Genomic DNA, 57,006 nt, shown 5'->3' on the forward strand with positions numbered 1-57,006 from the left:
CAAGCGGTGGAGCATGTGGTTTAATTCGACGATAAGCGAGGAACCTTACCAGGGTTTGACATCTAGCGAATCCCGCAGAAACGTGGGAGTGCCTTTTAGGAACGCTAAGACAGGTGCTGCATGGTTGTCGTCAGCTCGTGTCGTGAGATGTACAGTTAAGTCTGAAAACGAGCGCAACCCCTATCTCATGTTAAATATCCATGAGAAACTGCCTGGGTTAACCAGGAGGAAGGTGGGGACGACGTCAAATCAGCATGGCCCTTACACCCTGGGCTACACACGTGCTACAATGGGTAGGAACAAAGGGAAGCCAAGTCGCAAGACGGAGCAAATCCCATCAAAACTACCCCCAGTTCAGATTGAGGGCTGCAACTCGCCCTCATGAAGCCGGAATCGCTAGTAACCGTGTATCAGCCATGGCACGGTGAATACGTTCTCGGGTCTTGTACACACCGCCCGTCAAGCCAAGAGAGTCGGTAATACCCAAAATCCCTCCGTTTGGAGGGCTTAAGGTAGGATCGATAATAGGGGCTAAGTCGTAACAAGGCATCCGTAGCGGAAGCTGTGGATGGATCACCTCCTTTCTAAGGAGTTACGGTGTATCGTCTGTTTTGTACCTCACAACAGACACACAAGTCGCGGTCTCTGATTTTCGCCACAATTTGAAGGTTAATTATAAAAAAACATAACAAACATATTGTTATTGTTGTTGTGTAGAGACATGCCATGGCATGTCTCTACACAACAACATGTTTTTATTTCACGATAAAATATTTCTTCGCGTACTCCCCTTTGCTATTTTTCCTGGCCACAGCCCGTATCTTCACATTATACATCACATGATGTTTAAGATGCTCAATTATTGTCCCAGTACGTTTTTTTCGTAAACCTAAACCAACTTGTTTACTAAAGATTACTCGACTCCCCCGTTTGATAACTAATTGATAATATCGAAGTTTTTTGCTGCGTGGTACATTTTCCCAGGATATATCAGTTTGTGTATGATTAATTTTTTTAATACGGATTTTGGTTGGCTTAGCCGGTAAAGTCCGAAAAGCTTTATACAGCGACCATGCGGTAGACTTGACCTTAAACTTATAAGCCAAATTACTTTGCAAATCACCCGCCAATACACTTGTTTCAGTTGCAGCTATATTAGTTTGATCAACCATTAACGAAGCATCTGTTTTATGTATTTGCATTCGATAAACTGACTCTGCACTGCTGCATCCACTAAAAGTGACTGGATCCCAAGAAAAAATAATGTGATTCTTATTAGCACTATATGTAGCCGCTAAATTATTTGGTCTCTCTGCCTGACAAGTAATGTTGTAGCCGTAACCATAGCCCAACACTTCCATTTGTTGGTTTAAACCAAAGGCGACAATACTGCCAACCACCAAAAAACTTAGACCATACCAGATTATTTTCATTCTGCTAGTATACGATAAATTCTTAATCCAGACCATGGTGCCGAGTTAACATCTTCCCATAATAACTCTTTATTATTTATAGTTATCTGTTGTTCAGCGAAATCATCCACAATAACCACATCACCCGCTTGAGGGGTCTGATAGGGTACACCAGTGTATGTGTCTTTATCCGGCCTATCTGGATAGGTGCCTCCGGTTAGGCTAATAAATAATGCCGACTTTGGTAACTGACCGGTGTAAAGTTTATGGATGCTAGGATAAGGTGTAATGATATTTTCATTTGGATAATCAGATAAAAATTTATAAGCCGCTTTAAAGTTAGGTTGTGGGGTAATACTTTTATAAGTAAATGGTGAATTTACAGAATCAGATTCTAACCAGTAATTTGTTTTAGGTATTAAAGTGATTTGATTTTGCCAGATTAAAATTATTACTGCTAATAAAACAACTAATTTAGATTTTTTCCATAACCAAACTATACCAACACTACTGAAAATATACATGATTGGTAAAACGATAAATAAATAGCGATACTGTAATAAAGGTACAATAAAACTGAGTATTATTAACCAACCAAGTAAGATACTAATAAACCAATACACTAATTGTTTGTGCTGTTTAACTGCTACACCAATACCAATACACATTAAAACAATAAATACATAATAGGTTGTGAAAAAATAATAGAGATAGTGCCACCAATAATTTACATATGGTGTAACCGGAAATATAAAATGATAAACCAACCCAGTTAATATTGTTGTACTAATAATATAGATTAGTACTAATTTAGGTGAATACTTTTTTATGATCTCATACCAAAAATAGAACAAAAGCAAGGCGATGCCAAATTCATGAATACTAATTGTTATTATTGTTAAAAGAATTGGCCAATACCACTGAATATTTTTCTGTCTATATTGCTGATATAAATATAACGACAGCCAAAAACATAGTTGTAACAGCATATACATTCTGGCTTGTCGTGACCAAGCAATCTCTATCGTTGCTGTGGCGAACAGCACACTTGTGATTAAACCTACTATCGGTGAAAACCATTTTTTCGCAATAATATAGCCAACCCCAACCATACCCACTCCGGTAATAACAGATAGCATACGATAACCAACAAAGATACTAGTACCAGCTAATAGATAGTGATAGAGTGACGATCGCCAGACTACCGGCCAACCGTGTTCGATGATTGACTGCGCCGTACTAATTGAAAAACTCTCATCAATCCAAAAAGACTGGCCGGATAATTGCCACACCCGAAGTATTATTGAAACAATGATGACTCCACCTAAAAACATTATCAATTTTGATACACTCCCCTGTTAATATTTCGTCTAATTTGTAAAACATCTTTCAGACTTTTCCAATAATCACTTAATCGTACCGTACTATCTGGCACATCATGCCATTCCACTGGGATTTCTTTTAATCTTCCACCAAAGTATTGCAATAAATATATCAATTCAACATCGCCAGCAAAGCGTGTGACCTGCATTTTAGAAACCGCTTGACGAGCCAGTGCTGTTCGACACAATTTAAAACCACATTGGGTGTCTTGAAATGTCACACCGGTTACTAATCTAATTATTTTATAGGCTAATAAACCAAACCATTTGCGCCAAATACTTTGCTCGATAGTAATGTTCGCTCGCGCTATCCGACGTGAACCAATAAAACCATCATAGTTACCGGTTAACTCTGGTAAAACAGAATCCAAAACTGCTATTGGTGTAGCCCCATCCGCATCATACAACAAAACCCAGTCATGTTTGGCTGCTTCCACACCAGTCCGAAAAGCGGCAAACTTACCGGCATTGTGTGATTGTCGTAATACTCTAACTTCGGCCATGTGTAATTGTTCAACTTTTTGGACAGTTTGATCGGTTGATCCATCATCCACTACGATAACCTCAATTGAACGATTAAGGCGTTGACAATAACTATGAATGTGTTGCAATGTTTGTGGCAAACGTTTCGCTTCATTATAAGCAGGAATAATAATGGATATACTAGGCATGGGGACATAATACAAGCCTAGTCTGTTCATGGCAACTTGCAGAAAATAGACTGTTTGGTATACTCCCGTGGCGTTGATATACGGGCATATAGCTCAGTTGGTTAGAGCGCAGTCCTGATAAGACTGAGGTCTCTCGTTCAAATCGAGATATGCCCACACTGCCGAGATAGCTCAGTGGTAGAGCGAAGGACTGAAAATCCTTGCGTCGCCAGTTCAATCCTGGCTCTCGGCACATCCAGACCAGCTGACTGCTGGTCTTTTTGTATCAGTGAATTATTGATTAAATCCAACTTTTGCTATAGACTATTTATTATTATGACTATGTTAATTATACCTACAATAGTTGAACCAATTACTGATCTCGTATTTGGATTAGTGGGAATAGCCTTTCTTACGTTTCCTATTGTTTTATTTTTTATCTTTTTTATTTTGTTAATTCAGTCACTCATAAAACAAATTCGTGCTGTTCAACTCGCTGATCTGACTCGCATTCAACAGATTAGCCGCCGATCGGTCATCTTAGTTTGTTTATTTGGGATAATTGTAGATCTGGCAATTTATACTATTTCCTATGCAGTTAATAATATATTGACATTCCCTGGTAGTAATACGGATAGTCCGCCAATCGTGGGTAATTTAATATTTAAATTAGTGGGTTCTTTATATTATCCCTCTATTATTTTTGCATCTTTCACTATCAATGATTACAACCCAGTTATCCTAATCCTGACCTTGGTGTTGGCAATTGTATTAATAATCATACATCGACAAAATAAAATACAGAAAGACCAAAAACATCATTTTCACAAGCCTATTTTAATCGCTTGTCTCATTGGTACTGTATTGAGTGGTTTATTTTATATATTATCGTATGTTTTTGGTATAATTTATCTCCTTGTCTTTTTGGAAATATGAAAAAATTCTTGGCTGGCTTATTAGCCTTTATCATCTTAGTACTTTTCCCGATTGTGCTGATTAGCACAATCACTATCTATTGGGTGTTTACACCTAGTACGATTAAAAAAGTTATTCATGCTAGTGAAATTGGTGAAAATTTACCTAGTTTAATTGTAGCACTAACAGCGCAGCAAAACAGTGAAACAGCGACAGCGGCACAATTTGTCAGTACAACTTTTTCAGCCCAAGATGTCTATAGTCTAATTGATCCATTAGTAGATGGTATTGGCGTATGGTTTGGCACAAACAAACCAATTGAGCAACTAAACCTGACAATAAACATTTCCAACCTCAAAACTAAACTGGCTCCGGCTATTACAGAAAAACTAAACCAATCTGATATAAAATTACCTTGCACCGCGGGTGTACCAACTGCCAGTGAAACATTCAATATTGGCTGTCCGACCGACACCACTTCTTTCAGTGATGAAATTATGAAAAACATTCCTGATACTATCAATGTTCAAGATACGCTACAACAACAGCTGGTAACGAAGGGTAACGGTGAACAACTAACTATGATAAACCAACAAATCAACACGTTTCGCACCTATTGGGCTTGGCTGCATTGGATAGTATGGCTAGGTTGGATTGTTATGGCCGTAAGTTTTTTGCTTATTATTCTACTGCGTCTACATCCCGGTTATGCTCCTTTTGGCTGGTTGGCCTGGATGTCTATACTGGAAATGCTTGAACTAATACCATTAACTCTAATAGTCTGGCTGGCTCCGCAATTTATTTTACCCTGGCTATCAGGCAGTTTTGACAACGCCATTGTTACTGTTATCAACAAAGCCGTGGCGGCTTTATTCAATGTTTATTTATGGCCATTACTAATAGTAGCAGCCGGTTTGTTCATTGGTAGTATCTTTTGGTTTATTGTTCGGTTTATTGTCAAACAGTCTATTTCTCGGTCAACGCAAAATTGATGTTTTTGGTTTCTTTGTTAGCTGAAACATGTGCACTGGATGTATCGGTTTGATAAGCTGTGCTGATAATATAGACAGTATATTTACCTGGTGCTAATCCATCTAAAGTATAATACCCATTGTAATCTGCTGTGGCGACAACTGATTCATTTTTCACTCTAACAGTATAATAACTGAGCGGTAAACCAGTAGCTGCATCACGAATTTGTCCAGAAATTGACCCGGCCACTTGTAATTTCTTATTCAGCTCCTTAGATTGACCCTTTTTGGCGTGTACCGTGACCACCTTTTCAACGTAGCCAGTAGTGCTTATTTTTACAGTGTACTTACCGGCCTGTAAACTACTAATGCGATAATTACCATTCATGTCAGTATAAGCCGAACCATAACCAAGATCCGTGGCAGCTTTGGTTGATGCCGTCACTAAGGCATTGTGGATCGGTGAACCATTTTTGGCTGTCACTCTGCCAAAAATTACGGCCGCTTCATAAAGCTTGTAAGTTTTTCCAGACACAGCCGTTGTGAGATCAAGGTTCTCTTTTTTATATTTAATATAACCACTTTGACTCACTTGCACACGATAATGTCCAGGATTGATGTTATTTATGATAAATGTTCCATCGGTAAAAGATGTGGCTGTATAATCATATGAACTGGAACGTGGTTTGTTGCGATTGAATAAACTAATAGTGGCGCCACCAATTGCATCGCCAGCTTGATTGACAACAATACTACCGGATAATGTAACAGCCGCGGTCAGTTGAATATTTTGATCAGCCGTTGTTTCCCCAGCTACTACTGCTACACCATAAACCACATTGGTCACAAAACCAGTTTTTGACACCGTCAAAATATAACTGGAACTAGCTTTTAACCCAGTTAATGAAAAAGTTCCATCAGCGGCCGATGTTGTACTGTATGTACTACCCTTTCCATTATCAGCTTGAATCGTGGCATCGGCTATGACAGTTGTGCCGTCTCCCTCCAAGATAGTTCCGGTCATCGTTCCGGCTTCATGTAACACCACATCATTACCTGTTGAAGTGGATTCGTCAGCCGTAATGTCAAAAGACTTCGATTTTGTCACGAAGCCATCGGCCGTTACAATCAGACTGTAATTACCAATCGCTGTTCCGTCGTAATCGTACAAATCATAAACATTTATCGTATAATTACCGGCACTATCAGTGGTGACATGATATGAATACGATGAATTTAAATCATCTAACGTCACAGTAGCACCAACGACAGGACTAGCATTGGCATTAACCACATTACCCGATACGGTACTTTGACCGGTTAGAGTAAAATTTTGTGTTGTGGTTGTCTCATTGTCGCCTAGTGTTAAATCATCTATCCGGGTGCCAAAATAGCCAGATGCCGTAACAACAGCATAATATTCACCAACCGCTGATTGGGTTGTATCCGGATAAGGGGATGGTGATGTAAAATAAGCACCGGAATAGGCTGAATAATCATAACCTGAACCAACTGTATAACCATTGTTATTAGTATAACTAACATAAGCATTATAAATCGGTGTGACTCCATCTGATTGATAAACAAACCCACTAAATTTTGCCCGCCTGGTTAAACTTAAATTTACACTTTTATTCTCACCCTCAGCCAAAACGAAAGATTGTAATTCTTTTATGTAAACAGTATTAACTTCCCCCCCTGAACTTGTAGAAGTATACATTATATAATCACCGGCTGTTCCGGTACCATCATCAGTAATAGTAATAGAATATGCTCCGACAGCATCAGTGTAATCCCAATCATAGGTTCCAGTAACGGCATCCTCTACATAAACGTATAATGATGATACCGGTGTTCCTCCAGTACTATTTGTTACCGTACCAGACACTACCGCATCGGCCGCGCGCACGGGTTGCGCCCCCAGCGTCAAACCAATTAATGTCATTAAACTAACTGTAAAAATTGCATATATTTGTTTCATACATCTAATTATACCACTAATATTATATTAGTCACTCACTCTAGACAGGTAATACTATAATATATATACTACCCACGCTTTACCGTAGGTTAAGCGGAAGCGGGTTTACCCGCCGGAGCCGAACCGTGTGAGGCGTAGGCGGGGATTAGCGCAGTTGGTAGCGCGTCTGGTTTGGGACCAGAAGGTCATCAGTTCGAGTCTGATATCCCCGACAGTAAAGAAAAGGCTCCAATCTTTTTTTCAACTACTAAATTTGGATAAGCCGTTGGGTTAGTTGTCACAAGCATAAAATTACCGACCGGTAATTGTACTATTTGATCAGAGTCATCTAAAATCGCCCAGGTTGATAAATTATCGTTATTAAAGTTTGTATTTAATATTTTCATTTGGCGGCGATTATTTTCACCAGCATAATACCGTCCAATAACAAAATCACCTGGATTATCCCAAATAATTTGTTTGCTGCCATAATATTGTTCGACTGCCGTTATGACGGGTGGATAGGTAATAATATATTCCCAGGGTTTAATTAGGCTGGTTAAAATAATAAATACACTCAGACCACCAATTATGATGAATTTTTGTTTAAACTGACCTAGACCCAACACGATAAAAATAACAGTAAAAAGAGCGGCACCAATTAGATAGCGTTCCACAAAAAGTTTTTGTCCAAATAGTTGTAGGAACATTGTCATGGCAATAGAAAACGCCGCCATAAAACCTACTACTTGCAGTGATTCATTCAGGCGTCTTTTTAAGATTAAAATTAAAACCAATATAATTACTCCAAACACAATTAATATCCCAATTAAATTTACAATTAGCCATGGCACTTGATAGGTTAAAGCTGCTGGAACTCCCCCCATACCTAAGGCCGAACCAAACAAAAAAATATGAAAAGTGCTTGGCAGATGATCAAACCAGATAGTTGGAACCCAAACTAAGGCACGGTGTGTTTGTACCTGCTGTATAAAAAAAGGTAGCCAAGCTAAACCACCAACTAATGGAATTAAATACACCCTTAGATTGGCGCGTTTCTTATAGACATCTACTAACATAAATCCAACTACAAAAATGATACCAATATAATGAGTCAGTAAAATAGCTAATAACACAACACCTAACCAAAACCGTTTTTTTAATGTTAATAAGTAAAGCGCCAACAATAAAAGAAATCCTAACAAAGCATACATCCGTGCTTCCTGGCTATAATTTATGAAAAAACGATCGCTAGCTATAATTATTGTAGCCACCGTGGCTGTTAAACCAGACTGACTCCAATGTTTTACCGCTAGATAAACTAAAATGATTGTGGCCACACCAAACAATACCGAAAATGATCTTAGCCCGACTGAGCCTGAACCAACCAGTTCAGTCCAAATTTTTAGTAGACAGTAATATAATGGTGGATGCACATCTTGCACAATAATGTGCAACATCTCCCCCCAGGCTTGCCGCACTGTTATACCGGTAAACGCCTCATCGTACCAAAAATCCCGTGCCCCTAAACCCAACACACGCAATATTGTTCCAAGTACTACACTCACTATCACCGCCACTATTTCCCAATCGGCGGTTAACCTCTTATTTATCATATCAATACACTACAGTATTTAATGTTGTTGTTCAAACATTGGATTGACGAATATCAAAAAAACCGCTTAACTGCCACTATGATTAAGGCGATTGTGGTTTACTTTGATGATCCAAGTGCCATGGGTTATCCCTTTGATGAACCGAATTATTATTTGTCGTACCAAGGTTTTAGTGAGTTGTGTCAAAAACATAACATTGATTTTTATATTGCCCGCGGCTCGGAGAGTTATTTAGGTCATAGCCAATTTCGGTCTGGCTGGCAGTTCGGAGAGTCTGGTCTGATTAAAATTAATCACTCCATCACGGCTGATGTGATTTATGTGAAAGGTAATACTTTAGTCACAGAGCCAGGTGTGCAACGGGTTAATCAAGCTGGTTTAATGGATATCTGCCGAAATAAATTAAAAACTTATGCGCTGTTTGGCCAATACATGCCGCAGACTTTGCCTTTACCGGAAAAAAATTGGCCTGATGTTATAAAAAAAATTACTACTGATAAAATAGTCATAAAACCAGTGTCGGGCATGGAAGGTCGTGGTATTGTCGTAGTTGATAAAACTCAGTTTGATTATACCCAACTGGATCAAAGTCATGCTCCCTTTCTCGTGCAAGAATTTATTGATTGCTCGGCTGGTATTCCCGGTTTAGTAACCGGACGACACGATTTACGTTTATATATCTTCAATGGCGTAATGAAACTGGCCGAATACCGCCAACCAAAAACGGGTAGCTATCTTGCCAACGTGGCGCAGGGTGGTTCGCTGACAGTACTTAATTTAAATCAGGTTCCTAGTTGGGCAAGTGAGTTTGTTAATATTATCGACCAGCACCTGACAGAATATTATCCCAGAATATACACCATAGATTTAATGTATGCTCAAAATCGTCCGTATTTGGTGGAATTAAATAGTCGACCTGGTTTGCCATATCCAGGTTGGTCTTACTACAATGATTTACACCGTTATATCCTAGAAACTCTTACGAAAAATTAATACACGGTTCTAATTTTTTGTTCAAATCAATGGCGGTGACAATTTGATCTGGGGTAATAGCCGCTAGAGCTGGATCACGCTGGGCTTCCGTAGTAACATAGCGATATAATTCAGGCATGGCCGGTAATAAAGATTCACGCACTGTTAAATTTTTAGCCATGTGCTGGATGGTTGACCATGTTTTATCGGTTCCATAAAGATATAGATCTAAGCCAGTGGCTGGTATTAATTTACCAGCGGTGGTTTGCCCATAGGCTAATAAATAGCCATCCCCCATTTCTTTGGTTTGCGCCCGGGCACACACTTCAATACTGCGATAATTTTGTCGGTCAACATTCATCTTAATATAAGCATTCTTCATGTCGGTAAGATAATTTATCTGATTGAAACCCCCTAAACATTTCAGACCGTAATAAAATGATAATACCAGAAAATCCATTAACGTGGTCGGAAATATCTCTCGTTTTTGCAAGGCTGCTTCAATGGCCGCGGGAGTTAATTCAACCCGATAACTACCATCTGGTGTCTCGAGAAAATTGCCCTTTTTCCATAAAGCGATTTTATATTTACTTCCTTTGGGTAATGACCAAAATAAATAACTGCCATATTGCTGTGGGATAGAAAATGCTCCCATGATATCATCAAAATAGCGCACCAATTCAGGTTCGTATTTGGTATCAAACAACATGTGTTGAATGACAGTATCTTGATATAGGTGATAGCGTAAGATTAATTCAGTAACAATAGTTTCTTGTTCAATGGATATTAATCTGGCTGGTGCCACTTGGTGTGGACCAAAAAACCGTTGCCACAAACGATCATTGGTTTTGGTCATTTGCTCGGCAAAGGTATGACTGGTTAAAACAGTATCGTCTAAATATACTTTTTGTAATAGATCATCAATTTTGTCAGTTAACAACAGGGATACTTTTTTTTGTCTGGCCATTTTTTTTACATCGTCCACTACGGTTAGCATTTGTGGTTTAGTGTAGGCTGGCCAATTAAACACCGGACAAGCTCTGGCTGTAGCCGGTACAAAATTTATTCTCTCCAAACTATTTTTTTGATCAGAATTATGAAATAGTAAACCCCGCGGAAAAGAAATATTACGAAATGAAATGTTTGAACAAGCTAACACCAACACAAATTGTAAATTTGGATCTTGATGGGCTACATGTGCCGTCGCCGCCAATAAATTTGCGTTGGTAAAAGACGGATCAGTCATTGGACCAAGATGATCACTAGTGGACACAAAATAATGTTTTTCTAGTTGTTTACCAACCCCAATAGCGGTTTCTTTATCAAACAAACTCTCAACTGTTTGAGTAATAGTTGAAATTATTTCATCTTGTCTTTTTTTAATCGGTGGATTCAAATTAACGTCGGTATACAAACGAGCATACTCACTCAACGTTTTGTGACCTTGTTTATCCATCAATTCACGCAACACTGGTCTGCGTTCCAGCACAGCCGTGGCTAGCCGCTGATAATCAGGATCATCTCCCGTTGCCATAGATAATGTAATACATTATACTCAGTCTACTTTATTTTTTAGCCTTAGTCAATGTCAAAAATTATCATTTCTTGGCGTCATATTATCACCGTCGTTCTGGTTCTCATCATATTTGCCGTGATCTATTGGCTACTTTATGGTCTAGTCTTTTCTCTTGATATGACTGGTTTTAACAAATTCATTAATCAGTTCGGCGCCACTGCTCCACTGGTCATGATTGGGTTAATTGCCATTGAAGTAGTTGTCGCACCATTACCAGGCGGCTGGCTCGCTGTGGCAACCGGCTACATGTTTGGTTCTGGTTTAGGATTTCTTTATGCCTTTATTGGTACAGTATTAGGTTCGGCCGTGGCTTTTGAATTATCACACTGGTTAGGCAGACCATTTGCCATACGTTTAGTCGGAGAACAAAAATATAATCTCTATAGCGAGAAGATAGGCAATTCAAAAATTGGTTTATGGTTACTGTATTTAATCCCATTATTCCCGACTGATGTGTTAAGTTTTGTACTCGGTGTTAGTGGTATGCGCCGCAAAGATTACTACCTCATTATGATACTGGGTTATTTACCAAATATTATCGCTTTAAATTTTATCGGTGAGGGTATCTCTCAACCAAAATACCGTTATGCCATGTTGGCTCTTGTAGCTGTAGTTTTGGTCTATTTTGTCTGGAAGACCACTGCTAAACGAGTTATACACACATAATACACAGTTCTATGCACAGTTAGCTGTGCATAGTGCATTGCCAGTGCGTGCAAAAACCCGTACGATGTTAGCTGTCATTCTGACGTAGCGGAGGTAGCATTATGACACTTCCCTTACGCCAGCTAGACCAAGCATATCCCCTCAACAAGGGAATGCTTTGGCGGGTGTCGTATAATGGTAATACTTCTGCTTTCCAAGCAGATACCAGGAGTTCGATTCTCCTCACCCGCTCAATTTTTTCTCTGAGAAAAAATTGAGCGAGGCTCGCCCTCGGAGGGCGGCCCGCTCTCTTCTTGGATAATTGAATTTAAAAATTGAGCGAGACTCGCTTAGTACCCCTTTGTCCTAGATAAATCACTATGTTTTTTACTTATATTCTTTTCAGTGAAAAAGATCATCGAACCTATGTTGGTTTTTGCCAGGATATTGCAATCCGCCTAAAAAACCACAACTCTGGTTTGGTTAAATCAACCAAACATAGACGTCCATTTAAATTATTTTATTTAGAAAAACACCCAACAATAACCGAAGCTAAATCCAGAGAAAAATACTGGAAAAGTGGTGCCGGTCGAAGACAGTTGAAAATCCTTTACGAAACTAATAAATAATAAAACAGGATCATTTAATTTGATCATGCTCAAGATTGTTAACTTTCTTTAATTACTTATTTAGCAACAACAATACTATTATTTCGTGATATACTATCTGTCATGCAACTAATCTACGACACACTCGCTGCGCTTAATATTCCTTATCAAACACACTCGCACCCACCGGTTTTTACTAGTGCTGAAGCCGCCCAGTATTTTGAACATATTCCTGGTGCCCATGTGAAGAATCTGTTTTTGCGTAACCGCAAAGGTGATAAACACTATTTATTAATAGTACTCGATAATAAAACGGTTAACCTAAAACAACTCGCCCAATTATTAAATGAAAAACAACTCAGTTTTGCCTCACCAGATAGATTGATGAGATACCTACAAGTTACGCCTGGTTCTGTGTCAGCCTTGGGAGTGGTGTTTGATACCACTCATGCCGTAACCGTGTTATGTGATAGTGCTGTGCAAACCTACACTGACATTAACCTGCATCCAAATATTAACACCAAAACATTACAACTCGCTCTCTCAGACCTACAACGTTATTTTGCCAAAACTGGCCACGCTGTACAATTTATATTAGTGTGATACATTCTTTATACCTATGCAAACTAATTGTCGCGTTTCCAATCAACCATTTATCATTACAGATGATGAAATAAAATTCTACGATCGAATCTCACCAACTTTTGCTGGCCAACGTTTCCAAATTCCAACTCCAACTTTGTCACCAGTCGAACGTATGCGGCGCCGGACAGCTCATCGTAATGAAAACTTTTTTTATCGCAATCAATCGGCTATATCAAACAAACCATTCATTGCACTATTTGATACCGATACCCCCTATAAAATCGTTAGTCAAGCCGAATGGAACTCAGAACAATGGGATCCATTAGATTACGGCCAACCATTTGACTCAAATAAATCATTCTTTACCCAGTTTCATGAACTACAACTCCGTGTCCCAAAGGCCAATGTAGTGGCAATTGGTAATGAAAACTGTGATTACACTACTGGCACGGGTTATTGTAAAAATTGCTATTTGATTAACTCCTCAGAATATTGTGAAGATTGTTATTATGGTAAATTATTCCAAAATAGTAAAAACTGTGTAGATTGCGCATATGTGTATGATTCTGAATTATTATATGAGTGTTTTAATGTGCAAAAAGGTTATAACTGTAAATATGTTTACAACTCCCGTGATGTAGTAGACAGTTGGTTTTGCGATAATGTTAGTGGCTGTCAAAATTGTTTTTTGTGTACAAATTTAGTTAACAAACAATATTGTTTCATGAACAAACAGCTCAGCCAGTCAGATTACGAAAAAACTATCAAGGAGTACACCGACTCTGTTGAAAACATCAATAAAGCCACACAAGAATTTCAGAAACTTCGTTTAGCGCGGGTCTATAAATATGCCAACATTATGAAATCAGACGATTGCACCGGTGATTTTATTACCGCCTCAAATAAATGTTACGATTGTTACGATATCAATGACAGTGTCGATTCTCGTTATGTGCAAGTCGGTGTGGAAGTCTCTGATTTATTGGATTGCTCCAATATGTATATCAAACCACAACTGTCTTATGAAGTGTTAGGCACAATCGGTACTTATAATGTTCACTTTAGTCTATATGTTTTTCATTCGTCGGATATCTGGTACAGTGACCAAATCTTTAATTCTAAGAATTGTTTTGGTTGTGTTGGTTTGCGCAACAAACAGTATTGCATTTTCAATAAACAATATACACCAGAAGATTATGAACAAACTGTGGCGCAAATTATCACACATATGCAAACTACTGGCGAGTGGGGAGAATATTTTCCGATTGAATTATCGCCGTTTGCCTATAATGAAAGTGTCGCAAATGAGTATCTTCCCCTAACCAAGGACGAAGCTATCGCTCATGGGTTTCGTTGGAAAGAACCGGCCGTGCAATCCGATTCGAATCAAAACGATCCAACTGTGTTGCATTGTTCTGTAACTAATAAGCCGTTTAAATTGACTCCTCAAGAAATAAAATTCTATCAGCAACAGAGTTTACCATTACCAACGAAATGCCCGGAGCAACGCTATAAAGAACGTATGGCCATTCGTAACCCACGAACGCTGTGGTCACGCCGCTGCAGCAATTGCACCAATCAATTTAACACCACGTTTTCACCAGATCGAACAGAGCTAGTTTACTGCGAACAGTGTTATCAAAAAGAGCTTTATTAGTTGATGGCTGACAGTATTTAAAGAATAGTGTAGAGTGTCTCTATGCCAAGAAAAAAGAAAACTGCCCCAGTTGATTCCGATCAACAAAAGGAGCCAATAAAAGTAGTGATCGATGAAACTGATGAGACAGCAGAAGAAACAACCTCCTCTGAAGTAATTCCATCTGACAGTAAAAAACCCTCGCGTCGCAACTTAATCATTATTGTCACGGTTTTAGCCGTAGTGTTACTAAGTTTGGTTGGTGTGGTGGCTTGGCAAAAAACTCACCCAGCTAATTTTTTGCCAGTTGAAAAAAAACTCACCCATAAAAAGAAAAAGGCTGAAACTTCCACTACAGCAGCCCGCCATAGCGATGGTATGATTGTCGCTAAAGCTGATGCTAATAAAGTGCCGGCCTGCGTGATGATTGAAAACGCCGCCTTTGACGGAGTCCGCCCTCAAGCCGGGCTATCGGCCGCATCGGTCGTCTATGAAGTAATTGTTGAAGGTGGTATCACTCGTTTAATGGCAGTTTATGCAGGCGAAACGGCTGATAAAATCGGCCCAGTGCGTAGTGCTCGTGATACCTATTTAGAATTTGCCTCTGAATATAATTGTGCTTATGCTCATGCCGGTGGTAGTTATACAGCTATGCTGGCTATCCCCCGTTTTAACATGCGCAATGTAGATGCCTTATATGATGGCACTTGGTTCTGGCGCGATAACGCCAAGTATTCCCCACACAATCTGTTTACCAGCAGTGACAATTTAGATAAAGCGATCAATGATGGCCATAGTTGGAAAGATGAGCCGGTTTATGCCGTCTGGAATTTTGTTGATGATAACGCCCTACCCACAGACACAACAGCCACCACAGTCTCGATTGCTTTTGGCGGATCCTATGACGTATTATACCAATACAATGCCGACGATAAAAACTACGAGCGCACTAATGGCGGTGCCCTACAAACTGATAGTAACACTGGAAAAACTCTCACCGCCCGCAACATTATTGTACAACATGTTCCGCCTGGTATATTTATTGAAGGAAAAGGTCGAGTTAATTTTAGTGTAACAGGTGAAGGTGAGGTGGAGATTGTTCGTAATGGTGTTATAACAAAAGGCACCTGGAAAAAAGCTGACCGTTTAGATCGAACTCGGTTCTTTGATGACGCCAATAAAGAAATACCGTTAGCCCGAGGCAATACGTGGGTGGAGATTGTGCCGGAGGGAACCACAGTTGAGGTGAAATAAACAATATAACACGTAAAACACCCCCCCTTCCATATTTCATTGTGCATAGTATACTCCCCTTACGCGGGATTAGTACAATGGTAGTATGCATGCTTCCCAAGCATGAGACGCGAGTCCGATTCTCGTATCCCGCTCTTAAAAAAATCTCTCAACTAAATTCGCCGCGTAGGCACTAGTAAACCCAACCGAACTGAAATTTAATAACTCACCGACATAATAGGTGTTACTCTCACCCTGTAGTTTATCTAGTTTATCAAAATAACCTGCCTGCATAGCTTCTGAATTTACATGTGGAAAATATTTCCATGATCTCTTAGTATGAACACGCTCAATTTTACCACCCAGTTGCTGTACGACAGTTTCAATATTTTTTAATACCTCTTCATCGGATATCTTCCAATCACCCAGTGTATAAAAGGTATACAAGTTTGAATCATTGTAACGTTGATACCAAAATACCGGGTGTCCCGCCCGAGCCGCGGTGAAATTATCTGGTAAGAAGCCACATTTTTTTGGAAAGTTATTTAACAAAACTGCGTACACTCGATAATCACAGTGTTGTATTTTTGAGAACAACTCTGTTTCTTCATGACTAGCATCGAGCCATTGTAACGCTTCATCTAAAGGTGTTGTGATAATTAATTTATCAAATTTATATGCCCCATGATTTGTTTCAACTTGTATGCTACTACCTCTTTTAAGGTTGGTTATTTTAGTGTTATAAACTACTTGCTGATGTTGCGCCACTGTTTTCCATAAACTTTGTATACCATTGGGAAATTTGTAAATTTGTCTTTTGGCAAAAGCTATGATCATACTCCAAGCGTAGTATTTCACAACATAGGCCGCCGGAATGTCTGCATAATACCCATAGCCAAAACCAGTGAAGGTAGTGGCAAAAGTTTTGGCCACTAACGGGAGATTATTTTTCTTCACCCACTCTGAAAATGGGACACACAAATCTGGATCAACTTTAAGCCAACCCGGTTCATCGATGTGAGTATATTTACTACGTAATTTTCGATAGGTACTAAACAATTGTCGACCATGTAATAAACGTGTCGTAAATGAATCTCCTTCTTCGATTGGTTGCCCGGTGGCACCAGAAATAACTAAACTCTTGCCAAAATCGGCTCGCTCAATCGGAACCTGATATTTTCTGACCATATCCATCACGGTATAATCAGACGAGGCAATCACACCGGCACCCAATTCATAAGACCGTCCCTCGTATGTGATGGAACAACACTTGCCGCCAGCCTGATCGGCTTGTTCCAAAACCGTTACATTGGTATAACCCTTATTTTTCAGGGTTTCGGCTGCAGTTAAGCCAGCTGCACCGGCTCCTATAATACCAATTATTTCACTGTGCGTAGAATGTGCCATATAACATTTTTCTTTAAGATCGCTGAAGCACATAATAGACCACCCATCATACCTCCGGCAATACTGGCAATCATAGCATCTCCGCCGGTGAGAAATAGATTCTTGACTGGTGTCGTGGGTTGCAAATATGGATTACGGAATCTTTGTGGTGTTATGGCGACTCCATAAATTTCTCCTTTCGAGTGATTGGTAAAATATTTAGTCGCAAGTGGAGTAGACAACTCACAATAATCAACCTTACCTTTTACTTGTGGGACTGTTTGGTAAACAATGTCCAATAACTGTTTGGTAATGTTCTGTTTCATTTGTTCGTAATCATCCCCTCGTCTTGTCCAATTTGTTTCCTCATACTTGGTAAACCATCGATACGGCACAATAATAATGACCTCAATCGTTGAACGCTCCGGATAGGTCTTTGACCAATCTGGATCTTTGGCAGACGGAAAAGACACATATGCCACTGGCACTGGTTGATTAATATTTTTATAGCGCTCCCAGCCGACTTGGTGATTATACTCATTAGGAAATACCCAATAATTGCACGCTGGCAACTGCAAATTTTCTGGTGAGTCTTTTAAACCTATATACAAACCCATGTGGGCAATTGATGGTTTAACACCAGCTAATTTTGATTTGAAGTCATGTTGCTCCACAACCTCCGCTGGTAATAAATGTGTAAATGTATTAAACGCTCCGGCATCACTCACCACACTGTGCGCATAAATCTTCTTACCATCAACCATGACAACACCCAGTGCTTGATTATCTTTTACAATAATACTTTTTACTGCCGCGCGCACTACCACTGCACCGCCCGCTTGTTCGATCACCGGAACCATAGTTTCAGCCAGTTGGGCTGATCCACCCACCGGGTAACCCGCTCCATCCATGTAGTGATTAGCCAAGATGGCATGCATATAAAAACTACTCTCCGCTGGGATTAAACCATAATCACCATATTGCGCCGTTAACACCCCAATGAGTTGTTCATTCTGGGTTATATCGTGTAATACATCTAACGTGGTTCGATCTGAATATTTGTAAAATACAAACCACAAGAGCGGTCCTATCAACTTAGCTAACCAGGTGGGTAAAGTTTTTTCTGCAAAGTATAATAAACTAATGCGATCAACTTTTTTTAAGAGACGAAAGTATTTATCGATTGATATTTTATCCTCCGGAGCGGGAAAGTATGACTTTAATTGCTGTCTCAAATTTTCTTTACCACAAACAAAATCGTACTCTTTATCACCAAATTTAATTCGATCATAGGCATTATCTAATGGTGTCCACTTTAATTTATCTTTACTGAGATAACGAAACGCTTTACTGATCGGCGAGCCAGCTAAGTGTACTCCACCAACATAATGTAAACCGACATCCCAAATATATCCCCGCCGTTCAAACGTATGCGTATAACCACCGGCCGTATAGTGTTGCTCGAGTAATAACACCTTCTTACCATATTGCGCGAGAGCTGATCCCACACTTAACCCACCGATACCAGAACCAATAATAATAGCATCAAATTTCTCATTGGTGCGATCAAATTTATTGTAGGATAAGCCGATCATGAATCAGTTTAGACTAGCCAAATATTTTTCTACATCGATAGCGGCCTTGCACCCGGCACCAGCGGCTGTAATGGCTTGACGATAATGTTGATCGGCCACATCACCGGCAAAAAAGACTCCCGCAACATTAGTGCTGGTTGCACCATGGTCTTTAATAAAACCATTTGGTTCAAGTTCAATCTTGCCTTGAAATACTTCAGTGTTTGGAATATGCCCAACCGCTAAGAATACACCATCGATTGGTTTATCGGTTAGTTGACTGGTTTGAGTATCTTTTAATGTCACACTAGCTAGTTTACCAGTACCGTTAAAACGCTCAATAACACTATTATAGATCACTTTTATTTTTGGGTTAGCTAATGCTCGATCAATCATTATCTTGCTGGCTCGAAAACTATCTTTACGATGTACTAGCGTAACAGAGTTAGCAAACTTAGTAAGAAAATTCGCTTCCTCCATTGCGGTATCGCCACCACCAATCACAATAATATCTTTCTTGCGATAGAAAAAACCATCACAAGTAGCACAAGTTGATACTCCTTTACCTATCAACTCAGTTTCACCTGGAGCATTGGTCATACGTGACCTTGTACCAGTAGCGATAATAACAGTTTTACTTTGGTATGAAGCATCACTAGTGGTGATAGTAAAAGGCTGTTTAGAAAAATCTACTCCAGTCACTACGGAAGATTTCATCTCAGCACCAAATCGAGCCGCTTGTTTTTCCATGTTCTGCATTAGTTCATTACCATCAATACCATCAGCATAACCAGGCCAATTTTCAATTATCGTAGTGGTGGTTAATTGGCCGCCTGGTTGTTGCCCCTTTAATACCAGTACAGATAAATTAGAGCGCGCTGCATAAATAGCGGCGGTATATCCAGCTGGCCCAGACCCAACAATAATTGTGTCAAAAACCGCCATGCTATTTCAAATGACTATCCAAGACAGCGGCCACTGAATCATACGGTAAGGCACCTTCAAGTACATCAACAATCTTGCCGTCTTTATCTAAAATCAAACCATAAGGCGTTCCTTGTGCACCAAACTTCTGGGCTTCAGCGGCATCAGCGTTGACACGATCTTTGGTGGCACCGTTATCAACACAGTCTTTAAACTTAGCACCATCGGCTCCAACATCACTAGCAATAGTATAAATTTGTTCATCTGGTAAACTATTGTTTGATTCAGTTCGTTCCATCATTAAATCAAGATATTCCCAGAATTTACCTTGGTCGGCCGCACACTCAGTACCCATCGCCTCTTTTTGCGCCTTAGAATGTAAACTGGTCAATGGTAATTGTTTATAGGCCCAGGCTACTTTACCGTCATAACTCTTCATGACTTGTTGCAAGGTACTATGAAAACGTTTGCAGAATGGACATTCCGGATCAGAATATTCCAGAATCGTTAAATCACCAGTACCTCGTTTATTATGTAATGAGGCTGGATCAACTGTCCCTGATGGAATGGTCGGAGCTGCTGGATCAGCTGCAGCTGCAGCATTGGTATTCGCATTACTGTTGGCATTAGCACTTTTTTCTTTTTCGGTTGGCAATTCAACCCCTTTATACATCAACACGAGCAACACGATAAACCCAACGGCAAAGATCAGCGCGGCACTCACTAGCACTCCAGCAAAAAAGGCTAACCGGGCTGGAATACCATCAATCATCTGCATGGTACTTTTTGGTTCATCGTCCATTTTTTTAACTTCATCATCCATGATCATACTTTAAATAAATTAATTGCTACTTATATATAATATTTACTACTACAGTCTATAGTAGGGAGATTATCCGGTCAAGTTATCCTAGACTTCTCCTTAATTTACCAGCTTGCAACACCACTTCGGTAATATCTTGCTGCTGACGTTGTAAATAGACAATATCCGATGTGGCATTGCGATGTAAAAATTCCGTTGGGCTAATCGGGCCTAAGGTGAATCCAAAATACTCTTCCAGATAATTTATATCACTTTGAATGGCGCGCCAACCGGCAGACCGCTTAGCGAAATATTGTAGATTCTCTTTATTAAGGTAGCGCCCAGCTAATCGTAAATCATGTTCTAAACAATGGTAAGCTTGATGAACCAGTTCTCCTTCTCCTTTAGAGAGCTCCCGTAACGTTCTACCTGTACCGATTAGTTCTGGTGGTACACCTAATGAATACATAGCGGCAGTGAAGGTGATGGCGCGAGGAAATTGCTGTTTGCCAATTGTTCGACCATAACCTAATAAGCCAATGTGTAATCTTCGTTCGCGCCGTTTTGGTATATAGGGTGTAATTTTAAATAAATCAGACGAAATCGCTGTCACGGCCGAACGATAGTGTTGTTCAGCTTGTTGGACAATATTATTGAGAATTTTTTTATCACTAGCAGCAAATTTTTGTGGAACAGTTTTAGCTAGTTGTTGTTGTAATTGTTTAATAGCTCGTTTCACTTGAACTGGTGGGTAGTCATACCGAAAAGCTGATTGGATTGTGACGGTTCGTACGCCCCGATATTCTTCCAAAAACTGTTTGATATTATCTGGTGCGAGTGAGCCACGAAATGGCAAGGACCCGGTGCCAATAATTGGATAAACTGGAATGCCGGTATTATCACTCCACTGATACAACTCAGATAAGGCTACTTTATTTCCTAATACCGCCGGAATTAAACCAGACACAAGAGCCGGATCACTCCGTGCTAAAAATGGCCGAATATATTTTGGATATTGCTGATAGTATTTTTTATGTTGTTGCACATACCGCTGCAACAAATTTTGGATCGAGAACATTTGCTGCACTTCTTCCACTAGAGGAATAATCTCAATATAGTTAAATGAACTAGTGTTATCAGTAAATAAGCGGTGTTTAACTTTGGCTAATTTAGTAAAGGTAGTTTGAATATGTAACATTTGTTGAGCAGATGATGTCATAGGCAGAATCACCTCAAATAATGGTTTTTCACCCACTGCCATATCTTTGGCCATGTCGGCAGCCGTTAAAATGGCCATAAAGGCCCGCGCGAGTGAATAACCTTTTTCCTGCCAAATATTGGGAATGCGAAAAGTTAGGAATTGATCGCGTCCTAAATGATGCTTTTTGAAGTATTGATGATGTTCCGTTAACAAACGCTCGACGACAGCCTCATCCACATACTTACCTTCCCAATCCCACATGTACTCATTAACTCCTAAATCAGCATAGGCCGAATAGGCTTCGGCTACCTCCTCTTGGGCCGAAACAAAGCCATCGCCATCTTGCTCCCAATATGGGGCCGAGGCATTGTCGGGGTGTTGCGTAGCCATTACGGCTGGTATGTGACGCATGGCCGTATTGTATAAGGGATATTGACAAAAAGCCAGTTATTAATCGCGACGTTCCCATGGCGCTGGATTAGGTTTGCGAAAAATAAACGTGCGTATCCAATTCACAAACCAAGTCCACAAGACTTTGTTCCAACCTTCCACTCGAAAACGACGTGGTGAAATTTCTACATAAAACTTCCAGCTTAATCTGGTTTTACCTAAACGACTGAGCCGAAAAAATAAGTCGTGATCCTCATTACTGGTTAACTGTTCATTAAACCCATGAATTTGCATAAATGTCTCACGCCGTACAATTAAACACTCGCCGGAACCTTGCCCTAAACCAAGAATATTAGTCACCCAAATCAGCCAATTGCGCTGACCGAGCCAAAAATGATCAACTAATTTTCGTTCGCCAGCATAAACGTAGCTGTGGACTGTTAAACCAACTAATTCAGGATCGGCTGTAAATTGCTGCTGAACATAAGTTAACGCCGCTGGTAAGTTTGGAATACTGGAATCACAATCAAGAAACCACAACACATCTCCAGACGCTTGTTTTGCCCCACGATTACGACAAGTTCCAATGGTACTGTGCGGTTGGCTTAAGAGCACAATCTCATCAACCAGTGGTCGAGCATGGGTACAAGTTTTATCAGAACTGCCATCATCACTTAATATTATTTCGACATCTTTTCCACGCACACATTGCAAAGATCGTAGTGTTCGTAACACTAACTTTTCCTCATTGAGTGCTGGTATAATAAATGAAATTTTCATACTAACGTCGTGCCTCCCAATCAGTCTTAGCTATCTTACCAAATACAACTTGTGTAAACCAATTTTTAAACCACTGCCATAACACCTTCGGCCAACCATCGCGCCGATAACGCCGGGGTGACATAGCCACAGTATGGTACCAGAAAAAATTTACTTGGCCTAATTGACCAAGACGTTTATATAATTCAAAATCTTCCGAACTACGTAATTCTGGCCTAAAACCAGATAGCTGAGTAAAGGCTGATCGCCGGATAATCATACAATCTCCCGCTGATGTACCAACTTTTAACACGCGGTTTTGTAACCAAATAAAATAATTAAATAAGTACCACACTACTCGATCAAGCCAAATGCTCTCTGTTGGATAAATAATAATCCGCATGGTGGCTGCAACTGTTCCAGAATTTTTTTCAAAATAAGCGCTCACCTCTGATACAGTTTTCATGATATTGGTAATCCTCACATCGGCATCAATAAACCATAAGATATTACCCTGAGCCACGCGCGCCCCGCGGTTACGACACTCACCAATTGAGGTTCGTTCAGCACCGGGTCGTTCCACCACTTTAGCACCTAACTGGCTAGCCAGTGTTCTAGTTGTATCTGTACTGCCGTTATCTGAAACAATTATCTCATAATCTATCCCTGTTAACACCAAAAATTGTTGTAATGTTTCAGTGATGACTTTTTCCTCATTATAGACGGGAATAATAAACGATATCATCTGGACATGATAGGCGTTTTTTGGTACGGTAGCAAATGCTTTGCAACGTTTTGTTGGCGTGGTAGCCAAGTGGTAAGGCAGGAGTCTGCAAAACTCTTATGCGCCGGTTCGAATCCGGCCCACGCCTCCGTTTATTGACAGCCAATCAAGTTTTACTTATTATACTCTGACTACACCCCGCCCAGGACTAGCGAGTTTACTCGCCGAAGTCCCGAGGCTTCTAAGGGAACCTAGGCGAGTTTACTCGCCGAAGTGAAACGTAGGCGAGAGTAGCTCAGTTGGTAGAGCGTCTCCTTGCCAAGGAGAAGGTCGCGGGTTCGAGCCCCGTTTCTCGCTCATATGTCATCTATTGCCATAGGCGCCAATTATATTCAGCAATGTCGCACTTTAGGGTTTAGCGATTCAGTTATTGCCCAAGCGCTCCAGAAATCTGGCTGGATGCCAGCCGATATCCAAACCGCCATGCAGCAAGCCAACATCCACTCTAAAAAAACTAAGAGTACAGCTTGGTTATGGATAGCGCTGACTATACTGATAGTGGTAGCGTGGCTTTCATTGACTGCTTGAAAGTTTCGCTGTATAACAGTGAAGGTTCTTTATTATTTAAGCCGGGATGGTGGAACTGGTAGACACAACAGACTTAAAATCTGTCGGGAGTAATCCCATGAGGGTTCGATTCCCTCTCTCGGCACCACATTGTTGATTGATTAAATTTAAAAAAACTAATCTTACTTTAAGTGGTTCTTAAGTTTTCTTTGCACGATACCTGGACCAATAGTGCGATAAAAAGAACACTTTATTGTTTGGCTTATTACGAATTTCCTCCAGTTGTTTAAAAAAAGCTTCAAGTCGTAATAGACTATCGTCTGTTTCGGGTAGATTAATAATATCGTTCACTTGTTTACTCACAACATAATAGTTTTCTAAAAAAGTATTAAAGATGTCTGCAAACTCCTCTGCGGATATTCCAACAATTTCCATGATATGTGAATAATTTTCCTGGGCTTGCGAAACAGTGATGTGGTCTTGATCATGAGTAATGGCTCCCCCCGGACTATACCAATTTCGTACCATGAACATCTCTTCGTATGTTTTGAGAATTTTATGACGTAATTTTATAAATGTAGTAGCTGATTCTGGAACTTCATGTCGTTTTTTCCAAGCCTGTAAAATCAATAAATCAGGATTACTTTCTTCATCCTCCCAAGACGTTATGGATAACAGCCCCATTCTCTCGGCTACTTCATACTCAGCTTTTTGAGCTCTCTCTATCTCTCTTCTACTCCGAGGTTCATGTCCATCTCTTCTGCTGTCCATAATCAAATCTTCTTCTGTTTGATTACTTTCAAAATTTGTTTGTGCACTTTGCCATTAGTGGCGACTAAACCATTCTTGGCGATACCATTTGGATTACCATCAAAATCTGTCACCATCCCACCGGCTTCACGCACCATTAACATACCAGCCGCCACATCCCAAATGCGCACCGGTGGGGTGATAATCATACCGTCTACCCGACCAGCCGCCACAAAGGCTAATTCTAAAGACGATGAACCGAAATGTCGCATCGAGCGGGCTTCAAATTCAAAGTGTTGGTAAGCCGCCACGGCGCGTTGTAAGGATTTCTTTTCATGGGAGTAAGCAAAACACAGAAATGACGTTCTTAATTTATCCTCATTAGACACATGCATGCGCATTTCATTACGCCGCGCTCCCTTCCCCTTTTCCGCCACAAATAACTCTCGCGTATAAGGTGAGTAAATAATACCAATAATCGGATCGCCGTCTTTTAATAAAGCGATAGTGGTAGTAAAAAAAGTGTGCCGCATGATGAAATTAGTGGTGCCATCTAATGGATCGACTACCCATTGATACCCACTATTTTTCGCCGTCCCCTTTTTAAACCCTTCTTCCTCCGATAAAATATTATGGGTCGGATAAGCTTCACGGATTTTTTCCACTAAAAAATGATTCACTTTAACATCATGATTAGTGACTAATTCCCGTTTGTCTTTAAACCGAATTTGTTCTGGGGACAAAGCGCGAAAATCCTTCATCAGCATATTCCCTGACCGCAGTGCCAATCCGATCGCAAACTCTTTCATCACATGCATATTATAGATCTATAGTCATTAATTCTTTAGCAATAACCAGTGTACCATTAAATGGCATGTTTGTCTTAGTTAAATCGTAACCATAGTGGGTTAACACTAATTGTTTAACCTTAGCTTGTGTAGCAATATCACTACACTGTTCTGGGTTCAAATGTTGTGCGGATATCTGACCAGGTTGATTGGAACATTCCAATAATAAAACATCGGTTTGCCGAGCTAATGATACTATATTTTCGTTCATACCGGTGTCACCAGAATAAACCACACTATGACCGGCTTGTTCAAAACGAAAGGCCGTAGCTGGAACATTGTGCTTCATCACTGCGGTAGTCACTGTAACATCACCAATTTCTATAGCTGTCAGAGGTTGTTCATAAATAGTTATTTTGGTAGGGACTGGTTCTAATACCAAATCAACCATAGTTTTAAACCATTGTTGAATACCCACTGGACCAACAATAATCAAAGGTTTATCAGCACACGTATTGAAAAAGATCTGAAAAAATGTTAACAAGTCTGCAATGTGATCTGGGTGTAGATGACTAATACAAATAGCATCAATATCACCAACTTGTTTGCCTAATTTGGTAAGAGAATATAAACAACCTCGCCCAAAATCCACTAAGATGTTAACACGCTCTGTTTCAATAAGGTTACCAGTTGAATTATAATTGGCTGTGATATTAAACCGACCACACCCTAATATAGTTAATCTCATATTTGTCTGAATTTTTTTAAAATAGCAACATCATCGGCGCGACCAGCAGCGGGGGTTTCTAGAATAAAATCTTGGTCTTTTAATTTTGGATGATTAAGTAAATATTTAAAAGCTGCCTGACCAATTTTACCCAGGCCAATATGTTCGTGTCGGTCTTTCTTACTATTAAAATCAACTTTTGAATCATTCACCTGAATACAGATTAGTTTTTTTAAACCTAAATATTTATCAAATTGTGAGATTGTCTCGTTTATTAATGCTTCACTTCTTAGATCATACCCAGAACCAAACGCATGTTGGGTGTCTAAACAAAAACCAACTTGGGCATGTTTAGCTTTTTCTATACCGGAATATAATTGTTTCAATTCTGGAAAAGTGCACCCTAAAACACTGCCACTGCCCGCGGCATTTTCTAATAATAATAAACATGTTCCGGTATAACCAGCTAAAACTTGATTCAAACTTTTAATCGCTACGGCTACACCGGTGGCTCGATCTGGCTGGCTGGCGGCACTGCCGGTGTGAAACATTACTCCCTTAACACCAAGTCGCGACCCTCTATCTAGTTCTTGTCTTAACATAGTAATTGAGGCGTGACGTAAACTAGGTTTAGCTGAGGCGAGATTTAATAAATAGGGCGCATGAACATAATAATTCGTGTAACCACATTGTTGCACAGTATCTTTAAATTTTGTCACAGCTTCCGCAGTAAGCTCAGGACACTTGAAAGATTGTGGTGGACGAGAAAACATTTGAAAGGTTTCTAAACCCTCGGCTTTGGCGTTAAGCGCGGCATTATATAAACCACCAGCAGCTGAAACATGGGCACCAATTTGTGACATGTCGGTATTATATATGATTTATGGTATAATTGTAATAATTATATATTATTAATAATAAAATATTTATGCCTGGAAAAGTAACAATCATAGGGGCGGGTAATGTCGGCACCGCGACAGCCTTTGCCCTGGCTATAGACGGCTCAGCTAATAACATCGTTTTGCTAGACCGAAATTTAGAAAAAGCTAAAGGCGAGATTATGGATATTGAACATGGCAGCGCCTTTATGCCTCACACTGAATTCATGGGTTCAAAATCATATAAAGATATTAAAGATTCTGATATTGTTGTGATTACCGCCGGTGCGGCTCAAGCACCCGGTGAATCTAGATTACAGTTATTACAACGTAATGCCGGCATTCTCAAAGGCATTATGAAAGATATAAAAACTTACTCACCAGATAGTATTGTTATTGTCGTTACCAACCCAGTGGATGTACTGACCTACTTAGCTCTTAAATACTCACATTTTCCGCACAATCGTGTGTTTGGTACTGGCACGGTGTTAGATTCAGCTCGGTTTAGGTCTTACTTGGCAAAATATTTTTGCGTCAACGCTCATAATGTTCATGCGCACATTTTAGGTGAACATGGCGATAGTTCTTTCCCAGCTTTGAGTACAGCTAATATTGGTTCTATCCCACTCAGAAAAATGCCGCATTACAATGAAAAAGCGATGTGGGCGATTCATCATACCGTTCGCACCGTAGTTTACGATATTATTAAAAAGAAAGGTTCTACTAACCTCGCTATTGCTACCTGTGTCACACAATTAGTGCATGCCATTCTCAATGACACGCATGAAATATTCCCGGTATCTTCGGTGTTACGCGGTGAATATGGCATCCATGATGTGGCTGTCAGCACACCATCAGTTTTAGGAAAATGCGGCATTATTCAAGAATTAGAGATACCGCTTGACGCCAAAGAAAAAGCCGCCTTGAAAAAATCCGTCAAGATTTTAAAGAAGGCGATTCGATCGGTACACCATCCTGTCTCTCGATGACTCGAGACATCCTTCCTATTGTAGGAAGAATAAGATAAAGAAATAGATTTTTTCTTACTCCCTCCTACAATAGGAGGGCTGGGGAGGTGTTTCCGGGATGGTTTATATCGCCAATTCCTTTAATTTATTTACCGCCTGCTCATTTCGTAATATCGTTCGAACATAACCACGATAATCTAAACCGTCTAAATGTTTCAGCATATCCGGTTGGTTTTTATACTGTGTCTTACGACGCTCCACCTCAGCATTGATGGCATCTTCGGTAACAGTAATGTTTTCTTGCTCCGCTACTTGTTTAATAATCAAAGCACCTTGCACACGTTTTGTGGCTGGTTCTTTCCAGCTGGCTCGTAATTCTTCGGCAGTTTTTTTGATATGGGTAAAATAGTCGGCTAATTTTCCACCCTGATCTTCCACTTGTTCTTTCAGTTCTTCCATCATCCGATCGATTTCGTAATCCAACATCAATTGTGGAATTGGTTCAAAGTCGGCCTGTTTAATTATGGCTTCAATCACTTCTGATTCAAATTTCTGTTCGGCTTTTTGTTCTAATTCTTTCACTAGGTTCTGTCGAATTTGATCTTTTAATTCCTGTAGTGAAGCAAAGTTAAGGCCCTTAGCAAAGTCATCATTCAATTCCGGCAATACTACTTTAGACACTGATTGCACAGTGGCAGTAACATCACATTGTTTACCGGCTAAATGCTTAGCTCCGTAATCATCCGGAAAAGTTACTTGATACTGTTTAGTCTCATGAGCTTTCATTCCCACTAAGGCATCTTCAAAACCGGGAATAAAATTTTTCTCACCCAGCACTACCGGAGTCGCTTTACCTTGACCACCTTCGATTGAAACACCGGCTAATTTTATATCGAAATCGATCACAACTTGATCGCCTAATGCAGCGGCGCGCTCAACTGGTTCATGTTTGGTGCGCAACTTTTTTAAATCCAGCATGGTTTTTTCCAGACGTTTTTCATCAACCACTTCAACTACCTTCTTTACTGTCACCTTTTGGTAATTTTTCAAATCAACCTTGGGCATAATAGCAAACGTTGCAGTATACACTAATGGGTTGCCAGGAGCCAACGTATCTAGATTAACATTTGGTTTACCAACAAAATCAATGGTTTCTTGTTTCACGGCATCTGGCAAAGTTGCTGACAATACATCGTCTACTGCTTCTTGATAAATAGCCATTTCGCCAGCTTTATTTTTTACCATGTCATACGGTGCATGCCCTGGCCGAAAACCAGGAATCGTAATTGATTTCGAAATTCTTTTGGCGGCCTTTTCCAGGTGTGGTTTTAACTCTTCGACAGAGACCTCAACCTTGAGCAAAACCGTTGTTTTGTCTTGAACAGTTTTAGTAATTTGCATATGTTAGGCTAGTAAAACAACCAATAAAAGCGCCACTATATTTAGGACTTTAATCATTGGGTTAATGGCTGGGCCGGCGGTGTCTTTATAAGGATCACCTACGGTATCACCAGTCACAGCGGCGGCATGAGCGGTTGAACCTTTACCGCCGTAATGACCTTTCTCAATATACTTTTTAGCATTGTCCCACGCACCACCACCAGTGGTCATAGAAATAGCTACAAACATACCGAGCACAATTGAACCCATCAAGACTCCCCCCACCGCGACTGGGCCAAGTAACGCCCAGACGATCACTGGCGTGAAAACAACTAACACTACTGGCAAGATCATTTGCCGTAAGGCAGCTTTGGTTACTAGATCAACACACGCCGCATAATCTGGTTGCGCGGTTCCTTCCATAATGCCGGGAATACTTTTAAATTGACGGCGCACTTCTTTGACCACACTACCGGCCGCTTTACCGACGGCTTCCATACACAGAGCGGTAAAGTAATACGTAATCATGCCACCAATAAATAAACCAACAATTACTTTCGGATCTTCCAAACTAAATTTTAAAGTCTCACCTGACCGGGCTAAATAATCTTGTGTAAATGCCGCGAACAATACCAAGGCTGCCAAACCGGCTGAACCAATGGCGTACCCTTTAGTGACGGCTTTAGTGGTGTTACCAACCGCATCAAGCGCATCAGTAATTTCACGCACCTCATCTGGTAATTTAGCCATTTCCGCAATGCCACCGGCATTATCTGTAATTGGTCCAAAAGCATCTATTGTCACAATAATGCCAGCCAAAGATAACATTGCCATGGCCGCTACAGCGATACCGTATAAACCGGCTAAACTGTAGGCAAATAATATAGCGATAACAATCACAAATACTGGGGCTAAGGTTGATTTCAAAGAAATAGCTAAACCTTGAATCACGTTAGTACCATGGCCAGATTGTGACGCAAAGGCGATTGAGCGCACTGGTCGATAACTAGTTGAAGTGTAGTATTCAGTAATCAAAACTAACAAGGCCGTCACGACTAAACCAACTAAAGCCGAACCATATAATTGACCGATTGAATATAATCCATTGTCGAGCATTAACCATTTTGTTACCGGATAAAACACAATCGCCGACAGAACACCAGACACAATCAACCCCTTATACAACGCTCCCATAATTTTATTGGATCCCCCTAATCGAATAAACCAGGTACCAATAATTGAACAAATAATCGCGGCACCACCTAAGACTAACGGGTAAAGTAAAGCTAAATCTTTCGCTTCACCTTTGAAAATAAGTGAACCAAGCAACATCGCTGCCACCGTTGTTACCGCATAAGTTTCAAATAAATCAGCGGCCATACCGGCATCATCACCGACATTATCGCCAACATTATCCGCAATCACAGCTGGATTACGCGGATCATCTTCCGGAATACCGGCTTCAACTTTACCAACCAGGTCAGCCCCGACATCGGCGGCTTTGGTAAAGATACCACCACCGACACGAGCAAACACAGAAATCAAACTACCACCAAAACCTAAACCAATTAAGGCATCAACATTATTTCCAGTGGCCCAAGCAAAACCGGCCACACCTAATAAAGCTAAACCAACCACCAACATACCAGTCACCGTGCCACCTTGCACACCAACTTTCATGGCTGCACCTAAACCTTGACGCGCCGCTTCAGCCGTTCTGACATTGGCGCGCACGGCTACATTCATACCAATATAACTAGCAATCGAAGATAGCACGGCTCCCACTAAAAAGCCGGTCGCCATTAAAATTCCCAATAACCACCACAGTAATAAAAATAAACCAATGGCAATTACAGCAATAGTGCGGTATTGTCGATTAAGATAAGCCGAAGCACCAGTTTGAATCGCTTTGGCAATGCGCTGCATGTCTTCATTACCGGCTGGTTTCTTATTTATTTGAACGATTAAAACTACGCCATAGATAATAGCCACTACAGCGGTGCTTAATGAAAATATTATTCCTGGATGCATATATTATTCAGTTTTAGTTGATTCAATTTTTTCTACTTCTTTCTCTTCTTTTTTTTCAGCGTCTTCAGCTCGAATGATATCAATCGACCAACCGGTTAAGCGGGAAGCTAACCGGACATTCTGACCACCCTTACCAATCGCTAAGGAGAATTGATCTTCTGGAACTTCAGCGGTGGCAATTTTTTTACCGTCTACTTCTTTCAATGAAACACTAGTAATTTTAGCTGGAGATAATGCATTGATAATAAACTTAACAGCATCGTCATCATAATGAATGATATCAATTTTTTCACCACCAAGTTCTGTAATCACAGTTTGTACGCGGGTACCACGTTGACCAACACATGAACCAATTGGATCAATACTTGGGTCGGTTGCGGCCACGGCAATTTTGGTACGCGAACCGGCTTCACGGGCAATCGCTTTAACCACCACACTGCCGGAACCAATTTCCGGCACTTCAGCAGCAAACAAAGCCGATACTAAATTAGCATTGGAGCGTGAGGCAATAATTTCAGGCCCACGGTGCGTTTTTTCGATTGATAGTAATAATACTTTTATGCGTTGACCGGGTTTATATACTTCACTGCGCACCTGTTCGGCTGGAGGCATAACCGCCACGGCTTGACCCAGATCAACAAAAACCACTTTACCTTCCACCCGTTGAATCATAACGTTGATCACTTCGCCCACACGATCTTGATACAACTTGAAGAGTGTTTCCCGTTCGGCTTCACGCAATTTTTGAATAATCACTTGTTTGGCTGTTTGTGCGGCCATTCGACCAAATTCAGCCGGCACTTCTACTTCATCACGAATTTCATCACCTAATTCAATATCAGCAATTTCCTCTTTCGCTTGGGTATAAGGAATATCTGTTTTAGGATTAAAGCGTTTTACCGGTTCACCTTTGTCATCTAACGCTGGAGCACTTTCTACTAAACCAGTCGTAGCGTCTTTATCTTTTTGATATTGCTCATATAAAGCATCTTCCACTACAGTGGTCACTTCAAATATACGCATCGAGCCATCATTAGGGTTAAATTCCACGCGAATGTCTTTTCCCTTCTGGCCCATCTCTTTACGGTAAGCTACCGCTAAAGCGGTTTCAATTGTTTCTACCACGGCTTCAAACGGAATGCCTTTTTCTTCGCAAATCTGTTTGATGGCCGCACCGACTTCTTTTGGATCTGGCATAAATATAGAATTGGTTAGAGACATGCCATGGCATGTCTTATAAATAAAAAAAGTAGTATTTTTAATACTACTTCACATTAGTCTGTAAAGAGTATGGCGGATGGGTTAGTTCTTGTCAATACTAGGAAGAAACATAATGTTTTGCCCGATGATACCGATGGCACCAATCGCTAAACCAGTATAGGTTAGGTGATGATCTGTCACGTAGGTTAAGCCTAGTCGCCGCAGCATACAGCGTTTACGTCGACCAATCGCATGAAATGGGTGCCCATAGCGCCAACCCGATCTAGTTTTGACTTCAAAAAAATATATCACCGTATCTTTTTTAGCGATAATATCAATCTCTCCACTGCGCCTGCTCCAGTTTCGTTCCAAAATGGTATAACCTAGTTTTAGTAGGTATTCGGTCGCTTGGTTTTCACCGGTTTTCCCAGTTTCATGTCTAGCATACATAAAAAACGCTTCCCACACACAATAGGCAGCGCTTGTCCGAGCATGGTAGCACGCTTACTTCACGAACACAAGTCCCCAGTGGTATGGTCCGGCGTTAAATTCAGCGGTTAATTGCATGTGTAGATCTTCGGCTATTTTTTTCACCTCCTCTGGATGTACGCGCATGTCATTAACTGGCCCCAGTGGCGCTGTGACATCTGGTTTCCAATCAACCACAATCAGTTTTCCACCTGGTCGAACCATGCGATGACATTCTTGAACCATTTTCGCGCGTTGTTTAGATTGAAACAGAACTGTTACCATAAAACCGACCATCAAGCTGTTATCCCGAATCGCTTTAGTAGCACCATAGATTTCTAAATCACTCCACACCGTTTGCACATTATTCAAACCATGCATTTTGGCTTTATTTTGTACGGCCGGCAAAATAGTTTTAACCACATCAACTGCATAAACGATACCATTTTTGCCCACTTGCGCCGCCGCTGGCAAAGCGAGCTTGGCCTCACGCCCAGTACCAAAATCGGCCACATAATCACCCAATTTTAATTGGGCATGATACAAAATTGTTTTTACATCAATCATCGGACTATTCATTTGCATGGCTTAAGTATAAAGCAGCTTGTGAATCGGAGCAAATGATTTTCTATGATAGGGGCTAATTCCATATTTTTTTAATTGTTGTTGGTGTAAAGCTGTACCGTACCCTTTATGTTGGCCAAACATGTATTTACCATCAACTGTATCAAGATAGTGCATTAAAGTATCTCGCACCACTTTGGCCACAATCGAGGCGGCACCAATTGTATAATTAGTTGCATCACCATGAATAATTTTCTTGATTGGTAAATAATGATGCAAGACAAAACCGTCTACTAAAATAAGCTCTGGCGCTGGATCAAGGTGGGTAATGCAGTAAGATAGAGCAAACATATTGGCTTGATGCACACCCAACTGATCAATATCCGTTTGCGGCACAGACACAACCACACAGCTAATGGCCGTCGAGACTATTTTTGGAAATAATTTGATTCTTTGTTGGTGTGATAACTGCTTAGAATCAGCCACACCGGTAATTCGTTTTCCTTGTGGCATAATAATGGCACAAGCCACTAATGGCCCAGCCCAGGCACCTCGCCCGACTTCATCAACCCCGGCAATTAGATGATAACTTTCCTTCATCTTTTTAGTATACACCCATGCCCTGTTACTTGACCTGAAAAAATAGTATGATAACATGTGACACCTATGGCGAAACGAATTGGTAAGGATCGACTCACTATCACCATGCGACAAGATGTCTTAGCTGCGCTTGATAGCTTCATTAATGGTGATACCATTCGTAATCGTTCTCAAGCCATCGAACATATCGTTGCCCGTCATCTTGGCACTGGCATTGATACTTGTGTGATTTTAGCCAGTGGCCGTGAAGATCAATCGATCAAATGTTTAAAACGCGTGCAAAATCGGCCTGTGATTGCCTATACCATTGAGATGTTGCGTCTGGCTAACATTCACAACATCATTATGGTAATAAATAAGAAATGTCCGGATATAAAACAATATTTGGGTAACGGTTTACAATACAGAGTTAATATTCAATATATTGAAGAAGACAATCCGACTGGCACGGCACAATCGTTGCAGAAGGTAAAAGGTCTGATCGATAAAACATTTTTATTGTTATATGGTGATGTACTGGCCGATATAGATATTCAGGAATTGGTTAGATTTCATCATGACATGGATCATATTATAATGACCCTAGCCGTGACCGCCGCCACTAATCCATCTTTGTATGGTGTGGCCGAACTACAAGGTAAACGAATTTATCGCTTAATCGAAAAACCAACTCAACTAAAAAAGAGTAATCTCGTCGTCGCTGGTGTGGCTGTGTGTGAACCTGAACTGTTTAAAGAAATACCAGAGCATTGTGAAAATAAATATTTAGCCCGAGACATCCTCCCAGATTTAGCCCACCGTGGACAAATTGGCGGTTATCCTTTTTCCAACAAATGGTTTGATGTGTCCCATGAGGATGAATACACCCGCGCGCAAGCGGAGTGGGTGGAATAAAACATTTTTTTTGGATTGTTATAAATATATTGCCGGGTATAATCCAATTGCCGTGGTGTGCGAATAATTTCATCGTAATACCGGGGTTGCCAATGGAAATATTGATCCGGTTGTTTTTTTCGAATATAAAACGTGGTGACACCTTTATACCATCGAATTATATGCGGTAACGATGTGGGATGTAACATTGGATTATTTTGTTTTGTCACCCCACCGGTTTGATGAAACCCTCTGGTAGAGACGCGATTAATCGCGTCTCTACCAGAGGGTTTCATGTACACAATCCCATGCATGTGATCCGGCATGATCACAAACGCATCCAATTGCATATGTGGAAAATGTTCCGGAATGTTTAACCAATATTGATGGGCTGTTTCACCAATATCCGATAAACACATATAACCGTTTTTAATAAAACCAAATGGGTTTTTGTATCGCTGTTTTACGCAAATCGTAATAAAATACCACCCCGGTGTGGCATAATTCCAACCGGTTAATCGAATTGATGGTGTAAAATACCGTTGCCTATATAACATAAAACGCCCCATAAGGCGGCGCTTTTCATGAACAGGTTATCACAAATAATTGGTTTACACAATGTTTGATATATAACGTAAACAATCAACCTGGTATATGACGTCGACAATCATCCGGTAGAGACGCGATTAATCGCGTCTCTACCGGATGATTGTCGACCGGATGATTGTTCATTTTAACGGGTGATTTTACGATTCCCCCATTCAGGTGTGACAATCCACCTGGACAACCAAAACCAATCCCTGTACAAATGGTGGGTCTTGTTCTTTTTATCGTGGTACACCCGCATTTTTATTGATCACAATTACTGATGTGAGGTGAGTTTGGTGATGAGTGAAAGTGAGGGTGTACCCAAAAAGTTCCCCCTGCACGGTCCAGTGGGATCGTGTTTTCGTGTACAAAGAAAATCAACCTGAACAAGAAGGAATGACAAGTGGCCCCCAACAACCTCCCCGTGTACGACAACGGGGATATCTTGAAGTTGACCGTCGCGGTCGACCCGAACATCGTTCGGGCTGACATGCCGGCGGTGAATCGCACGTCTGCGGAACTCAAGAACCTGGGCACGATCGTCCAGGACGCCCTGATCGAAGAGGGCAAGGAACTGGTGCAGGCCGGAATCGGCGATGCCAACACGGAGTACACGCTCCGTGATTTGGCTGAGGCCATCAACTCGGCGGCACACCGGGATGTGCTGCCAATCTCTGGCCTCGTCACGCCGGACGCACCGGCGTTCCACCTCGAGTACGGCGATGTTCGGGGTATCCACGCCCTGATCACTGTGCTCAAAAACTTCCTCGGCGTCCTCCTCGGCATCGAGGTTCGCGACTACGTGACGATCACCCACGGTGGGCGCTCGGCGGTCTTTATGGCCGTCCGTTCATTCACGCAGTTCATGGTCGCTACCCTGAAGTCGATGGGCGTCGAGGGACCGCCAATGGTGGCGGTTCCAGTGGAAACCTGGGGAACCTACCCCAACATCGTCGCCCAGGCGCTGGGCGACGGGGTATTCCACCCGATCCCCTGCAGAGACGGCCTGCTCGACGCCGAAGCACTCGACGAAGCGTGCACGCGCAACCCGCGCATTCGCATGCTCATCTTCTGCAATCCGGTGAATCCGAGCGGCCGGACGTATGGATCCGATCGCATGGCGCGGATCGCCAGGATCGTGGCCAAACACAAGTTGTGCGTCCACGCCGATGACATGTACGCGATGTTTGCGTGGGTTCACCCCCATCGCAGCATCCTGCGCGCTGCCGCGGCGCTGGCGCACTCGGGTGAAAAGGAGGTTGGAGAGTGGGTCGCATCCCACACCACCCTCCTCACGGGTGTCATGAAGGCCGGGGGCTCGGGTTCCCGTGTGAACTTCATGGTCATCCCGAACGACAATCTGCGGGCTCGCTTCGTCGCGAACCAGGGCGACCTGTACGGTCCGCCGAACATGATGGGGCAGCTGTTGCAGCTCGCCTTCATCAAGCACGGTGGGCCGGAGCGCGTCTGGCTCGAGATGAAGGAGCGGCGTGATGCCCTCCAGGCCAAGCTGACCGAGGTCGCCGGACGTATCACCGGCTGCCCGATCACCCTGACCTGGAGTGCTATGGAAGGCGGTTTCTACACCGCCATGCACCTCAACGGCATCGGTGGAATGAAGTACACCGATCGCAGCGGTACCTCCCGGGTCATCATGACGGGCGAGGATATGGCTCGGTTCCTCGTCCAGCGGGCTGGCATCGTCGCCACGCCCGATGTCGCGGCGTGCGTCGGTGACGTCACCTTCGCGCGCATCGCGTATGGCATGATGCGTCCGGAGACCGTCGAGGTTTTCGGCAACCAGTTGGCAGACGCCGTGATCGGGCTGTGCGCCGAAAACGGCCACAACCCGAAGTAGCTTCCCTAGGTTCGCCGTTGAGGTAAAAGGTGGGAAGTACGCTCTCCCCCTGGTCACGCGCACTTGACCGCGCGAAAGTGACCACCCCAACGGCGGCCTTTGGGGAAGAACAAGACAACGAGGAGAACAAGTGTGTGTGCTATATCCAGCGGGACGTAGCACACCGAATGTTCTCCTCCCTTCAGCAATCTGTATCAATTTATTGGTACAGATTGATTAGGGAAAAAATATAAAAACCCGGTAGAGACGTTGTATGCAACGTCTCTACCGGGTTTTTGTGATTATTATGTGTATGGTCGGGGGTGAGCGCATGATGTGTGGCGCTCAAACCCCCGAACCTGTGTGTGATCAATATCGCTGTGATTTCGGGATCCCGTGATCTAGAACCTCGTATGACCCCCTCTCTGCAGGGGCCACTTCCTGTTGTTCCGGCAATCTCCGATAAGCGAATCCAAGAAACTCCCCATCCCAATCCCAGGGGTCAGACTCTTGATCTGAGCCGTTTTTTTCACTTTCGTTTTCAGGTTTCTTTTCAGGCACACAGCCTCCTTTGGCTGAGCCATATTAGTTTATAATCATAAAAAAAACAAACACCTTTGTAGGTGTTGTGATGTCGGCCAGGGGTGAGCGCATGCTATCTGCGCTCGAACCCCCGGCCTGTTGCTCAGCAGTAGCACGGTTCGTCGGACGTAGTCCAACGAGGTTTCACGATTTTTTCCCCGTTTTCGGCGGGAGTTTTTGCCAGCTGAATCGCCGGCTCAGTCTCCAGCCTCAGTGGGGTTTTCTCGATCTTTTTGTCGTTTTCTTTCGCCACATGTCCTCCTATGAGCTGGGGTATCGTAATAAAAAATATCATCATGTCAAACCAAAAAAGTATGATGAATGCCAAAATAATAACAATGTGTACATTAAAAACAGTAGAGACATGCCATGGCATGTCTCTACTGTTTTTAATTGGGGAAGGTATGTCTACCCGTTGGCAATCCCCTTGGCTAACATCGCTTGTTCGATGCGTTTGGCGGCATGAATGTAGGCCGCAGTACGCATTTCACAGTTATATTTTTCTTTAATCGCCCAAATGGCATTGAACGAATCAACCATAATTGGTTCCAATTTGGCTAACACTTCTTTTTCTGACCAATAATAATTGTAGGCATTTTGTACCTGTTCAAAGTAAGATACTGTGACACCACCGGCATTAGACAAAATATCGGGTACTAAAATGATGCCTTTCTTGGCTAAAATTTCATCGGCTTCAGGAGTGGTTGGACCATTGGCTAATTCCACAATGGCTTTACATTTCAATTGGCCAGCATTTTCTGCCAAGATTTGATTCTCCAAAGCGGCTGGTACCAAAATATCACAGGCCGTAGTTAACACTTGGGCATTGGTGACATTTTTGGCACCGGGGAAATTTTGCACACCGCCAGTTTTGGCTTTGTGTTTTTCTACAGCCACTGGGTCTAATCCTTTTTCGTTAACAATACCACCGCGGGAATCTGACAAACCAACAATCTTATAACCTTGTTTGGTTAAAATCTTCGCCATGTAAGAACCGGCATTGCCGAAACCCTGAATCACCACTGTGGAGCCTTTCTTAAATTTCATTTTTTTGGCTAGCTCTAACATGACATACACACCCCCTTGCGCGGTAGAATAACCACGACCTGCAGAACCACCAACAGCAATTGGTTTACCAGTAATCACACCGGGCATTTGGTGACCATGTAGAGTATTAAATTCATCAAGCATCCAAGCCATAATCTGTGGTGTGGTATACACATCTGGCGCTGGCACATCAATATCTGGACCAAGATCACCACGTAAGCCACGAATAAAGCCACGGGATAATCTTTCTAATTCACGCACCGATAATTCTTTTGGATTAACCGTCACACCACCCTTACCACCACCTAATGGAATACCGACCGTCGCACACTTAAAAGTCATCCAGAAAGCTAAGGCTTTTACTTCATTGATATCGGTATCTTGATGAAAGCGAATGCCACCTTTGTTAGGACCACGGGAATTATCATACTGTACGCGATAGCCTTCATAAACCTTAATATCGCCATTGTCCATCCGAATTGGAATAGAAAAATGAATTTCGCGCTTGGGTTGTTTCAAACGAGCATGCACACTGGCATCCAACCCCATTAGTGTAGCGGCTTTATCGAGTTGTTTCTGCGCCGATTGAAACGGATTAACTTTCATAGATATTTGTTACAGACATGCCATGGCATGTCTTTACTAATTAAAGACGCGCCTATTATATGCCTAGCTATTATATTCTGCAAGGGCTAATTTTATTAGTTCTAATGATCTCTTTAAAGCAGTAGTGTTTAACATGAAAGCTAACCGCACTTCTTTTTTACCTTTACCCGGAGTAGCGTAAAAACCAGCGGCTGGTGCTAATAGAACAGTTTCATTATGATCCTGGAATTCATTAATCATCCAAGCGGCAAAGTTATCGGCATCATCAATCGGTAAACCAATAATGATATAAAAAGCTCCTTCTGGTTTGGAAAAAGTGATGTTAGGAATCTTTTTTAAACCTTGGTACACCACCTCACGTCGCTTTCTAAATTCTTTAGTCATGATGCTGGTGTATTTTTTTGGATTCTGTAATAACGGTATTAAAGCCAGTTGTTCAATCGAGGCGACTGATAATCTAGCCATGCCCATTTTTAACACAGCGGCAATTACCGCTTTGTTTTTTGAAGCGACTGTCCCGACCCGCGCCCCGCACACATTAAATCGTTTTGACGCACTATCTAACACCACGGCTTGTTGCTGAATCTCTTTAAACTCCATGATCGAATAACATTTAGATTCAAAGGCAAACTCACGATAAACTTCATCCGATAAAATAAATAAACCATGCTGCTTAGCTAACTTAACTAAGCGACCTAATTCTTGTTTTGAAAAAATTGTTCCAGTCGGATTAGATGGATTACAAATCAAAATGGCTTTAGTTTTTTTAGTAATGACTTTTTTTATCTCTGCATCGGTTGGTAAGTGAAAGCCGTTTTTGATATCCAAAGTAACTGGTTTTAATGTCACATTAGCCAGCGCGGCAAAACTATTATAGTTAGTATAAAATGGTTCAAATACTATTACTTCATCACCCGGATCACAGACTGCTTCTAAGGCAAAAATGATACCTTCTGATCCACCGGATGTAATAATAATATCTTCCGGTTCAAATGGGATATGATTCTTTTTATAATACACACTCCAGGCTTCTAAGGCTGGTTGTAAACCATTCGATGGCGCATAAGACAAAGTCGGCTCAGAGTATTGTTTGATCGCTTTAAACACATCCGGATGAGTGGGTAAATCCGGTTGACCAATATTTAAGTGATAAACTTTGATTCCTTTTTTCTTGCGCGCCTCAGCGGCGGCGGCTAGTTTACGTAAAGGTGACGCTTGTAAGTTTGTACCACGTGTCGAAATATTTGGAATACTCATATTTTTTTATGATCTTATAAAATGTTCATTTGATGATACTTTCCAATCTTGATTAACTGACACATTCTTCCCATCTTTTGTACCTAAATATGTGTAACACGCCAAGGCGGCTTTACATCCTTCACCGGCGGATACTACTACTTGTTTACAATTACTCGTCGTCACATCTCCAGCCGCAAAAATTCCAGTTTTTGAAGTTCGACAATCTGCCGTCACAATCACTTCATGTTTTTCACTCATATCTACCAACCCATCCAAAAAATTAGTCTTAGACATAAACCCAGCGTTAATACACACTGCATCTACCACAATAGTCCGCTCAGCTTTCCCTTCTTGTTGTACAACTATGCCGGTAACATTATTTTCACCAGCAATTTGTTTTAATTGGGCATTCAATACTTGGGTGACATTTTTACATTGCGCCATGGTTTCTAACAAAACAGCTTCAGCGCGAAATTTATCCCGACGATGAACCAAATACACTTGCTTAGCTACAGCGGCTAATACATTCACTGATTCAATGGCAGAGTTACCACCGCCAATCACCGCGACAGTTTTTCCACGTAATGTATCGACTACAGCGGCAGCACTATAAGTTACACCTTTACCAACTAGTTCCGCCTCACCCGGTACATTCAAACTACGCGGTGTTAAACCAAAGGCTAAAATAATACTGCGTGTTTCTATTTGTTCAGTATTGTAATCTACAATAAATTTATCCTCAGCTTGTTGTGTAATTTTGTGTACTTCCCCTAACTTAAATTCTGCACCAGATGAAACTGCTTGATCACGAAACTTTTTCATTAACTCAAAGCCATCAATGGCACCAACCCCAGGATAATTTTCTATCACCGATGTGGTGGCGGCTTGCCCACCTAGATCTTTGGAAATTATGACAGTACTTAAATTACGCCGCGCGGTATACAAAGCGGCGGTGAGCCCTGCTGGACCACCGCCGATTATTACTACATCATACTGTTTATCAGATGAGGCCATCTAAAGCAGCTTTAAGATCTGCTTTTGTCTGCATCCCAATCATCTGTTGCACTGGTTTACCATTCTGGAAAAAAATTAGTGTTGGAACAGACATCACTTGATACTGCGCAGGTGTGCTTTCATTTTCATCCACTTCCATTTTACCAATCTTCACAGCCTTGCCTTTATACTCTTCGGCTAATTCCTCAATTAAAGGACCAAGCAATTTACATGGACCACACCAACTCGCCCAAAAATCAACTAGTACCGGAACGTCAGATTGCAGAACCTCCTGTTTAAAATTTGCGTCTGTAAAAGCTTGTGCCATAGAAGCAGTATATAATGCCCGTCCTAATCTTACAATAGTTGCCCCCTCGGCCACTGCTATCGACCAATCGTCTGACATACCCATTGATAATTCAGGTAGCTTATACTGTATTTGAAGCTGCTTCATGGTTTTAAAATCCTGTCTGGTTTGTTCAGGTGACTGTTTAGCGGTAATTGTCATAAGACCGGATAGTTGGAGATGTTGGAATTGCTCGAATTGCGGGATAATGTGGGGAAGTTGTTCGAGGAGAAAACCATATTTATTAGAATCACGACTTATATTGACCTGAAGAAATACGGGCATGATTCTTTTAAGCTCACTGGCTGCCTGGTTAATAGCTTGAGCCAAGTTTAAAGTATCAACTGTTTCAATAACATCAAAAGCCTCAACGACTGGTTTAGCTTTATTAGTCTGTAAGTGTCCTATGAAGTGTTTTTCAATATTAGTAGGCAGAAATGGCAGTTTACCTTTGGCCTCCTGCCAACGATTTTCTCCAATTAATGTTATGTCATAGTGCTTGAGGATCGATAAAATACGTTCTACAGAAATGTTTTTGGTTACGGCCATGATTCTGTATTTATTGTGAGACTCTTTAATATGTGTAATGTTAGGCATTTATTTGTAATAGATATATTGAATCAATCATCGTGTCCATGTGTTCCATGCAGTGGACGAATAATATTCGTCCACTGCATGGAACACATGGTTACACACATGCATCCACACAATTTTATCAAACATACGTTACCATATCCCCCATTATTGTTCCACGTGGAACAATTTGACAGCACCGTGTTTCTACGATACATTCACCAAAGAAAAGCGCCCGCCTATTTGGGGCGTTTTTATGTATCAACCAAAAATCAGAAAACAATTACGCCTTAATGGTTATGATTATTCATCATCTGGTTGTTATTTTATTACGATTTGCACTCGTTTTATGCAACATTGGTTTGGTGAAATTAATAATCGTAAGATGAATCTCAATACATATGGAAAAATTGCACACAACTATTGGCTCGAAATTCCAAAACATTATACAAATGTTTCAATTGATGAATTTGTCATCATGCCGAATCACATACATGGAATCATTGTCATTAAACCGTCGGTTAACGAACGAATTGGAGGAGTGGACGAATAATATTCGTCCACTCCTCCAATTCGTTCGTCCATCAATGTTGCCCGCACATGTACATCCACAACATATAATTCCGCATCCCCGAATTACGGATTAATATCCAAAATTGTAAAATCATACAAACATGTTGTCACACGAACAATGAAATTAACGAACTCATGTGCGCAATTTTCCTGGCAACGCTCATATTACGATGATATTATCAGAAATGACCACCATTTTAATAATGTTCGTAAATACATCCATAACAACCCAATTAAATGGAAACATTAATTCTTTGTGGATTTATTCACCGAAGCTCACTGACGCCGAAGGCTAAGGTGAACGAAGGTGGACCTGAGCGGACTCGAACCGCTTACCTCAGCAATGCGAATGCTGCGCTCTACCAGATGAGCTACAGGCCCAAATAAGTGGACCGACGGGGATTCGAACCCCGGACCTTTCCCATGCCATGGGAACGCTCTACCAACTGAGCTATCGGCCCTTAAGCGAAACAATCTACCAACTGCCTGTCCGCCAAAGCTCGAGTCTTCGAGAGCGTCGGCGGAAGCTATCGGCCCCTACAAAAAGGATCATTTATCTAAACCTTGAGGACTATATACCAACTTACTAAAAAGATCAAATGTACTGCCTGTGCCCCAGAAGAGAATCGAACTCCCATCTCTCCCTTAGGACGGGATTGCTCTATCCATTGAGCTACTGAGGCTAATATTAGAATATTAATTGCGTCGCAAAACTATTCTAGGAAATTAACCTATGAAATAAGTCTTTTGAAAACTGCCCTAATACATTTGTCTTACTGTCATACACGTATAACCCAACGACACTGCTTAAGACAATCGTCAAAATTATTGTGTAGACCACTAGATCTTTTTTCATTGCCCTATTCTAGCAATGTTATGCACAGTAGACAACGTCTCTAGATTAAGATATACAGAACACATGTCTAAATTTTTTAATAATAATGAAGTTGATATGGATGCACAACCTAGTACCGTCATCGGTGATGGCGTCAAAGTCGAAGGAAAATTTACTGGTAACGGCCCCATCACAGTTCTGGGTGAGGTTGTTGGCACCTTAAGTACAAAAGATGATTTGTTAGTTGAAGACAGCGCCAGAATAGAGGCCGATGTTGAAGCCAACAATATCACTTTAGCGGGTGAAATTAAAGGTAATGTTTTATGCCATGGAAAATTGCATATTATGGCGTCTGGAAAAGTTTTTGGCGATGTCACAACCAATATTTTATCCGTAGAAACTGGAGCTATTTTGAAAGGTCAATGTACTACTGGTGCAGATAGCCAAACTGCTTAGGAATTATGTTCTTTTATCTGTACGATAATTTCGTACTTGATAAAAAATATACCGGGATCTTGGATCACATGGAAGCTAGGGTGATTGAGCTTGGTATTAACGGCCGGGTTGAGAAGCTGTTGCCTTTGCGCAACATGAAGGAGTTGATTGAACACGGTATCAAACAAGGTGCTCATACTGTTGTAGTAGTTGGTAATGACCACACTTTTTTACGCGCCTTACAAGTGGTGGCCCAGTATGATTGCAGTATGGGATTTTTACCCTTTGGTGAAACTAAGCTCGGTGCCTGGTTCGGGGTAACTGATGCACTTGATGGTTGTGATACATTATCGCGCCGCATTACTAAACAACTCCCACTCGGCAAAGCTAATCAAATATATTTCTTAATCACTGCTACAGCAATATTGCCAATAAACACCCAGCTAATGTGCAATAATAAATGGACAATCAGTACTCAAACTGAGGCAGTTGCTTGCTCAATTACAATATTTGATCAAACGCATATTAAGTTGTTTATTAAACCGATCGGCCAAACTGGGGGATTGTTCCGAAAAGCCAAGACCTATCATCCCACCGAGCTGGTGGTTGAACGCCTAGCCTTGGAGCACCCTGGACAATCTCTGCCCGTTACATTAGATGGTGTCACCGTTGTCAAAACTCCAGTAATAATAACAGCTAAACCTAAGGCTATAAAAGTTATCGTTGGCAAGCACCGTCAATTGACATAAGCGCCTAAAATCGCTAGAGTAAGCCGACTATGAATGTATCAGAAATCATTCGGGAGTTGAAGATGAATAAAGATGAATTTTTTCCGCTGGCGGTACAGCTTGGTTTTGATATTGGTGAACGTGCCATCAAGGTAGACGATCAAGTGGCTATTAAGCTTATTACCGCTATTAAAGGCCACCGCAAACAACAACAACGTAAAAGTTTATTTGCGCACGAAGAAAAGACAGAGGTTAAGACAGATTTAGCCACAGACACTGCCCGTGTCTTAGAGGTACCTGACCCCATTACAACCAAACAATTTGCTGATCTATTACACAAACCAGTCACCGATGTTATCAGTGTATTATTGCGTAATGGCATCATGGCAACAATTAATGAAAATTTGGATTTTGTCACAGCTACAATTATTGCGGAAGATTTTGGCTACACCACACAAAAAGTTGCTTCCACCACGAATGCTCTTGAATTAGGCCGTGAAGAACGCCTAAAAACTGCTCTAGCAGCCGATATTCAATCTAATTTACAATCCCGCCCACCAGTCATTGTTGTCATGGGTCATGTTGATCATGGTAAAACCACCTTGCTCGATGCCATTCGAAAAACCAACATTGCTGGCCATGAAGCTGGGGGAATCACTCAAACAATTGGCGCTTATCAAATTGATTACAAAGACCGTAGTATTACTTTCATAGATACCCCGGGTCATGAGGCTTTTACCGCCATGCGCTCGCGTGGTGCCAATGTGGCCGATGTCGCTATTCTAGTGGTCGCAGCCGATGATGGTATGAAACCACAAACTATCGAAGCCATTGCTATATTAGAAAAAGCCAACCTGCCTTTTGTGGTGGCCATCAATAAAATGGATAAATCAGGGGCTGATATTGAACGCGTAAAAAAGGAATTGTCGGAAGTTAATTTAGTACCGGAAGATTGGGGTGGAAAAACTATTTGTGTCCCAATTTCTGCAAAAACCAACCAACATATTGATGAATTGCTCGACATGGTGTTGCTCGTGGCCGACATGAATCAAACTAAACTACAAGCCAACCCAAATCGCAGTGCCGTCGGAACGATTATTGAATCACGGGTTGATAAAGATTCTGGGGCTGTAGCTACTGTTCTGATTCAAACCGGCACTTTACATATTGGCGATATTGTTGAAGTTGGTGAGGTGGTTGGTAAAATCAAAGCCCTTTCTTCCTGGCGTGGTACCCCTTTGAAAACAGCCGTCCCATCTACGCCGGTAAGATTTTTGGGTTTAAAAAATGCTCCTGTAGTTGGTGATATATTAACCATTTGTACCGATCCTAAAGCTCTTAAACGGAAACAAAAAAAATCATACCAGAGTTTTGCCTACTCCCATCATAAAGCTGAAATTAATCAAACCGATAAACCCCGCTTATCCATTATCGTGAAGGCTGATACCCACGGTTCACTGGAAGCTCTGATTGGTGCTATTGATAAACTGTGTTTCAAAGATGTCACAGTTGATATTGTAAAACGCGGTTTAGGCGACGTTACAGAAAAAGATATCGATCAGGCAGTGGCTAGCAAAGCACGACTGATTGGTTTTAATGTTTCCACCACAGCAGCGGCCGCTGCTTATGCGCTCGGCACACAAACAACCATTCAACATTTTACAGTTATTTATAAATTGCTCGAGTACATTGAACAAGAACTACAAAATTTATTACCACCGGATATTTCGTATAATAAACTGGGTGAAGTGAAATTGTTAGCTATTTTCCGCGTCACCGGTAAGCATGCCATTGTTGGCGGCAAGGTTCAATCTGGTAGTATTCAACAAAGAGCCATTTGCAAAATTGTCCGGGCTAGTGCCACAGTGGGAGAGGCGACTATTACTCAATTACAAAGTAATAAAAAAGATGTCGCTGCCGTAGACAACGGTACTGAGTGTGGTCTAAAACTTGATACCACCATTACGCCTCTGGTTGGAGACATCGTTGAGGCCTACACCACTAGTGAAAAACCACGCGCTTTAGAAAAAATCATTGCTTAGTTTATGCCAAAACAACGCATGCGCCAAATCAATACCCAGCTGCGTGATTATTTCGCCACGGCTATTATGCGCTTAATTGAATTCCCTCAGGGTGTCGTAGTTAGCGTTACTAAAGTCCACACCACCGCTGATTTACATTACTGCACCGTGTATGTTTCGGTTGTTCCGGATAGTCAATCAGGTTCAACTTTACAACTGATTAAACGTCACTTGGTTGACCTAGTTGATGATGTGGCAGCTCGAATTACTTTTCGATCAGTGCCGCATTTTCGCTTTGTCCTAGATGACACAGAGAGGAAAGCCGTTCCCATTGAACAATTACTTGACAGCCTGCTTGAAACCCAGTAAGGTAGCGCGTTATGTTTAACGCCATCCACACTGAAATTATTACAGCACTACAACAAGCCAACCATGTGTTGATTATCTCGCATCGCAAACCGGATGGAGATACGATTGGGGCCGGTCTGGCTATTCGTCATTACTGTCACTCCCTAAATAAACCGGTCCAAAACTATTGTCTTGATCCAGCGGCTGATTATTTTCATTTTTTGCCCGAAGCCAATACTTTAGGCCCACAAAATAATGTCTGGCTAGATAAATCTATTGATGTAATTGTAGTAGTTGATGCTGGTGATTTAGGTTACGCTGGTGTCGCCGAACAGATTGCCGGACTACCTCAGAAATATACTTTAATAAATATTGATCACCATGTTACCAATACTAACTTTGGTCAAATAAATTTAGTTGCTAGTACGGCTTCCTCAGCTTGTGAGGTGGTTTATCATCTTTTAGAAAGTGTCCGTGCGATTGACCATACCATTGCCACTTGTTTGCTAACTGGATTAATTACTGACACAGGAAATTTAACCAATCTTGCTACAACTGCTAGTGCGGTACAAGTCGCTTCGAGGCTTGTTTCTAAAGGAGCTAATCTAGCACACATTACAAAACAGGCTTTGAACCATCGTACCTATACCACCCTAAAATTATGGGGCAGGGCTCTCCAACGTCTACATGAAGATGCAAAAACAGGCATGGTTGTAACAACGTTGACTTTAGAAGATTTACTTGACTGCCAAGCTGATGATGAAGACATCTCGGGCATCTCCAATTTTTTAAATGGCCTGGATCAATCTGCTGATAAGGCCATATTGGTACTTGTCCAAACGGCGCCTGATGTGATTAAAGGTAGTTTGCGCACCACTAATCCTTTACTCGACGTGACTGAGTTTGCTAAGCTCTATGGTGGTGGCGGCCATAAAAAAGCGGCCGGCTTCACCACTAGCGGAACGTTAACATTAACTCCAACTGGTTATGCCATCACCCCAAGCAATTAACCTAATACCGTCAGTTATTGAAAAATCCTTTGACGGTGAACGCGTCTATGATATTTATTCACGCCTACTAAAAGATCGCATTATATTTCTCGGTACCACCATTGACGATATGGTGGCCAATAGCATTATTGCTCAATTATTATTCTTAGAATCACAAGATGCCAAGCAAGACGTTACCTTATATATCCACTCACCCGGTGGTTATGTCACAGCTGGTTTGGCTATCTACGATACCATGCAGTACATAAAATGCGATGTCTCTACTGTGGTGATTGGTACGGCCGCTTCCATGGCCGCTTTACTCTTAGCTGGTGGTGCGACAGGTAAACGTTATTCCTTACCAAATGCCGAAATAATGATTCATCAACCATTGGGTGGGGCTGAAGGGCAGGCCTCCGACATAAAGATTCGCGCTGAACATATTTTGCGCACGCGCGATCGTCTAAACAAGATTTTAGCTAAACACACACAGCAAGAATTGAAACGAATCGAGGTTGATACTGATCGGGATAAGTTCATGAGCGCCGAAGAAGCCAAGAAATACGGCATTATTGACAAAGTGATTACTTAGCTGATAAGGTAGATTTGTCGGGCGTGTCTGGTTCCGCGACGACATTGCTTAATTCGAACCCAACCTTAGGAAAAAATTTATGTCCCTATCCATACTGGGCCCAATTATTCTGGGTCTAATAGTGTTCGTGGTGGCCGTTGTTGTTGGCGGCCTAATCGGTTACTGGTACCGTAAACAAGTAGCCGCTAAAACAACTAGCTCGGCCGAGGCCAAGGCTGAAACTATCATGCAAGACGCTAAACAAAAGGCGCAGTCTTTTTTGTTAGAGGCTAAAGATAAAGGCTTGAAAATTTTAGATGATTCCAAGCGCGAAGAAAATGAGCGCCGTCAAGAAGTGACCGCTGCCCAACGCCGCCTGGAGAAACGTGAAAGCATGTTTGATGAAAAACTGTTGGATTTAGAAAATAAACACACCAAATTACAAGATAAAGCCAAAGAATTGGAAAAACTCAAAGAAGATATCAATACTGTTAAAACCGAACAAGTGGCCCGCTTAGAAAAAGTGGCCGGAATGAATCGGGCTCAGGCGGTACAACTACTGGAAAAACGCGTGGAAGAGCAATCTAAAGAAGCCTTATTATCGCGTTTACGTAAAATGGAAGAACAGGGTAGTGAGGAACTGGAGCGTAAAGCCAATGAACTAATGTCGGTGATTATCCAACGCTGTTCTACCAGTCATGCCACCGACACAACGACTACCTCAGTTCATCTTACTAGTGACGATATGAAGGGACGCATCATTGGTAAAGAAGGGCGCAATATTAAACGCATCGAGGAATTAACCGGCGTAGAGATATTAATCGATGATACCCCGCAAACTATTGTTGTCTCTGGCTTTTCCCCAATTCGTCGCCATCTAGCCAAGCGCGCTTTGGAAATGCTGATGGAAGACGGTCGTATTCATCCGGCTAGAATTGAAGACTGCGTCGAACGAGCCAAACGAGATTTAGCTATCGATATTAAAAAGGCTGGTGAAGATGCTTTATATGAAGTCGGTGTAACTGGCTTCGATCCAAAATTGGTATCTATTTTAGGCCGTTTAAAATATCGCACATCTTTTGGACAAAATGTGTTACGCCATTCAATTGAAGTGTCTTTTTTAGCTGCGATGTTAGCCGAACATCTTGGCGCTGATGTCAATGTGGCACGTAAAGGTGGTTTGTTGCATGATATTGGTAAATCAGTTGATCATGAAGTGCAGGGAACCCATCCTGAAATCGGTCGTGATATTGCCAAAAAATTTGGTCTCACTGATGCGGTTATTGCACCAATTCTCTATCACCACGATGATTATCCACCCACTCTTGAGGCTGTGATTGTGAAAGCCGCTGATGCTATTTCTGGTTCGCGCCCCGGTGCCCGTAAAGATACTTATGAAAATTATATCCAACGTTTGGAAGAACTAGAAAATGTCGCTTTAACTTTCCCTGGTATTGATAAAGTGTATGCTATTCAAGCTGGTCGAGAAGTGCGCGTGTTTGTACGCCCAGATCAAGTGGATGATTACACCGCCAATAAATTAGCCCGTGATATTGCTCTAAAAATTGAGCAAGAACTCAAATACCCCGGTGAAATCCGTGTGACAGTAATTCGTGAAACCAGAGTGGTTGAATACGCTCGTTAAATCATGGAGCCATTACGTTTACTCTATATCGGTGATGTCGTTGGCAAGGCCGGTCGTCGCGCCGTTCAGACATTAGTGCCGAGCTTACGTCATGAACTCAAACTTGATGCTGTATTCATGAATGCCGAAAATATGGCGCACGGTAATGGTGTGTCACATACCACAGTTGAAGACATGTTGACCGCTGGCGTAACTTTTTTTACGTCTGGTAATCATGTGTTTGATAATAAAGATGGGGTAGAATATTTGAAACGATCCGATAGTAAAGTGTTACGCCCGGCCAATTATCCAGCAGTGGCTCCAGGACGAGGACATACTGTCATTGAAATAGGCACTAAAAAAGTTTTGTTAATTAACCTGGCCGGACAAGTGTTTATGCCCCAACAAGTTGATAGCCCGTTTTATTGTCTGGATAATATTCTCAAACAATATAAATTAGATGATCTAGCCGCCGTGATTGTTGATGTTCATGCTGAAGCCACCAGTGAAAAACAAGCTCTGGCCTGGTATGCCGATGGTCGCGCCTCACTGGTAGTTGGTACTCATACTCACGTACCAACGGCCGATCTCCGTATTTTAACGCACGGCACTGGTCTGGTGTGTGATCTTGGTTCAGTCGCCGCAGCTGATTCAGTGATTGGAGCCGATAAACATAAAGTGCTACAAAGATTCTTAACCCAAACACCCATTGCTCTTAGTCCAGCTGAAACCGGCGAGGTTATTTTTAATTCGGTCTATATTGAAATCGATCCTACCACAAAACACACTGTACAATTACAACGGGTTGATCGTATACTACCGGCATGAAAAAACTTGCCTTGATTACATTGGTAGCCGAAAAAGCCCGAGTTAATAGAAAAACCGCCGAGGAGGTGGTCGATGCGTTACTGGCTACCATCACAGAACAAATCAAACAAGGTGAAGAAGTCGCTCTCACCGGTTTTGGTCATTTCTCATCTCGTCTCCGCTCCGCTCGCTTAGGTGTTGATCCGTTACATCCTACTCAAAAAATCCACATGCCAGCCGTACTGGTGGTTAAATTCAAAGCCGGCAAGGCTTTAAAAGACGCGCTGAAAAAGTAGTTTTTGTAATACCGTCTATAAATTAACGTGTCCGAACTTGTTCTTTGGTTTTTTCAAACAACATGTGTTTCATCAATGATTGATAGGGCACATCTTCTTTATGAGCCAATAATTTGATTTCTTCCAGTAAAAAGACTGGTAACCGCAAAGCAATTGTTTCTGTGGATGGTTTTAGGTTTGGAAACCGAACCGATTTAGCCTGATCGATTTTGAAATAATCAGTGGCATCGTGGTCACTCCAAAAATCACGTTCTTGATCTTCAGTTTTAAAATTAGGTATTTTTTTCATAGGCGTTTCGTTCTTTTTTAGACATTGATCGAGCTGAGATAATGCGAATATATTGCTTTCTAATAGTAAAAATAATGGTTAAAAATTCTTTGGTATTTGTTTGGCCGAGAGCGACCCATCGTTGTTCTTGTGTACTGGAATGAATTTGATCTTCTGCTATCACTAGCGGTTTGTTAAAAAGCACTTGTTCGGCTTCAGCGTTGGTAATATGGTGTTTTAACCAGTTTTTCTCAAGGTTACCATCATCCCATTGAAACCCGATAATATCAGTAAACATACGTTTGTTTCATGTATATCTCTATTATATACATTAAGTTGGGTGGTGTCAAATCCATTTTTTTGGTATTTTCAACGTATAGCCAGCCCCAAGACAGGTTACCCAACGGAATACTTCACCGGAGGGAAACAAATAGATATTGTATTTATTGCCCAGCTAGGTTGTTTAAATGTTCCAGATTGCCGCCTTTATTAACATATACTTCATTTAGTAGCAGTAAATATTGTTTGGGGTCGCCGAGGTTTTTCCGAAAAAAATCTTTCAAACTAATATGCATCTCTATCAAATTAGATTCATATAATATTTCTTTAGAATACCGAGGAGCTTTATTGTCTAAAACCCTGAGTGAATCCATGTCTCCTAACACAAAATCTAACCGCTCTTGTTTTTCACGATCTATAAAAAAGAATGGCATATCGCACATAATGTTTATATGTGCTCTAGTTGCTAGCTCGGCTTGATCAAGGACGCCGTCAATAAATCTAGTTGTACCCTCATCTGGTTTGATCATTAATTCTCGCCCAGTTACGTTTTTGACAATGTCTGATCCTTTATTGCTTCCAATACAAATCCACTCATCGGTGTCGCCTAGGGTCATTAGTATTTTGTTTTCCGCATCATTCAAACGGTAGGTCGGAAACACGCGTAATCCGGCCGCTTTGGCAATAGCATAATTTTCCATCGCTCGCTTAGCATGTTTATATTCTAGTCCGGGATTTTTTTCTCTAGTATGAAAATCCTTTACGGCCATTGTTTTGTGGCGCGTTCTTCCATCGGCTGCACTTACCTCAACGTCAGCTAAAAAAACTCGACCGTACCAACCGCTTCCTAAAACGCGCTGTCGTGTAATATTAACTTCGTGTGGTTTTAATCCAGTGGCACGCTCTGGAACAAAATGTTCTGACATATAGTTATTTATAACATTGTGCCCCCGACTGGATTTGAACCAGTGACCGTTCGCTTAAGAGGCGACTGCTCTACCGACTGAGCTACGGAGACTTGTTTTTTGTGCCCTCGGCAGGAATCGAACCCACGTCCCTGGTTCCGAAGACCAGTGCTCTATCCGTTGAGCTACGGGGGCAGCGGGCAGTCTGACAAAAAGCTCGGTTACTGTAACGAATTCGCTCTAGTTAGGCAAGAGCTCCGGATTCATCATGTATGATCGAGCCACTACTTCAGTGATCACCTTGTCATTATAAAGCCGTTTCAAATCTTGATCGATGGTGAACATATGTTCTTGCGCTGAGGTCTGCATGACGGTTTTTAATTGCGCGATTTTGTTTTCTCTAATCAAGTTTGATACAGCCGGTGTGTTCATCAGTATCTCACGAGCGGCCACGCGCCCACCATCAACATTGGGAATTAAAATTTGAGAAATAACCGCTCGTAATTCACTTGATAATTGATAACGTATTTGGTGTTGTTGGTGTGGTGGAAAAACATCAATAATCCGATCAATGGTTTCCGCTGCACCATTGGTATGCAATGTCGCTAACACTAAGTGACCGGTTTCCGCTACCGTTAGTGCCGCTGCAATGGTTTCCAAATCACGCATTTCACCTACCATTATTACATTAGGATCTTGCCGCACAATGTGTTTTAAGGCTTCAGCAAAGGATAAGAAATCACGGTGTAATTCTCTTTGTCTAATAATGCTTTTATTTGATGTAAATAAAAACTCAATTGGATCTTCTAGTGTAATTATGTGTGTTGAACGTGTTTGATTGATTTGTTCAATCATGGCGGCCAAAGAAGTCGACTTGCCACACCCAGTTGGACCGGTGACCAAAACTAATCCTTGATGTAAATTAGTTAACTGTGAAACAGTTTCATTCAAACCAAGTGCCTGCAAGGTTGGGGGATTAACATTAATCGCTCGAGCCACTAACCCCATATAGCCACGTTCCCAATGAGCATTAACACGAAAGCGAGCAATTTGTTTTACAGCATAGGCAAAATCTAACTCACGTTCTTTGGATAATTGTTGTTGCTGTTCATCGTTCAACAGTGATAAAACAATATTTTGTGTATCTTCTGGAGTTAAGATCGGTTCCCCTGGGGCATCCAACAGTTGTCCGCTGATGCGAAACAATGGGGGGTGACCAGCAATAATATGAACATCAGAAGCTCCATGTGAGACAGCGGCCACTAATAGTGTTTCGATACGATCTGGACGAATTTGAGCCATATGTTTATACTAATATATCATGAAAAAAGTCGTTTGTCAATCATCTAGCGCTGGTGTTACTCACGCTTTTGCAGAAAAATTAGTGGCTAACCTCGCACACGGAGGTTTAGTTTTGCTCAGTGGGGAGCTAGGTGCCGGTAAAACCACCTTCGTACAAGGCATTGCCCAGGCTTTACACATCGATCGCTCCATAACGAGCCCAACCTTTACACTAATGAATGTATATGAGACTTCTCATCTAATCATTCGCCAGCTTGTTCATATTGATCTTTATCGTTTGTCAGACAATGCAGAACTAACCACGCTTGATATTCCAACTTGGCTAAGCAATCCGGCCGCTTTAGTTATTATAGAATGGCCAGAACGAGCCCCAGACTTATGGTCAAATGCTCTGGGTACAATTCAGTTTGGTTTGGGAGACACAGTCAATCAACGAACTCTAACTATGACTGGGTCACTGGCGGCTTATTTTGCCTGAAAAAATACAGTTGTTGTACGATGCTAAATAACGTTGAAGTCAACCAATACAGTGCCAAGCCAGCCGGAAACTGATAGCCAAAAATGGTCGTCATAATTGGCATCATATACATCATTTGTTTGTTTATACTAGCGGCCATATCTTCATCTTTACTGCCTTCGGTTTTAATAACCGGCCGCTTCGCTTGCATCATACGAATTTGCACAAAAGTGGCTAACCCGGTTAACCCGGCAAATATGACATTTTTTGATTGCGCTAAATCTACTATACCGAAAAAGGACATGTTTATAGAGGTTGTGGTGTAAATATCACGTAGAAAGCCATACAGATGATTAACTTGCTCCACATTGAGCAGGTGAGTGGTCGGATCGATTTGTAAACCGTGCAAAAAGGCTTGGTATAAAGCAATTAAGATAGGTAATTGTATGATTAATGGTAAACAAGACGAAAACGGATTAACTTTATTATCTTTGTAGAACTGCATGAGTTGCTTGCCCAACTCTTCTTTATTATCTTTGTATTTCTCGCGAATGGCATTTATTTTTGGTTGTGTTTCTTGCAACTTCTTTTGTGATTTTAAAGCAGAAAAAGCTGGCCAAAATAATAATGATTTAATGACTAATGTTAATACAATAATGGCCACACCCATATCGTGACCGGGCAAAAAATAATACAGCCACATCAAGGCATTAAAAATTGGTTCGTATAATATTGTGTTGTAGAGTTGTCCAAGCATATAATATTTATGGTACTGGGTCGTAACCACCCGAAGTGAATGGGGTACAACGCAATATTCGTTTACTGCCTAAATAGGTGCCCTTGATTATGCCATAGCGCTCTACGGCTGTATAGGCATACTCCGAACAGCTTGGTTTAAAACGACACCCCATCAAAGTTAGCCCTCTAAGCAAGCCATGATCTGGAGAAATGGTCTTTTGATATAGTCTAATTACCCACAATAATGCATGTCTAGGCCATAATCTAACTAATTCAATCATAATAGCTGCAATTTATGAAATAC

The 57,006-nt window shown here is 41.5% G+C and carries 58 protein-coding genes, 13 tRNA genes and 1 rRNA gene (1 of these 72 only partly in view); 32 read left to right on the plus strand and 40 right to left on the minus strand.

The window, feature by feature from the left end; translation table 11 throughout:
- Positions 1-584: ribosomal RNA gene (locus WCV88_03360) — 16S ribosomal RNA — on the plus strand; the annotation flags it as partial.
- 171 nt (positions 585-755) lie between these two features.
- On the opposite strand, the gene WCV88_03365 is transcribed toward WCV88_03360, so the two are convergent.
- From WCV88_03365 to WCV88_03375, 3 genes are read right to left on the minus strand one after another with little or no spacing between them, the layout of a single operon-like run.
- The gene (locus WCV88_03365; protein ID MFA6475221.1) at positions 756-1,433 is read right to left on the minus strand and encodes a fibronectin type III domain-containing protein; all 678 of its coding nucleotides are present in this window, start codon (positions 1,431-1,433) and stop codon (positions 756-758) included.
- On the minus strand, positions 1,430-2,746 hold the full coding sequence (locus WCV88_03370; protein MFA6475222.1) for a hypothetical protein: 1,317 nt from the start codon (positions 2,744-2,746) through the stop codon (positions 1,430-1,432). Before WCV88_03370 ends, WCV88_03365 begins: the two co-directional genes overlap by 4 nt.
- 2 nt (positions 2,747-2,748) lie before the next feature.
- Entirely contained in the window at positions 2,749-3,465 is a 717-nt protein-coding gene (locus tag WCV88_03375; protein MFA6475223.1) for a dolichyl-phosphate beta-glucosyltransferase, read from the minus strand.
- 82 nt (positions 3,466-3,547) lie between these two features.
- Between WCV88_03375 and WCV88_03380 the strand changes: the two genes are divergently transcribed.
- From WCV88_03380 to WCV88_03395, 4 genes are all read left to right on the plus strand, one after another.
- Positions 3,548-3,621, plus strand: a tRNA-Ile gene (locus tag WCV88_03380).
- Positions 3,622-3,625: 4 nt separating this feature from the next.
- Positions 3,626-3,697 (plus strand) — tRNA-Phe (locus WCV88_03385).
- Positions 3,698-3,786: 89 nt separating this feature from the next.
- On the plus strand, positions 3,787-4,380 hold the full coding sequence (locus tag WCV88_03390; protein MFA6475224.1) for a hypothetical protein: 594 nt from the start codon (positions 3,787-3,789) through the stop codon (positions 4,378-4,380).
- Entirely contained in the window at positions 4,377-5,351 is a 975-nt protein-coding gene (locus tag WCV88_03395) for a hypothetical protein (GenBank protein ID MFA6475225.1), read from the plus strand. Before WCV88_03390 ends, WCV88_03395 begins: the two co-directional genes overlap by 4 nt.
- On the opposite strand, the gene WCV88_03400 is transcribed toward WCV88_03395, so the two are convergent.
- Positions 5,326-7,311, minus strand: coding sequence for a carboxypeptidase regulatory-like domain-containing protein (locus WCV88_03400; protein MFA6475226.1), 1,986 nt, complete (start codon positions 7,309-7,311; stop codon positions 5,326-5,328). The genes WCV88_03395 and WCV88_03400 overlap by 26 nt on opposite strands.
- A 139-nt stretch (positions 7,312-7,450) precedes the next feature.
- Here WCV88_03400 and WCV88_03405 point away from each other — a divergent pair.
- Positions 7,451-7,523: transfer RNA gene (locus WCV88_03405), tRNA-Pro, on the plus strand.
- Here WCV88_03405 and WCV88_03410 read toward each other — a convergent pair.
- Complete coding sequence (locus tag WCV88_03410; GenBank protein MFA6475227.1) at positions 7,500-8,906, minus strand: glycosyltransferase family 39 protein; 1,407 nt, start codon at positions 8,904-8,906, stop codon at positions 7,500-7,502. The genes WCV88_03405 and WCV88_03410 overlap by 24 nt on opposite strands.
- Positions 8,907-8,984: 78 nt before the next feature.
- Here WCV88_03410 and WCV88_03415 point away from each other — a divergent pair, with 78 nt between their 5' ends.
- Positions 8,985-9,899 carry an ATP-grasp domain-containing protein gene (locus WCV88_03415; GenBank protein ID MFA6475228.1) on the plus strand — a complete coding sequence of 305 codons (915 nt, stop codon included), beginning with the start codon at positions 8,985-8,987 and terminating at the stop codon, positions 9,897-9,899.
- Here WCV88_03415 and WCV88_03420 read toward each other — a convergent pair.
- Entirely contained in the window at positions 9,886-11,412 is a 1,527-nt protein-coding gene (locus WCV88_03420; GenBank protein ID MFA6475229.1) for a hypothetical protein, read from the minus strand. The two genes, WCV88_03415 and WCV88_03420, sit on opposite strands and share 14 nt — an antisense overlap.
- A gap of 51 nt (positions 11,413-11,463) precedes the next feature.
- Between WCV88_03420 and WCV88_03425 the strand changes: the two genes are divergently transcribed.
- From WCV88_03425 to WCV88_03455, 7 genes are all read left to right on the plus strand, one after another.
- Positions 11,464-12,120, plus strand: a complete 657-nt coding sequence (locus WCV88_03425; GenBank protein ID MFA6475230.1) for a VTT domain-containing protein — start codon at positions 11,464-11,466, stop codon at positions 12,118-12,120.
- Between the two features lie 160 nt (positions 12,121-12,280).
- Positions 12,281-12,351, plus strand: a tRNA-Gly gene (locus WCV88_03430).
- Positions 12,352-12,479: 128 nt separating this feature from the next.
- A complete protein-coding gene (locus WCV88_03435; GenBank protein ID MFA6475231.1) occupies positions 12,480-12,728 on the plus strand; it encodes a GIY-YIG nuclease family protein in 249 nt (82 codons plus the stop codon).
- A gap of 102 nt (positions 12,729-12,830) precedes the next feature.
- Positions 12,831-13,310, plus strand: coding sequence for a prolyl-tRNA synthetase associated domain-containing protein (locus WCV88_03440; protein ID MFA6475232.1), 480 nt, complete (start codon positions 12,831-12,833; stop codon positions 13,308-13,310).
- A gap of 16 nt (positions 13,311-13,326) precedes the next feature.
- Complete coding sequence (locus WCV88_03445; protein ID MFA6475233.1) at positions 13,327-14,949, plus strand: hypothetical protein; 1,623 nt, start codon at positions 13,327-13,329, stop codon at positions 14,947-14,949.
- 42 nt (positions 14,950-14,991) lie between these two features.
- Positions 14,992-16,182, plus strand: a complete 1,191-nt coding sequence (locus WCV88_03450) for a DUF3048 domain-containing protein (GenBank protein ID MFA6475234.1) — start codon at positions 14,992-14,994, stop codon at positions 16,180-16,182.
- A 63-nt stretch (positions 16,183-16,245) separates the two neighbouring features.
- Positions 16,246-16,316: transfer RNA gene (locus WCV88_03455), tRNA-Gly, on the plus strand.
- A 1-nt stretch (position 16,317) separates the two neighbouring features.
- Here WCV88_03455 and WCV88_03460 read toward each other — a convergent pair.
- From WCV88_03460 to WCV88_03490, 7 genes are all read right to left on the minus strand, one after another.
- Positions 16,318-17,568, minus strand: coding sequence for an FAD-dependent oxidoreductase (locus tag WCV88_03460; protein MFA6475235.1), 1,251 nt, complete (start codon positions 17,566-17,568; stop codon positions 16,318-16,320).
- A complete protein-coding gene (locus WCV88_03465) occupies positions 17,541-19,142 on the minus strand; it encodes an NAD(P)/FAD-dependent oxidoreductase (protein MFA6475236.1) in 1,602 nt (533 codons plus the stop codon). Before WCV88_03465 ends, WCV88_03460 begins: the two co-directional genes overlap by 28 nt.
- Before the next feature lie 3 nt (positions 19,143-19,145).
- The gene (gene trxB / locus WCV88_03470) at positions 19,146-20,066 is read right to left on the minus strand and encodes a thioredoxin-disulfide reductase (GenBank protein MFA6475237.1); all 921 of its coding nucleotides are present in this window, start codon (positions 20,064-20,066) and stop codon (positions 19,146-19,148) included.
- Between the two features lies 1 nt (position 20,067).
- The gene (locus WCV88_03475) at positions 20,068-20,868 is read right to left on the minus strand and encodes a thioredoxin domain-containing protein (GenBank protein ID MFA6475238.1); all 801 of its coding nucleotides are present in this window, start codon (positions 20,866-20,868) and stop codon (positions 20,068-20,070) included.
- 82 nt (positions 20,869-20,950) lie between these two features.
- A complete protein-coding gene (gene ppcA / locus WCV88_03480; GenBank protein ID MFA6475239.1) occupies positions 20,951-22,459 on the minus strand; it encodes a phosphoenolpyruvate carboxylase in 1,509 nt (502 codons plus the stop codon).
- 39 nt (positions 22,460-22,498) lie between these two features.
- Positions 22,499-23,218: a glycosyltransferase gene (locus WCV88_03485; GenBank protein ID MFA6475240.1), complete on the minus strand. Its 720-nt coding sequence runs from the start codon at positions 23,216-23,218 to the stop codon at positions 22,499-22,501.
- Position 23,219: 1 nt separating this feature from the next.
- Positions 23,220-23,942: a glycosyltransferase gene (locus tag WCV88_03490; GenBank protein ID MFA6475241.1), complete on the minus strand. Its 723-nt coding sequence runs from the start codon at positions 23,940-23,942 to the stop codon at positions 23,220-23,222.
- Between the two features lie 55 nt (positions 23,943-23,997).
- Here WCV88_03490 and WCV88_03495 point away from each other — a divergent pair.
- From WCV88_03495 to WCV88_03510, 4 genes are all read left to right on the plus strand, one after another.
- A tRNA-Cys gene (locus WCV88_03495) sits at positions 23,998-24,069 on the plus strand.
- A 136-nt stretch (positions 24,070-24,205) separates the two neighbouring features.
- Positions 24,206-24,278 (plus strand) — tRNA-Gly (locus WCV88_03500).
- 3 nt (positions 24,279-24,281) lie between these two features.
- Positions 24,282-24,509 carry a hypothetical protein gene (locus WCV88_03505; protein ID MFA6475242.1) on the plus strand — a complete coding sequence of 76 codons (228 nt, stop codon included), beginning with the start codon at positions 24,282-24,284 and terminating at the stop codon, positions 24,507-24,509.
- Between the two features lie 40 nt (positions 24,510-24,549).
- Positions 24,550-24,636, plus strand: a tRNA-Leu gene (locus WCV88_03510).
- Between the two features lie 50 nt (positions 24,637-24,686).
- On the opposite strand, the gene WCV88_03515 is transcribed toward WCV88_03510, so the two are convergent.
- Genes WCV88_03515 through WCV88_03530 form a run of 4 tightly spaced genes read right to left on the minus strand, consistent with a single transcriptional unit; the run spans position 24,687 to position 27,616 of the window.
- A complete protein-coding gene (locus WCV88_03515) occupies positions 24,687-25,259 on the minus strand; it encodes a hypothetical protein (GenBank protein ID MFA6475243.1) in 573 nt (190 codons plus the stop codon).
- Between the two features lie 2 nt (positions 25,260-25,261).
- Positions 25,262-26,056, minus strand: a complete 795-nt coding sequence (locus WCV88_03520) for an inositol monophosphatase family protein (protein MFA6475244.1) — start codon at positions 26,054-26,056, stop codon at positions 25,262-25,264.
- Between the two features lies 1 nt (position 26,057).
- The gene (locus WCV88_03525) at positions 26,058-26,774 is read right to left on the minus strand and encodes a ribonuclease Z (GenBank protein MFA6475245.1); all 717 of its coding nucleotides are present in this window, start codon (positions 26,772-26,774) and stop codon (positions 26,058-26,060) included.
- Entirely contained in the window at positions 26,771-27,616 is an 846-nt protein-coding gene (locus WCV88_03530) for a deoxyribonuclease IV (protein ID MFA6475246.1), read from the minus strand. The genes WCV88_03525 and WCV88_03530 overlap by 4 nt, the downstream gene beginning before the upstream one ends.
- 65 nt (positions 27,617-27,681) lie before the next feature.
- On the opposite strand from WCV88_03530, the gene WCV88_03535 reads away from it, so the two are divergent.
- Positions 27,682-28,620: an L-lactate dehydrogenase gene (locus WCV88_03535; GenBank protein MFA6475247.1), complete on the plus strand. Its 939-nt coding sequence runs from the start codon at positions 27,682-27,684 to the stop codon at positions 28,618-28,620.
- 102 nt (positions 28,621-28,722) lie between these two features.
- On the opposite strand, the gene tig is transcribed toward WCV88_03535, so the two are convergent.
- The 6 genes from tig to WCV88_03565 form a co-directional block, all read right to left on the minus strand.
- Positions 28,723-30,000 carry a trigger factor gene (gene tig, locus WCV88_03540; GenBank protein MFA6475248.1) on the minus strand — a complete coding sequence of 426 codons (1,278 nt, stop codon included), beginning with the start codon at positions 29,998-30,000 and terminating at the stop codon, positions 28,723-28,725.
- 3 nt (positions 30,001-30,003) lie between these two features.
- The gene (locus tag WCV88_03545; protein MFA6475249.1) at positions 30,004-32,010 is read right to left on the minus strand and encodes a sodium-translocating pyrophosphatase; all 2,007 of its coding nucleotides are present in this window, start codon (positions 32,008-32,010) and stop codon (positions 30,004-30,006) included.
- Between the two features lie 3 nt (positions 32,011-32,013).
- Positions 32,014-33,207, minus strand: a complete 1,194-nt coding sequence (gene nusA, locus WCV88_03550) for a transcription termination factor NusA (GenBank protein ID MFA6475250.1) — start codon at positions 33,205-33,207, stop codon at positions 32,014-32,016.
- A 105-nt stretch (positions 33,208-33,312) separates the two neighbouring features.
- Complete coding sequence (locus tag WCV88_03555) at positions 33,313-33,660, minus strand: YraN family protein (GenBank protein ID MFA6475251.1); 348 nt, start codon at positions 33,658-33,660, stop codon at positions 33,313-33,315.
- Positions 33,661-33,714: 54 nt separating this feature from the next.
- Positions 33,715-34,263, minus strand: a complete 549-nt coding sequence (locus WCV88_03560) for a methyltransferase domain-containing protein (GenBank protein ID MFA6475252.1) — start codon at positions 34,261-34,263, stop codon at positions 33,715-33,717.
- 3 nt (positions 34,264-34,266) lie between these two features.
- Entirely contained in the window at positions 34,267-34,842 is a 576-nt protein-coding gene (locus tag WCV88_03565; protein MFA6475253.1) for a ribonuclease HII, read from the minus strand.
- 66 nt (positions 34,843-34,908) lie between these two features.
- Between WCV88_03565 and WCV88_03570 the strand changes: the two genes are divergently transcribed.
- Positions 34,909-35,736: a nucleotidyltransferase family protein gene (locus WCV88_03570; protein ID MFA6475254.1), complete on the plus strand. Its 828-nt coding sequence runs from the start codon at positions 34,909-34,911 to the stop codon at positions 35,734-35,736.
- Here WCV88_03570 and WCV88_03575 read toward each other — a convergent pair.
- A complete protein-coding gene (locus tag WCV88_03575) occupies positions 35,658-36,272 on the minus strand; it encodes a transposase (GenBank protein MFA6475255.1) in 615 nt (204 codons plus the stop codon). The two genes, WCV88_03570 and WCV88_03575, sit on opposite strands and share 79 nt — an antisense overlap.
- Positions 36,273-36,727: 455 nt before the next feature.
- Here WCV88_03575 and WCV88_03580 point away from each other — a divergent pair, with 455 nt between their 5' ends.
- Complete coding sequence (locus tag WCV88_03580; protein ID MFA6475256.1) at positions 36,728-38,161, plus strand: pyridoxal phosphate-dependent aminotransferase; 1,434 nt, start codon at positions 36,728-36,730, stop codon at positions 38,159-38,161.
- 969 nt (positions 38,162-39,130) lie between these two features.
- Here WCV88_03580 and WCV88_03585 read toward each other — a convergent pair.
- From WCV88_03585 to WCV88_03600, 4 genes are all read right to left on the minus strand, one after another.
- A complete protein-coding gene (locus tag WCV88_03585) occupies positions 39,131-40,375 on the minus strand; it encodes a Glu/Leu/Phe/Val dehydrogenase (protein ID MFA6475257.1) in 1,245 nt (414 codons plus the stop codon).
- Between the two features lie 63 nt (positions 40,376-40,438).
- Entirely contained in the window at positions 40,439-41,632 is a 1,194-nt protein-coding gene (locus WCV88_03590; GenBank protein MFA6475258.1) for a pyridoxal phosphate-dependent aminotransferase, read from the minus strand.
- Between the two features lie 6 nt (positions 41,633-41,638).
- Complete coding sequence (locus tag WCV88_03595) at positions 41,639-42,628, minus strand: FAD-dependent oxidoreductase (protein ID MFA6475259.1); 990 nt, start codon at positions 42,626-42,628, stop codon at positions 41,639-41,641.
- Complete coding sequence (locus WCV88_03600) at positions 42,615-43,550, minus strand: YggS family pyridoxal phosphate-dependent enzyme (protein MFA6475260.1); 936 nt, start codon at positions 43,548-43,550, stop codon at positions 42,615-42,617. Before WCV88_03600 ends, WCV88_03595 begins: the two co-directional genes overlap by 14 nt.
- Before the next feature lie 232 nt (positions 43,551-43,782).
- On the opposite strand from WCV88_03600, the gene WCV88_03605 reads away from it, so the two are divergent.
- Entirely contained in the window at positions 43,783-44,079 is a 297-nt protein-coding gene (locus WCV88_03605) for a glucose-6-phosphate dehydrogenase (GenBank protein MFA6475261.1), read from the plus strand.
- 328 nt (positions 44,080-44,407) lie between these two features.
- Here WCV88_03605 and WCV88_03610 read toward each other — a convergent pair.
- The 3 genes from WCV88_03610 to WCV88_03620 all read right to left on the minus strand — a co-directional run bounded on the left by WCV88_03610 (position 44,408) and on the right by WCV88_03620 (position 44,782).
- Positions 44,408-44,480 (minus strand) — tRNA-Ala (locus WCV88_03610).
- Between the two features lie 7 nt (positions 44,481-44,487).
- Positions 44,488-44,560: transfer RNA gene (locus WCV88_03615), tRNA-Ala, on the minus strand.
- Between the two features lie 150 nt (positions 44,561-44,710).
- A tRNA-Arg gene (locus WCV88_03620) sits at positions 44,711-44,782 on the minus strand.
- A 236-nt stretch (positions 44,783-45,018) separates the two neighbouring features.
- Here WCV88_03620 and WCV88_03625 point away from each other — a divergent pair.
- The 9 genes from WCV88_03625 (at position 45,019) to WCV88_03665 (ending at position 52,753) form a co-directional block, all read left to right on the plus strand.
- Positions 45,019-45,390, plus strand: coding sequence for a polymer-forming cytoskeletal protein (locus WCV88_03625; protein MFA6475262.1), 372 nt, complete (start codon positions 45,019-45,021; stop codon positions 45,388-45,390).
- Positions 45,391-45,395: 5 nt separating this feature from the next.
- Positions 45,396-46,118, plus strand: a complete 723-nt coding sequence (locus WCV88_03630) for a hypothetical protein (GenBank protein MFA6475263.1) — start codon at positions 45,396-45,398, stop codon at positions 46,116-46,118.
- Between the two features lie 29 nt (positions 46,119-46,147).
- A complete protein-coding gene (gene infB, locus WCV88_03635) occupies positions 46,148-48,139 on the plus strand; it encodes a translation initiation factor IF-2 (GenBank protein ID MFA6475264.1) in 1,992 nt (663 codons plus the stop codon).
- Between the two features lie 3 nt (positions 48,140-48,142).
- On the plus strand, positions 48,143-48,487 hold the full coding sequence (locus WCV88_03640; protein MFA6475265.1) for a ribosome-binding factor A: 345 nt from the start codon (positions 48,143-48,145) through the stop codon (positions 48,485-48,487).
- 11 nt (positions 48,488-48,498) lie between these two features.
- Positions 48,499-49,476 carry a DHH family phosphoesterase gene (locus tag WCV88_03645; protein MFA6475266.1) on the plus strand — a complete coding sequence of 326 codons (978 nt, stop codon included), beginning with the start codon at positions 48,499-48,501 and terminating at the stop codon, positions 49,474-49,476.
- Positions 49,454-50,047, plus strand: coding sequence for an ATP-dependent Clp protease proteolytic subunit (locus tag WCV88_03650; GenBank protein ID MFA6475267.1), 594 nt, complete (start codon positions 49,454-49,456; stop codon positions 50,045-50,047). The genes WCV88_03645 and WCV88_03650 overlap by 23 nt, the downstream gene beginning before the upstream one ends.
- Before the next feature lie 79 nt (positions 50,048-50,126).
- Entirely contained in the window at positions 50,127-51,671 is a 1,545-nt protein-coding gene (gene rny / locus WCV88_03655; GenBank protein MFA6475268.1) for a ribonuclease Y, read from the plus strand.
- Between the two features lie 3 nt (positions 51,672-51,674).
- Complete coding sequence (locus WCV88_03660) at positions 51,675-52,478, plus strand: TIGR00282 family metallophosphoesterase (GenBank protein ID MFA6475269.1); 804 nt, start codon at positions 51,675-51,677, stop codon at positions 52,476-52,478.
- Entirely contained in the window at positions 52,475-52,753 is a 279-nt protein-coding gene (locus tag WCV88_03665; protein MFA6475270.1) for an HU family DNA-binding protein, read from the plus strand. The genes WCV88_03660 and WCV88_03665 overlap by 4 nt, the downstream gene beginning before the upstream one ends.
- Positions 52,754-52,775: 22 nt before the next feature.
- Here WCV88_03665 and WCV88_03670 read toward each other — a convergent pair whose 3' ends face one another.
- The 6 genes from WCV88_03670 to WCV88_03695 form a co-directional block, all read right to left on the minus strand.
- Positions 52,776-53,042, minus strand: coding sequence for a BrnA antitoxin family protein (locus tag WCV88_03670; GenBank protein ID MFA6475271.1), 267 nt, complete (start codon positions 53,040-53,042; stop codon positions 52,776-52,778).
- On the minus strand, positions 53,026-53,319 hold the full coding sequence (locus WCV88_03675) for a BrnT family toxin (protein MFA6475272.1): 294 nt from the start codon (positions 53,317-53,319) through the stop codon (positions 53,026-53,028). Before WCV88_03675 ends, WCV88_03670 begins: the two co-directional genes overlap by 17 nt.
- Positions 53,320-53,464: 145 nt before the next feature.
- On the minus strand, positions 53,465-54,226 hold the full coding sequence (locus tag WCV88_03680) for a hypothetical protein (GenBank protein ID MFA6475273.1): 762 nt from the start codon (positions 54,224-54,226) through the stop codon (positions 53,465-53,467).
- 19 nt (positions 54,227-54,245) lie between these two features.
- A tRNA-Lys gene (locus WCV88_03685) sits at positions 54,246-54,318 on the minus strand.
- Between the two features lie 10 nt (positions 54,319-54,328).
- A tRNA-Arg gene (locus tag WCV88_03690) sits at positions 54,329-54,400 on the minus strand.
- A 45-nt stretch (positions 54,401-54,445) separates the two neighbouring features.
- Positions 54,446-55,507 carry a type IV pilus twitching motility protein PilT gene (locus WCV88_03695; GenBank protein ID MFA6475274.1) on the minus strand — a complete coding sequence of 354 codons (1,062 nt, stop codon included), beginning with the start codon at positions 55,505-55,507 and terminating at the stop codon, positions 54,446-54,448.
- Between the two features lie 19 nt (positions 55,508-55,526).
- On the opposite strand from WCV88_03695, the gene tsaE reads away from it, so the two are divergent.
- Positions 55,527-55,985: a tRNA (adenosine(37)-N6)-threonylcarbamoyltransferase complex ATPase subunit type 1 TsaE gene (tsaE, locus tag WCV88_03700; GenBank protein MFA6475275.1), complete on the plus strand. Its 459-nt coding sequence runs from the start codon at positions 55,527-55,529 to the stop codon at positions 55,983-55,985.
- Here the strand turns inward: tsaE and WCV88_03705 are convergent.
- The 3 genes in view from WCV88_03705 to rnpA are tightly spaced (at most 7 nt apart) and all read right to left on the minus strand, a layout consistent with a single transcriptional unit that may run on beyond the window.
- Complete coding sequence (locus WCV88_03705) at positions 55,951-56,721, minus strand: YidC/Oxa1 family membrane protein insertase (protein MFA6475276.1); 771 nt, start codon at positions 56,719-56,721, stop codon at positions 55,951-55,953. The genes tsaE and WCV88_03705 overlap by 35 nt on opposite strands.
- 7 nt (positions 56,722-56,728) lie before the next feature.
- Positions 56,729-56,983, minus strand: coding sequence for a membrane protein insertion efficiency factor YidD (gene yidD / locus WCV88_03710; protein ID MFA6475277.1), 255 nt, complete (start codon positions 56,981-56,983; stop codon positions 56,729-56,731).
- Positions 56,980-57,006: the end of a ribonuclease P protein component gene (gene rnpA / locus WCV88_03715; protein ID MFA6475278.1), read on the minus strand. Its footprint extends 273 nt past the window's final position; only the last 27 of its 300 coding nucleotides appear in the window; its start codon lies off the right edge, out of view; the stop codon is at positions 56,980-56,982. Before rnpA ends, yidD begins: the two co-directional genes overlap by 4 nt.

Source organism: Patescibacteria group bacterium, from assembly GCA_041665365.1.
In the GTDB taxonomy this organism is placed as follows: domain Bacteria; phylum Patescibacteriota; class Patescibacteriia; order UBA9570; family UBA9570; genus UBA9570.

Coding starts and splice junctions, on each gene's coding strand:
- WCV88_03365 (MFA6475221.1), bottom strand. CDS start 1,433: ATGAAAATAATCTGGTATGGTCTAAGTTTTTTGGTGGTTGGCAGTATT.
- WCV88_03370 (MFA6475222.1), bottom strand. CDS start 2,746: ATGTTTTTAGGTGGAGTCATCATTGTTTCAATAATACTTCGGGTGTGG.
- WCV88_03375 (MFA6475223.1), bottom strand. CDS start 3,465: ATGCCTAGTATATCCATTATTATTCCTGCTTATAATGAAGCGAAACGT.
- WCV88_03390 (MFA6475224.1), top strand. CDS start 3,787: ATGTTAATTATACCTACAATAGTTGAACCAATTACTGATCTCGTATTT.
- WCV88_03395 (MFA6475225.1), top strand. CDS start 4,377: ATGAAAAAATTCTTGGCTGGCTTATTAGCCTTTATCATCTTAGTACTT.
- WCV88_03400 (MFA6475226.1), bottom strand. CDS start 7,311: ATGAAACAAATATATGCAATTTTTACAGTTAGTTTAATGACATTAATT.
- WCV88_03410 (MFA6475227.1), bottom strand. CDS start 8,906: ATGATAAATAAGAGGTTAACCGCCGATTGGGAAATAGTGGCGGTGATA.
- WCV88_03415 (MFA6475228.1), top strand. CDS start 8,985: ATGATTAAGGCGATTGTGGTTTACTTTGATGATCCAAGTGCCATGGGT.
- WCV88_03420 (MFA6475229.1), bottom strand. CDS start 11,412: ATGGCAACGGGAGATGATCCTGATTATCAGCGGCTAGCCACGGCTGTG.
- WCV88_03425 (MFA6475230.1), top strand. CDS start 11,464: ATGTCAAAAATTATCATTTCTTGGCGTCATATTATCACCGTCGTTCTG.
- WCV88_03435 (MFA6475231.1), top strand. CDS start 12,480: ATGTTTTTTACTTATATTCTTTTCAGTGAAAAAGATCATCGAACCTAT.
- WCV88_03440 (MFA6475232.1), top strand. CDS start 12,831: ATGCAACTAATCTACGACACACTCGCTGCGCTTAATATTCCTTATCAA.
- WCV88_03445 (MFA6475233.1), top strand. CDS start 13,327: ATGCAAACTAATTGTCGCGTTTCCAATCAACCATTTATCATTACAGAT.
- WCV88_03450 (MFA6475234.1), top strand. CDS start 14,992: ATGCCAAGAAAAAAGAAAACTGCCCCAGTTGATTCCGATCAACAAAAG.
- WCV88_03460 (MFA6475235.1), bottom strand. CDS start 17,568: ATGGCACATTCTACGCACAGTGAAATAATTGGTATTATAGGAGCCGGT.
- WCV88_03465 (MFA6475236.1), bottom strand. CDS start 19,142: ATGATCGGCTTATCCTACAATAAATTTGATCGCACCAATGAGAAATTT.
- trxB (MFA6475237.1), bottom strand. CDS start 20,066: ATGGCGGTTTTTGACACAATTATTGTTGGGTCTGGGCCAGCTGGATAT.
- WCV88_03475 (MFA6475238.1), bottom strand. CDS start 20,868: ATGGATGATGAAGTTAAAAAAATGGACGATGAACCAAAAAGTACCATG.
- ppcA (MFA6475239.1), bottom strand. CDS start 22,459: ATGCGTCACATACCAGCCGTAATGGCTACGCAACACCCCGACAATGCC.
- WCV88_03485 (MFA6475240.1), bottom strand. CDS start 23,218: ATGAAAATTTCATTTATTATACCAGCACTCAATGAGGAAAAGTTAGTG.
- WCV88_03490 (MFA6475241.1), bottom strand. CDS start 23,942: ATGATATCGTTTATTATTCCCGTCTATAATGAGGAAAAAGTCATCACT.
- WCV88_03505 (MFA6475242.1), top strand. CDS start 24,282: ATGTCATCTATTGCCATAGGCGCCAATTATATTCAGCAATGTCGCACT.
- WCV88_03515 (MFA6475243.1), bottom strand. CDS start 25,259: ATGGACAGCAGAAGAGATGGACATGAACCTCGGAGTAGAAGAGAGATA.
- WCV88_03520 (MFA6475244.1), bottom strand. CDS start 26,056: ATGCATGTGATGAAAGAGTTTGCGATCGGATTGGCACTGCGGTCAGGG.
- WCV88_03525 (MFA6475245.1), bottom strand. CDS start 26,774: ATGAGATTAACTATATTAGGGTGTGGTCGGTTTAATATCACAGCCAAT.
- WCV88_03530 (MFA6475246.1), bottom strand. CDS start 27,616: ATGTCACAAATTGGTGCCCATGTTTCAGCTGCTGGTGGTTTATATAAT.
- WCV88_03535 (MFA6475247.1), top strand. CDS start 27,682: ATGCCTGGAAAAGTAACAATCATAGGGGCGGGTAATGTCGGCACCGCG.
- tig (MFA6475248.1), bottom strand. CDS start 30,000: ATGCAAATTACTAAAACTGTTCAAGACAAAACAACGGTTTTGCTCAAG.
- WCV88_03545 (MFA6475249.1), bottom strand. CDS start 32,010: ATGCATCCAGGAATAATATTTTCATTAAGCACCGCTGTAGTGGCTATT.
- nusA (MFA6475250.1), bottom strand. CDS start 33,207: ATGCCAGATCCAAAAGAAGTCGGTGCGGCCATCAAACAGATTTGCGAA.
- WCV88_03555 (MFA6475251.1), bottom strand. CDS start 33,660: ATGTATGCTAGACATGAAACTGGGAAAACCGGTGAAAACCAAGCGACC.
- WCV88_03560 (MFA6475252.1), bottom strand. CDS start 34,263: ATGCAAATGAATAGTCCGATGATTGATGTAAAAACAATTTTGTATCAT.
- WCV88_03565 (MFA6475253.1), bottom strand. CDS start 34,842: ATGAAGGAAAGTTATCATCTAATTGCCGGGGTTGATGAAGTCGGGCGA.
- WCV88_03570 (MFA6475254.1), top strand. CDS start 34,909: ATGGCGAAACGAATTGGTAAGGATCGACTCACTATCACCATGCGACAA.
- WCV88_03575 (MFA6475255.1), bottom strand. CDS start 36,272: ATGTTATATAGGCAACGGTATTTTACACCATCAATTCGATTAACCGGT.
- WCV88_03585 (MFA6475257.1), bottom strand. CDS start 40,375: ATGAAAGTTAATCCGTTTCAATCGGCGCAGAAACAACTCGATAAAGCC.
- WCV88_03590 (MFA6475258.1), bottom strand. CDS start 41,632: ATGAGTATTCCAAATATTTCGACACGTGGTACAAACTTACAAGCGTCA.
- WCV88_03595 (MFA6475259.1), bottom strand. CDS start 42,628: ATGGCCTCATCTGATAAACAGTATGATGTAGTAATAATCGGCGGTGGT.
- WCV88_03600 (MFA6475260.1), bottom strand. CDS start 43,550: ATGCCTAACATTACACATATTAAAGAGTCTCACAATAAATACAGAATC.
- WCV88_03605 (MFA6475261.1), top strand. CDS start 43,783: ATGTATCAACCAAAAATCAGAAAACAATTACGCCTTAATGGTTATGAT.
- WCV88_03625 (MFA6475262.1), top strand. CDS start 45,019: ATGTCTAAATTTTTTAATAATAATGAAGTTGATATGGATGCACAACCT.
- WCV88_03630 (MFA6475263.1), top strand. CDS start 45,396: ATGTTCTTTTATCTGTACGATAATTTCGTACTTGATAAAAAATATACC.
- infB (MFA6475264.1), top strand. CDS start 46,148: ATGAATGTATCAGAAATCATTCGGGAGTTGAAGATGAATAAAGATGAA.
- WCV88_03640 (MFA6475265.1), top strand. CDS start 48,143: ATGCCAAAACAACGCATGCGCCAAATCAATACCCAGCTGCGTGATTAT.
- WCV88_03645 (MFA6475266.1), top strand. CDS start 48,499: ATGTTTAACGCCATCCACACTGAAATTATTACAGCACTACAACAAGCC.
- WCV88_03650 (MFA6475267.1), top strand. CDS start 49,454: ATGCCATCACCCCAAGCAATTAACCTAATACCGTCAGTTATTGAAAAA.
- rny (MFA6475268.1), top strand. CDS start 50,127: ATGTCCCTATCCATACTGGGCCCAATTATTCTGGGTCTAATAGTGTTC.
- WCV88_03660 (MFA6475269.1), top strand. CDS start 51,675: ATGGAGCCATTACGTTTACTCTATATCGGTGATGTCGTTGGCAAGGCC.
- WCV88_03665 (MFA6475270.1), top strand. CDS start 52,475: ATGAAAAAACTTGCCTTGATTACATTGGTAGCCGAAAAAGCCCGAGTT.
- WCV88_03670 (MFA6475271.1), bottom strand. CDS start 53,042: ATGAAAAAAATACCTAATTTTAAAACTGAAGATCAAGAACGTGATTTT.
- WCV88_03675 (MFA6475272.1), bottom strand. CDS start 53,319: ATGTTTACTGATATTATCGGGTTTCAATGGGATGATGGTAACCTTGAG.
- WCV88_03680 (MFA6475273.1), bottom strand. CDS start 54,226: ATGTCAGAACATTTTGTTCCAGAGCGTGCCACTGGATTAAAACCACAC.
- WCV88_03695 (MFA6475274.1), bottom strand. CDS start 55,507: ATGGCTCAAATTCGTCCAGATCGTATCGAAACACTATTAGTGGCCGCT.
- tsaE (MFA6475275.1), top strand. CDS start 55,527: ATGAAAAAAGTCGTTTGTCAATCATCTAGCGCTGGTGTTACTCACGCT.
- WCV88_03705 (MFA6475276.1), bottom strand. CDS start 56,721: ATGCTTGGACAACTCTACAACACAATATTATACGAACCAATTTTTAAT.
- yidD (MFA6475277.1), bottom strand. CDS start 56,983: ATGATTGAATTAGTTAGATTATGGCCTAGACATGCATTATTGTGGGTA.